This is a genomic window from Aquicoccus sp. SU-CL01552, from assembly GCF_040365005.1.
GTDB lineage: Bacteria > Pseudomonadota > Alphaproteobacteria > Rhodobacterales > Rhodobacteraceae > Antarcticimicrobium.
This window is the reverse complement of sequence record NZ_BAABWV010000018.1, coordinates 1-56,675: the sequence shown is the minus strand read 5'-3', so window position 1 is coordinate 56,675 and position 56,675 is coordinate 1. Positions and strand designations below refer to the sequence as shown.

The 56,675-nt window shown below is 62.4% G+C and carries 50 protein-coding genes, 1 tRNA gene and 5 pseudogenes (1 of these 56 running past the window's edge); 18 read left to right on the top strand and 38 right to left on the bottom strand.

Annotated elements, in window-relative coordinates; genetic code table 11:
* The 6 genes and pseudogenes from ABWV23_RS18595 to ABWV23_RS18570 all read right to left on the bottom strand — a co-directional run.
* Positions 1 to 455, bottom strand: partial view of a hypothetical protein gene (locus tag ABWV23_RS18595; protein WP_353350453.1) — the 5' portion only. Its footprint begins 367 nt before the window's first position; the window shows 455 of its 822 coding nt (coding positions 1-455); it begins with the start codon at positions 453 to 455; its stop codon lies beyond the left edge, outside the window.
* A 50-nt stretch (positions 456 to 505) separates the two neighbouring features.
* Entirely contained in the window at positions 506 to 760 is a 255-nt protein-coding gene (locus ABWV23_RS18590) for a hypothetical protein (protein WP_353350451.1), read from the bottom strand.
* Positions 761 to 870: 110 nt separating this feature from the next.
* Entirely contained in the window at positions 871 to 1,116 is a 246-nt protein-coding gene (locus ABWV23_RS18585; protein ID WP_353350449.1) for a helix-turn-helix transcriptional regulator, read from the bottom strand.
* A gap of 90 nt (positions 1,117 to 1,206) precedes the next feature.
* Positions 1,207 to 1,629, bottom strand: coding sequence for a hypothetical protein (locus ABWV23_RS18580; protein ID WP_353350447.1), 423 nt, complete (start codon positions 1,627 to 1,629; stop codon positions 1,207 to 1,209).
* Positions 1,626 to 2,849 (bottom strand): tyrosine-type recombinase/integrase, encoded by a 1,224-nt coding sequence (locus ABWV23_RS18575; RefSeq protein ID WP_353350445.1) that lies wholly within the window; start codon positions 2,847 to 2,849, stop codon positions 1,626 to 1,628. Before ABWV23_RS18575 ends, ABWV23_RS18580 begins: the two co-directional genes overlap by 4 nt.
* Positions 2,850 to 3,703: 854 nt before the next feature.
* A pseudogene (locus ABWV23_RS18570) lies at positions 3,704 to 4,677 on the bottom strand (IS5 family transposase).
* A 132-nt stretch (positions 4,678 to 4,809) separates the two neighbouring features.
* Here ABWV23_RS18570 and ABWV23_RS18565 point away from each other — a divergent pair.
* Positions 4,810 to 4,986, top strand: coding sequence for a hypothetical protein (locus tag ABWV23_RS18565; RefSeq protein ID WP_353350443.1), 177 nt, complete (start codon positions 4,810 to 4,812; stop codon positions 4,984 to 4,986).
* 22 nt (positions 4,987 to 5,008) lie between these two features.
* On the opposite strand, the gene ABWV23_RS18560 is transcribed toward ABWV23_RS18565, so the two are convergent.
* The 9 genes from ABWV23_RS18560 to ABWV23_RS18520 form a co-directional block, all read right to left on the bottom strand.
* On the bottom strand, positions 5,009 to 5,983 hold the full coding sequence (locus tag ABWV23_RS18560; RefSeq protein WP_353350442.1) for a quinone oxidoreductase family protein: 975 nt from the start codon (positions 5,981 to 5,983) through the stop codon (positions 5,009 to 5,011).
* A gap of 5 nt (positions 5,984 to 5,988) precedes the next feature.
* Positions 5,989 to 6,399 (bottom strand): carboxymuconolactone decarboxylase family protein, encoded by a 411-nt coding sequence (locus ABWV23_RS18555; protein WP_353350441.1) that lies wholly within the window; start codon positions 6,397 to 6,399, stop codon positions 5,989 to 5,991.
* Positions 6,400 to 6,415: 16 nt separating this feature from the next.
* The gene (locus tag ABWV23_RS18550; protein WP_353350439.1) at positions 6,416 to 7,264 is read right to left on the bottom strand and encodes a branched-chain amino acid aminotransferase; all 849 of its coding nucleotides are present in this window, start codon (positions 7,262 to 7,264) and stop codon (positions 6,416 to 6,418) included.
* A gap of 49 nt (positions 7,265 to 7,313) precedes the next feature.
* Complete coding sequence (locus ABWV23_RS18545) at positions 7,314 to 8,792, bottom strand: sugar ABC transporter ATP-binding protein (protein ID WP_353350437.1); 1,479 nt, start codon at positions 8,790 to 8,792, stop codon at positions 7,314 to 7,316.
* A 14-nt stretch (positions 8,793 to 8,806) separates the two neighbouring features.
* Positions 8,807 to 9,844 (bottom strand): hypothetical protein, encoded by a 1,038-nt coding sequence (locus ABWV23_RS18540; RefSeq protein ID WP_353350435.1) that lies wholly within the window; start codon positions 9,842 to 9,844, stop codon positions 8,807 to 8,809.
* On the bottom strand, positions 9,841 to 11,964 hold the full coding sequence (locus ABWV23_RS18535; protein WP_353350433.1) for an ABC transporter permease: 2,124 nt from the start codon (positions 11,962 to 11,964) through the stop codon (positions 9,841 to 9,843). Before ABWV23_RS18535 ends, ABWV23_RS18540 begins: the two co-directional genes overlap by 4 nt.
* Before the next feature lie 86 nt (positions 11,965 to 12,050).
* Positions 12,051 to 13,034, bottom strand: coding sequence for a sugar ABC transporter substrate-binding protein (locus ABWV23_RS18530; protein WP_353350431.1), 984 nt, complete (start codon positions 13,032 to 13,034; stop codon positions 12,051 to 12,053).
* Between the two features lie 100 nt (positions 13,035 to 13,134).
* Positions 13,135 to 14,106 (bottom strand): ABC transporter permease, encoded by a 972-nt coding sequence (locus ABWV23_RS18525; protein ID WP_353350429.1) that lies wholly within the window; start codon positions 14,104 to 14,106, stop codon positions 13,135 to 13,137.
* A 167-nt stretch (positions 14,107 to 14,273) separates the two neighbouring features.
* Entirely contained in the window at positions 14,274 to 15,500 is a 1,227-nt protein-coding gene (locus tag ABWV23_RS18520) for a LysR family transcriptional regulator (RefSeq protein WP_353350427.1), read from the bottom strand.
* On the opposite strand from ABWV23_RS18520, the pseudogene ABWV23_RS22420 reads away from it, so the two are divergent.
* Positions 15,405 to 15,655: pseudogene (locus tag ABWV23_RS22420) on the top strand (IS6 family transposase); the annotation flags it as partial. The gene ABWV23_RS18520 and the pseudogene ABWV23_RS22420 overlap by 96 nt on opposite strands.
* 44 nt (positions 15,656 to 15,699) lie before the next feature.
* Here the strand turns inward: ABWV23_RS22420 and ABWV23_RS18515 are convergent.
* Positions 15,700 to 16,746: pseudogene (locus ABWV23_RS18515) on the bottom strand (transposase); the annotation flags it as partial.
* Positions 16,747 to 16,834: 88 nt separating this feature from the next.
* On the opposite strand from ABWV23_RS18515, the pseudogene ABWV23_RS22415 reads away from it, so the two are divergent.
* Positions 16,835 to 16,924: pseudogene (locus tag ABWV23_RS22415) on the top strand (IS5/IS1182 family transposase); the annotation flags it as partial.
* Here ABWV23_RS22415 and ABWV23_RS18510 read toward each other — a convergent pair.
* Positions 16,915 to 17,196: a hypothetical protein gene (locus tag ABWV23_RS18510; protein ID WP_353350604.1), complete on the bottom strand. Its 282-nt coding sequence runs from the start codon at positions 17,194 to 17,196 to the stop codon at positions 16,915 to 16,917. The pseudogene ABWV23_RS22415 and the gene ABWV23_RS18510 overlap by 10 nt on opposite strands.
* Before the next feature lie 337 nt (positions 17,197 to 17,533).
* Between ABWV23_RS18510 and ABWV23_RS18505 the strand changes: the two are divergent.
* A pseudogene (locus ABWV23_RS18505) lies at positions 17,534 to 18,096 on the top strand (transposase); the annotation flags it as partial.
* 67 nt (positions 18,097 to 18,163) lie between these two features.
* Here the strand turns inward: ABWV23_RS18505 and ABWV23_RS18500 are convergent.
* Genes ABWV23_RS18500 through ABWV23_RS18460 form a run of 9 tightly spaced genes read right to left on the bottom strand, consistent with a single transcriptional unit; the run spans position 18,164 to position 28,612 of the window.
* Positions 18,164 to 19,255, bottom strand: coding sequence for an ABC transporter ATP-binding protein (locus tag ABWV23_RS18500; protein ID WP_353350424.1), 1,092 nt, complete (start codon positions 19,253 to 19,255; stop codon positions 18,164 to 18,166).
* Positions 19,252 to 20,235 (bottom strand): ABC transporter ATP-binding protein, encoded by a 984-nt coding sequence (locus tag ABWV23_RS18495; RefSeq protein ID WP_353350422.1) that lies wholly within the window; start codon positions 20,233 to 20,235, stop codon positions 19,252 to 19,254. Before ABWV23_RS18495 ends, ABWV23_RS18500 begins: the two co-directional genes overlap by 4 nt.
* Complete coding sequence (locus ABWV23_RS18490) at positions 20,232 to 21,674, bottom strand: amidohydrolase family protein (RefSeq protein ID WP_353350420.1); 1,443 nt, start codon at positions 21,672 to 21,674, stop codon at positions 20,232 to 20,234. The genes ABWV23_RS18495 and ABWV23_RS18490 overlap by 4 nt, the downstream gene beginning before the upstream one ends.
* Positions 21,675 to 21,734: 60 nt before the next feature.
* Complete coding sequence (locus ABWV23_RS18485; protein ID WP_353350418.1) at positions 21,735 to 23,318, bottom strand: ABC transporter substrate-binding protein; 1,584 nt, start codon at positions 23,316 to 23,318, stop codon at positions 21,735 to 21,737.
* A gap of 50 nt (positions 23,319 to 23,368) precedes the next feature.
* On the bottom strand, positions 23,369 to 24,301 hold the full coding sequence (locus ABWV23_RS18480) for an ABC transporter permease (RefSeq protein WP_353350416.1): 933 nt from the start codon (positions 24,299 to 24,301) through the stop codon (positions 23,369 to 23,371).
* Positions 24,298 to 25,236 carry an ABC transporter permease gene (locus tag ABWV23_RS18475; protein ID WP_353350414.1) on the bottom strand — a complete coding sequence of 313 codons (939 nt, stop codon included), beginning with the start codon at positions 25,234 to 25,236 and terminating at the stop codon, positions 24,298 to 24,300. The genes ABWV23_RS18480 and ABWV23_RS18475 overlap by 4 nt, the downstream gene beginning before the upstream one ends.
* Positions 25,233 to 26,888 (bottom strand): amidohydrolase, encoded by a 1,656-nt coding sequence (locus ABWV23_RS18470; protein ID WP_353350412.1) that lies wholly within the window; start codon positions 26,886 to 26,888, stop codon positions 25,233 to 25,235. The genes ABWV23_RS18475 and ABWV23_RS18470 overlap by 4 nt, the downstream gene beginning before the upstream one ends.
* A complete protein-coding gene (locus ABWV23_RS18465) occupies positions 26,889 to 27,845 on the bottom strand; it encodes a 2-hydroxyacid dehydrogenase (RefSeq protein WP_353350410.1) in 957 nt (318 codons plus the stop codon). It abuts the gene before it with no gap.
* Positions 27,842 to 28,612, bottom strand: coding sequence for a class II aldolase/adducin family protein (locus tag ABWV23_RS18460; RefSeq protein WP_353350408.1), 771 nt, complete (start codon positions 28,610 to 28,612; stop codon positions 27,842 to 27,844). Before ABWV23_RS18460 ends, ABWV23_RS18465 begins: the two co-directional genes overlap by 4 nt.
* Before the next feature lie 200 nt (positions 28,613 to 28,812).
* Between ABWV23_RS18460 and ABWV23_RS18455 the strand changes: the two genes are divergently transcribed.
* Complete coding sequence (locus tag ABWV23_RS18455) at positions 28,813 to 29,514, top strand: GntR family transcriptional regulator (RefSeq protein WP_353350406.1); 702 nt, start codon at positions 28,813 to 28,815, stop codon at positions 29,512 to 29,514.
* Positions 29,515 to 29,959: 445 nt separating this feature from the next.
* On the opposite strand, the gene ABWV23_RS18450 is transcribed toward ABWV23_RS18455, so the two are convergent.
* The 12 genes from ABWV23_RS18450 to ABWV23_RS18395 all read right to left on the bottom strand — a co-directional run bounded on the left by ABWV23_RS18450 (position 29,960) and on the right by ABWV23_RS18395 (position 41,724).
* Positions 29,960 to 30,721, bottom strand: a complete 762-nt coding sequence (locus ABWV23_RS18450; RefSeq protein WP_353350404.1) for an SDR family oxidoreductase — start codon at positions 30,719 to 30,721, stop codon at positions 29,960 to 29,962.
* A complete protein-coding gene (locus ABWV23_RS18445) occupies positions 30,721 to 31,647 on the bottom strand; it encodes a dihydrodipicolinate synthase family protein (protein ID WP_353350402.1) in 927 nt (308 codons plus the stop codon). Before ABWV23_RS18445 ends, ABWV23_RS18450 begins: the two co-directional genes overlap by 1 nt.
* A gap of 179 nt (positions 31,648 to 31,826) precedes the next feature.
* A complete protein-coding gene (locus ABWV23_RS18440) occupies positions 31,827 to 32,804 on the bottom strand; it encodes a LysR family transcriptional regulator (protein ID WP_353350400.1) in 978 nt (325 codons plus the stop codon).
* Positions 32,801 to 33,454: an aspartate/glutamate racemase family protein gene (locus tag ABWV23_RS18435; RefSeq protein ID WP_353350398.1), complete on the bottom strand. Its 654-nt coding sequence runs from the start codon at positions 33,452 to 33,454 to the stop codon at positions 32,801 to 32,803. Before ABWV23_RS18435 ends, ABWV23_RS18440 begins: the two co-directional genes overlap by 4 nt.
* Positions 33,454 to 34,908 carry a dihydropyrimidinase gene (hydA, locus tag ABWV23_RS18430; protein ID WP_353350396.1) on the bottom strand — a complete coding sequence of 485 codons (1,455 nt, stop codon included), beginning with the start codon at positions 34,906 to 34,908 and terminating at the stop codon, positions 33,454 to 33,456. Before hydA ends, ABWV23_RS18435 begins: the two co-directional genes overlap by 1 nt.
* A 70-nt stretch (positions 34,909 to 34,978) precedes the next feature.
* On the bottom strand, positions 34,979 to 35,905 hold the full coding sequence (locus ABWV23_RS18425; RefSeq protein ID WP_353350394.1) for an N-carbamoyl-D-amino-acid hydrolase: 927 nt from the start codon (positions 35,903 to 35,905) through the stop codon (positions 34,979 to 34,981).
* A gap of 25 nt (positions 35,906 to 35,930) precedes the next feature.
* The gene (locus ABWV23_RS18420) at positions 35,931 to 36,599 is read right to left on the bottom strand and encodes an amino acid ABC transporter permease (RefSeq protein ID WP_353350392.1); all 669 of its coding nucleotides are present in this window, start codon (positions 36,597 to 36,599) and stop codon (positions 35,931 to 35,933) included.
* Between the two features lie 10 nt (positions 36,600 to 36,609).
* Positions 36,610 to 37,269, bottom strand: coding sequence for an amino acid ABC transporter permease (locus ABWV23_RS18415; RefSeq protein WP_353350390.1), 660 nt, complete (start codon positions 37,267 to 37,269; stop codon positions 36,610 to 36,612).
* On the bottom strand, positions 37,266 to 38,006 hold the full coding sequence (locus ABWV23_RS18410) for an amino acid ABC transporter ATP-binding protein (RefSeq protein ID WP_353350592.1): 741 nt from the start codon (positions 38,004 to 38,006) through the stop codon (positions 37,266 to 37,268). The genes ABWV23_RS18415 and ABWV23_RS18410 overlap by 4 nt, the downstream gene beginning before the upstream one ends.
* A gap of 117 nt (positions 38,007 to 38,123) precedes the next feature.
* The gene (locus ABWV23_RS18405) at positions 38,124 to 38,957 is read right to left on the bottom strand and encodes a transporter substrate-binding domain-containing protein (RefSeq protein WP_353350388.1); all 834 of its coding nucleotides are present in this window, start codon (positions 38,955 to 38,957) and stop codon (positions 38,124 to 38,126) included.
* Positions 38,958 to 39,943: 986 nt separating this feature from the next.
* A complete protein-coding gene (locus ABWV23_RS18400; RefSeq protein ID WP_353350386.1) occupies positions 39,944 to 41,317 on the bottom strand; it encodes a tetratricopeptide repeat protein in 1,374 nt (457 codons plus the stop codon).
* Between the two features lie 119 nt (positions 41,318 to 41,436).
* Positions 41,437 to 41,724, bottom strand: a complete 288-nt coding sequence (locus ABWV23_RS18395) for a GMC oxidoreductase (protein ID WP_353350384.1) — start codon at positions 41,722 to 41,724, stop codon at positions 41,437 to 41,439.
* A 287-nt stretch (positions 41,725 to 42,011) separates the two neighbouring features.
* On the opposite strand from ABWV23_RS18395, the gene ABWV23_RS18390 reads away from it, so the two are divergent.
* The 13 genes from ABWV23_RS18390 to ABWV23_RS18330 form a co-directional block, all read left to right on the top strand.
* Positions 42,012 to 43,139: an NAD(P)/FAD-dependent oxidoreductase gene (locus tag ABWV23_RS18390; RefSeq protein WP_353350382.1), complete on the top strand. Its 1,128-nt coding sequence runs from the start codon at positions 42,012 to 42,014 to the stop codon at positions 43,137 to 43,139.
* 352 nt (positions 43,140 to 43,491) lie between these two features.
* Entirely contained in the window at positions 43,492 to 44,487 is a 996-nt protein-coding gene (acuI, locus tag ABWV23_RS18385; protein ID WP_353350380.1) for an acryloyl-CoA reductase, read from the top strand.
* A gap of 205 nt (positions 44,488 to 44,692) precedes the next feature.
* Positions 44,693 to 45,109: a universal stress protein gene (locus ABWV23_RS18380; RefSeq protein WP_353350378.1), complete on the top strand. Its 417-nt coding sequence runs from the start codon at positions 44,693 to 44,695 to the stop codon at positions 45,107 to 45,109.
* Positions 45,110 to 45,146: 37 nt separating this feature from the next.
* Entirely contained in the window at positions 45,147 to 46,787 is a 1,641-nt protein-coding gene (locus tag ABWV23_RS18375) for a BCCT family transporter (protein ID WP_353350376.1), read from the top strand.
* A gap of 115 nt (positions 46,788 to 46,902) precedes the next feature.
* Positions 46,903 to 48,132, top strand: coding sequence for an aminotransferase class V-fold PLP-dependent enzyme (locus ABWV23_RS18370; RefSeq protein ID WP_353350374.1), 1,230 nt, complete (start codon positions 46,903 to 46,905; stop codon positions 48,130 to 48,132).
* Positions 48,133 to 48,190: 58 nt separating this feature from the next.
* Entirely contained in the window at positions 48,191 to 49,633 is a 1,443-nt protein-coding gene (locus ABWV23_RS18365; protein WP_353350372.1) for a cryptochrome/photolyase family protein, read from the top strand.
* A 56-nt stretch (positions 49,634 to 49,689) separates the two neighbouring features.
* Positions 49,690 to 50,898, top strand: coding sequence for a class I SAM-dependent methyltransferase (locus ABWV23_RS18360; RefSeq protein ID WP_353350370.1), 1,209 nt, complete (start codon positions 49,690 to 49,692; stop codon positions 50,896 to 50,898).
* Between the two features lie 12 nt (positions 50,899 to 50,910).
* A complete protein-coding gene (locus tag ABWV23_RS18355; RefSeq protein WP_353350368.1) occupies positions 50,911 to 51,351 on the top strand; it encodes a TrgA family protein in 441 nt (146 codons plus the stop codon).
* Positions 51,352 to 51,376: 25 nt separating this feature from the next.
* On the top strand, positions 51,377 to 52,498 hold the full coding sequence (locus tag ABWV23_RS18350; RefSeq protein WP_353350366.1) for an NUDIX domain-containing protein: 1,122 nt from the start codon (positions 51,377 to 51,379) through the stop codon (positions 52,496 to 52,498).
* 66 nt (positions 52,499 to 52,564) lie between these two features.
* On the top strand, positions 52,565 to 53,602 hold the full coding sequence (locus ABWV23_RS18345; protein ID WP_353350590.1) for a cysteine synthase A: 1,038 nt from the start codon (positions 52,565 to 52,567) through the stop codon (positions 53,600 to 53,602).
* Positions 53,603 to 53,634: 32 nt separating this feature from the next.
* Entirely contained in the window at positions 53,635 to 56,046 is a 2,412-nt protein-coding gene (locus ABWV23_RS18340; RefSeq protein WP_353350364.1) for a DUF3772 domain-containing protein, read from the top strand.
* A 124-nt stretch (positions 56,047 to 56,170) separates the two neighbouring features.
* Positions 56,171 to 56,260 (top strand) — tRNA-Ser (locus ABWV23_RS18335).
* A gap of 223 nt (positions 56,261 to 56,483) precedes the next feature.
* The coding region (locus tag ABWV23_RS18330; RefSeq protein WP_353350362.1) for a hypothetical protein at positions 56,484 to 56,675 on the top strand (192 nt) is incomplete at its 3' end.

Genomic DNA, 56,675 nt, shown 5'->3' with positions numbered 1-56,675 from the left:
AGCGTCTTGCCAGTGCCGCGCATTTCGTTGACCGCACCATAGGCGAAAGTCTCGGACGTGTACCCGCCGGTCGGCATGAGCGGCACGTCATATTCGGACGTGACAGGATAGAGCACACCGGCCAGCGCCGATTTCTCCAGCCAGATTTCAACCTCTTCATCGCTGTCGGCCCACAAGCTCTTGCGATAGAGCCGCGCCGTGTCCTGTAGCGCGGCCTCCCAGCCGTCGAAGGTGCGGGGCTTGCGCATGTAGCGGGTCGCGTCGGCAATGCAGTAATAGGGCAGACGGCCACAGCGCCGCAGTTCCAGAACCTGCGACTGCACCTTGTTATAGCCAAGCTCGGTCTTGTCGATGCCGGGAACGTCGGCCACGGTCGCGGCATAGAACAGTTGCCGAACCGTAACCGGCGCGTGTGCCTTGGCGTAGGTGATCAGGAACGCGGCGCGAACCTGCATCTCCTCTTTGGTCGCGCGCGTCCGTTTTATCGGGCTAGCCTGATAAGTCATCAAGAGCGCCCCCCTTTCGGCGGGTAGTGAACCGCTCGATGGTGCTTGCGGCACAACCACCGAACCACCAAAGGCCGGTGATAATCGTCGTGGTGCGCCTCTGCGTTCTCGTCACCGCAAACCTCGCATGGCTTGCGTTTGATCAGCCCATCGCGCAGCCCGGCATGGGTTGCTCGGTGCGCCCAATATTTGAGGGGGTTGCGCTTCCGCCAGCGTTGTTGCCGGGTCAGCTTCCGCGCCTGAATCTTCGTCATTGCTCTTACCTCGGGATTTGCTCCCGGCGGCGAACGGTGCTATTGGTAGGGAACAAGCCCGCCAGCTTGAAATTTTCCCCAGCCCCCGCCGTGCCGCCGGTGGGGGTTTCTCACGCAGCCTTCGTTTCTTGCGATTCCAGCCATTCGATGATTGCGGCCTCACGCCAATAGCGCCGCCGTCCGATGTAGATCGGCTTCGGGAATTCTTTGACGGGATCGTTCAACCAGCGCCAAAGCGTCATCTGCGAGACACCGCCGCACAGATCACATACCGCCGCAGCGGCAATACGCTTGTTCGGGTTGCAGCTATCGGCGGGCAGATTGCGCGCGATAGCAGGTTGTGCTTGTACGTTCATAGGCCAAGGCTCCTTGTGGGTTATGCCATGGCCTAACTAGTAGGCATAAATCTTGCGGATCATCCAAGCAATATGGGTCCAGAAAAGAAACTAGTTTTCTGGACCAAACCGTTCCATTCTTTCTTTAAACCACTTTTGTTCTTCAATTTCACGCCGGTATGCCCGCAGAGCATCAAAGCATTTGCTTCGGCTATGTCCCTTTCGTCCGTTCTCAAGCTGCACTTGATAAACCGCCTCGTCAACAGATTGGCCAAGCACGTCAACGATCTCGTGCATCCTTTTTCCGACACTCCAATCCGGCCCAGCCGGACGGCCTTGCGCTCGGTTCTTCAATTCAAATTTGAAACCGTGCGCAATATTATCGGGACGTATTGCCGAGGCTAGAAGTCTCAGGAATTCTTTTGACGGATTTCCGTCTTTTAGCACTTCTGCAATGCGCTCGGCCCTTTCGTCCAGTTCCAATGACTCGTCAATCGAATTGATGAACAGTATCCAATCTGGCTTGTCAGTCATGACGCCCCCCCGATCCGCACCACGTTGTCGGCCTTGCCCTCGACCAGATCGGCCACCAGTCGCGCCCATGCGTCCAGAGCCTTCCGTTTTTCGTCGGCATAGTCGTGCCGCTGATAAACCGCGACGATCCCGCCGCCGGTGCCGCTGACGTGATTTAGAACGGCCTCGGTCACGCGAACAGGGATGCCAAGTCGGGCCATTCCCGTTGCCGCCGTGCGCCGCAGGTCGTGGAAGGTCCAGCGCGGTATCTCAACCGCCTTGCCGGTTTCCTTCGCGGCGATCTCTTCCATGCGTTCGGCAATGTGATCCCGGCCCTTGTAATAGCCGCTGAGCGGCGTTGCGCCGGTTGTGGTGTGGTAGTAGCCCGGCCCGCTGTCGATGCGCTCCATCCCCGCCAGAACGTCCCGTGTTGCCTCTGACAATGGCACGTCATGGGAGCGGCCATTTTTCGTTCGATCCGATGCTAGATGCCATGTGTCGTCGTTGATCTCGGAATCGGTCATTCCCGCGACCTCGCCCAGCCGCTGGCCCGTGAGCAACAGCACCTTGCCCAGTGACCCCCAAGGCTGGCCCAGATCGTCGCAGGCATTCCAGAACCATCGGATTTCATCATCGGACAGAACCCGGTCGCGGCTCGTTTCCTTCGCCACCGGCTTGACGCCCGTGGCCGGGTTTGCGTCCAGAATGTCGCGCTCAACACACCAGTTGAAGAACTTGTTGAGATAGGCGCGAAGCCGGTTCGCGGTCACAACCCGCCCGCTATCCGCGATCCCGTCCAGCAGGTCGATCACGTCGCGCTTGGCAATGTCGTGAACATCGCGTCCGCCCCACTTGGCAACGACATGCCGATCTAGCTCGCGCTTGACTGTATCGCCGGATTTCAACCCTGCCAGATGCCGTTTGGCGTATTGCTCCACCAGCGTCTTGATCTTGTCGCGCTCTGAAAGCTGTGCCTCGATCTTCGCGGCCTTGGCCTTCTTCTTTGCCGCGCTCGGGTCGTCTCCATGCTCCACCGCCTCAATCGCATCAGATGCCGCAGCGCGCGCAGCGGCAATGCCCATGATCGGCCACTTGCCTAGCGTCAGCTTTTTCGGCTTGCCCCCGTAGCGGTATCGCAGCGCCCAGGATTTCGCCCCGCTAGGCTGGACCACCAGATAGAGACCGGCTAGCGCCGGGTCGGGGTATTCGTGGCGGTTTCGGCTCGGCTTGATCGCCTCCACCGCCTTCGTTGTCATTGCCTTTGCCATAGTCAATTTCCCCTCGGGGTAACACAGGGGTAACGGAATTCGGTGTATTGTCCCGTTACCCGATGTTAGTAACAATGGCTATCAATGGTGTTAACTTCAAGTTTTATATGGAAAATTATGCCGCGATAGTTTTGCAAAGTTTGGTTCCGTTATGGGCTTAGTTTTGACTGTTAATCAATTGGTCGTAGGTTCGATCCCTACCGCCGGAGCCATAAAAAGCCCTTAAGTCTCAGCGACTTAAGGGCTTTTTTCTGGGGTTATCGGGGCGTTTTGGCGCTGGGGAACACTGGGGGAACAGTCCTGCGGCTCACCCCTTGGTCCGCTTAGCCTCTGCCCGCTTCCGGCGCTGGTGATGCCGAGCATTGCAGTTCCGGGAACAGAAACGGGTTCCTTCCTTCTTCTCAAGCGCGATAGAGGCACCACAGGTTAGGCAGGTGCGCCCCAGCTTCGACGCCAGAACCGCCTTGCTGCGAATCGCGTTGTAATAGTCCCGCCTGCATTTCTTCTGGCAGAATTTTCGCTTGAGTGTCACGTCGCACGGAATAGGGGTGGCACAGTGCAGGCACTGCCCGTCGCCTATAGCCTCAAGACGGGCTTCCCGTTCGGCATGTATCCGCGATGCATATCCGCATTCATTGGAGCAATACTTTCGGTCTAGGCGTGGCAGTTTCCCGGCGGGCGAGCGGTCGGGTAGAGGTCTGCCGCACCACTCACAATGGTCGATCATCTCGATGATGCGCGGGTCACGGCCTTCACCACCTGATCCTCGCTGGGGCTCTGTTGCACAAATTGTGGTGTGAACGGACGTCCCCTTTCCGTGGACACACTTATCCTACGGGCTCAGTGACGGGTATGCCAAGAGCGGTGTAGCGATTGAGCACCGCGACCCGGACTTGGAGCTCAGCAACCTGCCGGTCGAAGTCTCGGGCCATGAGGCCTTGGCCAAGCAGTTTGACGCAGTTCATCTTTGTCTCTGCGCGGCTCCGGCGGTGATATCCGGTCAACTTTTGCCATAAAGCACGCCCGAGATATTTGCAGGCTCTTACGGCTTCGTTTCGTGCGATAGCGCCCGCCGTGGTTGGTTTCCAAGGTTGGGCATTTTTGCGCGGCAGGATGACGGCCGCGGCTCCCCGAGCGGCAATCACATTGTGACATCTTCGCGTGTCATAGGCGCCATCAGCGGTGACGGTGGCGATCTCCTGGTCGGGTAGGATTTGTTCCAGCAAGTCGGGCAACATGGGTGCATCCGCTGCCCGGCAGGCGCATCCGAAGGATGCTGCCGAGAGGGGCCGACATTGCTTGTCGTGACGCCGACCGCGCGGACCTCCAGTGTTTCCTCGTTCAAACCGAGGTGAAGCTTGCGCCACAGGCGTTTCTTGCTTCCGCCATGCTTGCGCGCGTTCCACTCCCCTTCGCCCTCGGCTTTGATCCCTGTCGCGTCGATCAGAAGGTGCAACGGCCCAGTTCCGCCACGGTAAGGGATGGAGACATTCAACGTCTTCTGGCGGCGACACAGAGTGCTGAAGTCCGGGACTGTCCAGTCGAGCCCAGCCAGTCGCAACAGGCTTTCGACGAACCCCGTCGTCTGCCGAAGGGGCATACCGAAAAGCACCTTCATCGTCAGGCAAGCTTGGATCGCTGCGTCGCTGAACTCGGGCTGACGACCGCGCCTACCCGTCAGAGCCGCGTGCCAGGACATCTCGGGATCAAACCAGATTGCAAGAGAACCGCGCTGCTTCAGCGCCGTGTTGTACGAAGGCCAGTTCCTGGTCTTGTACTTCGCAGGTGACCAACTGCTCATGACAGCCAGCTATCACGCTGGATTCAAACAGTGAATCCCTCAGCCGATTTGTGCAACAAAGCCTCGTCATAGGAAAAAAACGGGCACCGGTCGGTGTGGCCACCACATCACCCGTCGAAACCGCGATCCGCGATGCCCGCGATCCGCGATGCCCGCGATCTGGGGTATCTGGTGACACAGGTGACCGATGCCTGCCTAACCTGTACCGCCGATCAGGCGGCTCATTCGCTGCGAACGACACAGGGCTATTGCCGCCAAGTGTCCACCGACGACCCAGATCGCGGGGAACTGGCGGGGCATCGCGGATAAGCGCGCCGAATGGGGCGGTGCCTCAGACGGTCAAAATGGTCGACCCGCTGGTCTGGCGCGCCTCCAGTGCAGTGTGCGCGGCGCTGGCTTCCGAAAGTGGGCGACGGGTTGCCGCGTCGAGCCGAATTGTGCCATCCAGAATCCGCGCAAACAGGTCATTCGAACGCGTCAGCAGTTCGTCGCGCTCCACGATGTAGTCGAACAGCACCGGCCGGTTGGCGGACAGTGAGCCGCCGGCGGCAAGATCCGACAGGGCGAAATCCGAGATCATCCCCGAGGATTGGCCGAAATTCACGAACATGCCGCGCCGTTGCAGGCATTTGAGCGAGCCGCGCCAGGTATCGGCGCCGACACTGTCATAGACCGCGGCGCAACCTTTGCCATCGGTTAGCTCGGCTACCACGGCGGCGAAGTCTTCGGTGCGGTAATTGATCACGTGGTCGTAACCATGTGCCAACGCGAGCGCCACTTTCGCTGGCGTGCCCGCCGTTCCGATGGCCCGCGCCCCGAGCGCGCGCAGCCATTGCCCGAGGATCAGCCCGACGCCGCCAGCGGCCGCATGAACCAGCACGGTATCGCCGGCCTGCACCTTGTACGAGCCGGTGACCAGGTATTGCGCGGTCAGCCCCTTGAGCATTGCGCCCGCGATCAAGACCGGATCAATCCCGTCCGGCAGGCGCACCAGACGGTCGGCTGCCACCACCCGTTGCGTGCGATAGGCCCCGTGCGGCATGACGTAGGCAACCTTGTCGCCCGGTGTCAGGTCCGTAACGCCGGCCCCAACCGCCAGAACCATGCCAGAGGCTTCGGCGCCCGGAATCATCGTGTCTTCCGGCCAAGCATAAAGACCGCTGCGGAAATAGACGTCGATAAAGTTCACCCCGACTGCCGTCTGTTCCAGCAAGACCTCGCCGGGGCCGGGCTCTGCGACAGGCAGGTCTGCCCATTCCATCACTTCTGGGCCGCCGGGGGTGCGTGCGATCCAACCTTTCGACATGTTCATCAGCTTTCGACCAAGAAGACATCATCAACGGGCAATTGCATGGCCGTTACCAGGTGATTGGTCTGCGCCGCCATGCCGATGATTGTCAGCAGCTCGGCATGTTGCTCGGGCGTCATACCCTTGGCCTTTGCCGCAGCTGTGTGGGAATGCACGCAATAGGTGCAGCCATTCGCGGTCGAGACGGCGACATAGATCATTTCCTGAACCGCCGGGGGCAGGGCGGTCTCTCCGGTCATCACGGTCTTCAGGTTGTCCCATGTGCGTGCGAGTGCCGCCGGGTCATTGGCCAACCCGCGCCAGAAGTTGTTGATGAAGTCGGTCTTGCGCGTCGCGCGAATGTCGTCGAACACGGCCTTCACTGCGGGGATCGCGTCGGCTTCGGCATCACTCAGAAGTTTTACGGTTGCCATGTTTTTCTCCTATATTTCAGGCTTTTGCCCAATCCCAATACAGCTCGCGTGCTTTGCGTGCCATCGGCCCAAAGGGCAGCTCGCGATCGTCAAAGCCGATCACCGGCACCACCTTCGAGATATTCCCGGTCGAGAAAATCTCATCTGCGCTGCGAAAATCCTCGATGCTCAGGGTTGTCTCGTGAACGCTTACACCCGCGTCGCGCAGCAGGGCAATGACCCGTTGGCGGGTGATACCGTTCAGGAAGGTGCCGTTGGGCATTGGCGTGAACACCTCGCCGTCGCGCGCCATGAACACGTTGGATGTGGCCAGTTCCGCCACGTTGCCATTCGCGTCGCAGCACAGCGCATTCTGATAGCCCTTGGCCTGGGCTTCGCGCACCATGCGGGCGTTGTTGGCGTACAGGCAGGCGGCCTTGGCGTTGACCGGCATCACCTCCATCGTGGGACGGCGGAACCGGGTGGTGGTGATGGTAAAGCCGGTGGGGTCCACCATCGGCATTTCCTCAAGGCACAGGGCAAAATCGGTGCTTTCGGGTTTGGGCGGCAGCACCCCGGCGTCGCTTTCTTCGGCCCAATACATCGGCCGGATATAGATGTCGGTGCCGGGTGCGAACTTGTTCAGCCCTTCATAGGTCAGCGCCTCGATTTCGCCGCCCGACAGGGTCGGCACAAGGCCAAGCGCGCGGGCGCTGTCATTGACGCGGGCGCAGTGACGATCAAGGTCGGGGGCGACGCCATCGAACAGGCGCGCGCCGTCGAACACAAGGCTGCCAAGCCATGTGGCATGCGAGTCTGCCCCGAGGATGCGGGTGTCACCCTGATGCCAGTCGCCGCGGTAATACGTCCATATTGTCTTTGTCATTCGGTCTTCTCCTTAAGCACGTTCAGGGTCCGCTCTCCGGCTGCGCGGGTTAGTGAACTGCGGCGTACATGATTTTTTCTTCGGTGGCCTCGGCCGGCGATAACTCCTCGACGATACGGCCCTGCCGGCAGACCAGAATGCGATCCGACAGGTTCATGATTTCGGGCAGATACGAGGAAATCATCACCACCGCGAGCCCGGCATCGGCCAGTTCGTTGATGATCTGGTGAATCTCGGCAATCGCGGCCACGTCCACGCCCCGAGTCGGTTCGTCGAAAATCACGATGCGGGGCTTCTGGATCAGCCCTTTGCCGATAACGACCTTCTGCTGGTTGCCGCCAGAGAGTTCGACCACCTGCGCCTCGGCGTTGATCGTTCGGATGTTCAGGCGGTCTGTCCATTCTGCCGCCAGGTCGCGGATGTCGCTGTTGCGGATCACCAGGCCGTCTTCCTTGTCGGCGGCCAGAAGCCCGCCAAACAAGTTTTCTCCGATCGACATCGTTTCGAAGATGCCTTCGGACTTGCGGTCTTCGGTGACATAGGCGATGCCGTCACGCACCGCTTCAGCGGGGGTATAGTAGCGGACTGGTCGGTCATCGAGGGAGATGGTCCCGCCGCGCAGGAAGTCTCGTTTGTAGATGCCGGAGACGATCTTGAAGGTTTCCGTCCGTCCCGATCCGATCAGCCCGAACACCCCGGTGATCTGCCCTTCGAATACGGAAAACGCGGTGTTGCGTACCATTGCGCCCATCGAAATGTCCTGCACCGACAGGACCTTGCGGCCAGGTTTGCGCAGGCGCGTCTCGTCATGGTGGCGATAGATTTCATCCGACAACGTGCGCCCGACCATCGCGGCGATGATCTTGTCGCGGTCAAACTCGGACGTCGGGCCGGTGGCCACCCTTTCGCCGTCGCGCAGGATGGTGATGCGGTCAGATATCAGCAAAGCCTCTTCAAGCGCGTGGGAGATGAACACGATCGAGACGCCCTCGGCCTTTAGTCGGCGCAACAGCGCGAAGAAATGGCGCTTTTCCTCGGGCGTGAGAGTGGCGGTGGGTTCATCGAAGATGATCACGCGTGCCTTGTGATGTACCGCGCGCGCAATTTCGACCATTTGCCGCTTGGCTGCGCCGAGGGATTCGACCATCGCCGCCGGATCGACGGGAAAGTTGAGCGACTGAAGGAATTGTTGCGCCGAGATATATGTGCCGCGCAGCCGGTTGAGGAAGTTTTCTGACCCGAGATAGAGGTTTTGAGCCACCGTCATCGACGGCACGAGGCTTGTCTCCTGAAACACCATCGCAATACCGGCCTGAAGCGCCGCGTGCGGGCTGGCGAACTGCACCTCTTTGCCCTGATAGGTCATCTTGCCCGCGGTCGGGGTGACAACACCCGCCATGACCTTGGTCAGCGTCGATTTTCCGGCGCCGTTCTCGCCGAGAAGGGCGTGGATCTCGCCCTCGGCGACGTCGAAATCAACATCTTTCACCGCCGGAACGCTACGGTAAGTCTTGGTGATCCGCTCCATCTGCACAACGGGATTCATGCCATGCCCTCCGTCGCGAGAATACAGTTGCCACCGCGCGATGCGATGAGGTCGCGGCCGTTGAATTCGATTGCGCTGCAGGTGCCGTGCCGCTTGCCGTTGGCGCGGCTGTGCAGACTGAACGTCGGGGTCATGTCCGGGGCAAGGCGCACTGCCAACCCGCACGACCGGCTGGGCGACCACGCCTTGTGAACGCCCATGGTGCGAATGCCGCCGCATTGCAGCGGTTCCAGAAAGCTCTGGCCCGAGGCAAGAGTCGGCGCGATCCAGAATTCACGCGGTACGCTGGCCATCATGTCGAACCGGTAGTGGGTTTCCTGAAGGACGAACTCGATCAGCCGGTTGCGTGGCGCGAATATCGACAGCCAGGCGCCGCCGTCGGCACAGGGTGTGAGCCGGGCCGGGTAGCCCGGCAAATTTCGCAGAATCGGCTTGACCGTGCCGGCCTCGACCCGCACCAGCCGGTGCCGCCAACTTTCGCTGACCAGGCACCCTTTGGTGTCGGGCAGCAGGCCAAACGGCCATTCCAGTTTTTTCGCCATCACCTCGAAACCGGCGCCGGGCATCCGTCGCCAGACCGATCCGTTGGCGTTTTTCTCCATCAGATCGGCGACCCAGCCCGACACGTGATGCCGGTCCGAGCCGTTGGCGAGCCACAGCGCCCCATCGGGTCCATAGGCCAACGCCGTGATGCAAGCCACCCCCTTGGGCAAAGGCACCGGGGTGCCGTTCTCGGTCAGGCTGCCGTCATCGAGTGCGACGGCGAGCGTGCCATCGGGGCCGGTGGCCAGCGCGGTGATGGCGGCGGCAAAGCTGTCCAGATGTTCCGGTGCCGCGTCCTCGCGCAGTTCGACGAGATCGCGCCCGCTGGATGCGAGCAGGCGGTCGCCGTTCCGGCACAGGTTGTCGGCGTCAGGCAGGTCGGCAAACACTGCAAGCTCGTCCAGAGTGGAATTGGGACGAAATGCGCCATCCATCGGCGGGATGGTGATTGCGCGGCCGCGAAAGATATCGAGGATCGGATCAAGGATCATTTGGCCGCCCCCCAATAGGCGTTGTTGGAGGTCCAGGTCTTGTCGGCTCCGTCGACTGTGAAGCGACCGATCCGGTTGTTCAGGATGCCGCCGATGAACAATTCACCCTTGTGCTCGCGCATCGAGGTGACCATCGGATGCGCCAGACCTGTCAGATCGCCCATGGTCTGAAGGATTTCGCCGTTGTCGTTGAACTTGACCACGCCGCCGGTGTTGATGTTGGGAAACAGCCAGTCGTCCTGGGGCAGTCGGCGCGCCATGCGTTTGCGCATCGCCGGGTGACGCAGCGACAGGTCAAACGACGGGGTGCGCATACCGAGCCACGCCATCCAGTAGGTGCCATCCGACGCGCGGTTGATGTTGTCGGGATAGCCCGGCATATCGCGGATCACGCATTCGGCGGTGCCGGCTTTGGGGCCTTCAAGCCAGTAGCGGTGAATGCGGCAGGCCCAGCTTTCGCAAAAGAACAGCGATTTGTTGTCATGCGCCATCGTCACGCCGTTGGTGTAGCGGTAACCGTCGAGCAGGGTCTTGGTGCTGCCGTCGGCGGGATCATAGACCAGCAGCCGCCCGGTGGCGCGGTTCTCGATACTGTCGAGCGTCCATTCATGCGCGTCGTAGCGTTTGGTCGAGTCGGTGAAATAGACCTTTCCGTCGGGGGCGATATCAAGGTCGTTGGGATCGCGCAGGCGGGCGTCGTCGACGATGGATGTCAAAGAGCGTCGGGTTTCGGCCGACAACCTGGTGACAGTGCGGTCGGGTGCGATCTGGTAAAGCCCCATTGCGCCGACGCAGGTGATCAGATTTCCGTCGCGGTCGAACGCAAGCCCGAGGGGGAAGCCGCCGATATGCGCAAACACTTCGGACCGGGTATAGTCCGGCGCGAAAAAGCGCACGATCTCGCCGTGGCGGGTGCCGCAATAAAGGTGATCGTCACGGTCAAGGATGACGTCCTCGGGCCCTTCCACTTCGCCCAACCCGATATGCGCGGCGGCTGACAGTTTGCTGTTCAGTGCGTATGGGGTGCCCGAGCCCGGCACCGCCGAGGGGGCCTCGCCCATGCGCAGATAAACCGGTGCGACATAGACCTCGTTCAGCACCTTGTGGCGGTTCTTGAGCCAGCGGATGTCGATCGTCACAGCGACGGCCAGCAGGATGCCCAGAACCATCTGGTTGGTGCCGGTGCCATAGCCCAGCCGGATCAGTCCGTTGGTCATCACCATAACGATGATGGCGCCCATGATCCCCTTGACCACAGAGCCACGCCCGCCGCCAAGGCTGTTGCCACCGACCACGGCCGCCGTCAGGGCAAGGATTTCCAAGCCGTGCCCGGTTCCGGGACCAGCGCCCGACAGCCGGGTCGCGATCAGGAAGCCGGCAGCGGCAGAGCACAGACCGGAAAAGACATAGGTCATGAAGACCGTCTGGCGCACCCGGATGCCCGCATTATGGGCAGAGCGGCGTGAGCCGCCGACCGCCAGGACATGCCAGCCGGGCCGCGACCGGGTCAGCGCGATATGGGTGACGATGGCCAGAACAAGCGCCGACAGCACCGGCACCGACAGGCCCAGAATGGTGCCGTCGCCGATGAAATCCCATGTATCAGAGGACACCATCGACATCTGTATCTTGGAGCCGAAGTTGACGACAAGGATATCATAGATCGCGCGGCCGATGATGAAGGTCACAAGCGTGGTGATAAAGGCGCGCAGCCGAAGGAACCCGATCAGGTAGCCATTGATCGCCCCGAATGTGGCCCCCGTGGCCATCGAGGCGGCAAAGGCCAACCAGACCGGTTGTTCAAAGATGAACACCATGGACACGGCGGAAAACGCGGACAGCGCAAAGATCGAGCCGACCGCCAGGTCGATGCCGCCGCCCAGCATGACCACGGTCAACCCGGTGACAACAAGGCTGAACTCGCCTAGCTGGCGGGTGGATTCCTGTAGCGAATAGAGCTTGAAAAAGCCCGGAATGACGCTGCCGAAACTTGCGACGACAATCACCAGTGCGATGAAAGGGATCGCGTTATCGGTCCAGCGCTTGGTCAGGATTTCGCCGATGACGTGATCTGGCACAAGGTTATAGCGCCACGCCTGCAACTGCTCGCGGAATTTCATCGGGGCTCCGTCGGATAAGGGAGGGGCAGAGGAGGAAACGGCCAGATCATATCTGGCCGTTTCATGAGACGTCCGGTTGTCCGGGATCAGTCCGCGTTCATGGCCTGCAGGGCCTTCAGATCCCAGCAGCTGTCGGGCTTGAGATCCTCTTTGGTGGTCGCATGAAGCAACGTGTAGATGTAGGGTGAGGCGGCGCCCGGTTCCTGACCGCTTTGCAGCAGGTACTTGATGATGGCGACCATGTTATAGGTCTCCTGCGCCAGATTGGTCATGACCACCGCGCCATAGGTACCGTTTTCGATCATGTCGCAATCGGCGGCCTTTTCACCGCCACCGGTGGTGACGAGAAACACCTGGTCCTGCATCCCTGCGTCGCGGATCGCGGCGGCGGCACCGGTTGCGTCCCCATCCCAGAAGTCGATGATCGCGCAGATGTCGGGATGCTGCTGCAGCATCGTGGTGGTCACGTTGCGCGAGGTGGTCGCATCCCAGTTGGAATCCGGTTTGGCCACGACCTCGAACGCGGGGTTGGCGGACAGTACATCCATGATGCCAGCGTACTGGAACAGGCTGGTGGCGTTGACCTGATCCCCCTGCACGAGACCGATCTGGCCCGACGATCCCTCGCCGCAGCCTTTGATCGCCGCCTCGGCTTCAAGCCGGCCCAGCTGGGTCCAGTCGCTGCCGACATAGGCATCCGGTTTGAAGTTGGCGGGGTTGTCGACCAGAATCACATAGATCCCGGCCTTTTGTGCCCGCTTCATCAGTTTGGAATAGGAGTTCATGTCCGGGGACATGACGATCAGCACGTCCGGTTTTTCCTCCGATGCGATCGCCTCAGTGAGCGCCTGCGCGCCGGCCTCGACGCTCCAGTTCGGGTCGCGGGTCTCGAAGACACCGCCAAAGGCCGAAACCTCGTGCTCCAGAATGGCGGCCCAGCCCTGCGCTAGGTCAAAGCCCATCGCCATCGGCACCAGCAGAACGCGCTTGCCGCTCAGGGCCTCGGAATAGGTCATGGGACCCGGATCCTGAGCCACTGCGGGTACGGCGGCAAGGGTGGCAGCGGTCATGGCCGCAGCCGTCAGAAATGTCCGTATCATCTTCATAGCTCTGTCCTTTTCCTGTTGGTTTTATTCTTGGATTGTTATTCTGTCTTTGTCCGAAGCGAGGTCAGATATCTCCCTGCTGCGCGGTTTGTTCGTCGCGCGGGTTCAGAACGCCATCGAAGATGATCGCAAGCAGAAGGATCGTTGATTTGATCAGGTTCTGATACAGCAACGGAATATCGATGATGGTCATCGCATTCAGCATGATGCCGATCAGCGCGGCGCCCACCAGCACGTTGCGCACTCCGCCCTTGCCGCCGGACAATCCGATGCCGCCGATCACGGCGACCAGGACAATGTCATAAAGAAGGTTGGAGTTGACGACGCGGGTGTTGATCGAATGCAGGCTGGCGGCGGTCAGCAACCCGGCGACAAACGAGATCAGGGCTGCCAGCACATAGCGCAGCACCAGCATCGGCCGCACCGGAATGCCGATATTGCGTGACGCATTCGGATTGTCGCCGGCGTAGTAGACATAGCGTCCCCACTTCGTGTAGCGCAAGAACAGGAACATCGCGCCGGACAGAAGCGCAAAGAGATAGACTTCGACCGGAATGCTGGCAAAGCGAAGCCCACCCAGCAAGGCGACCCAGTGCCCCTCGGGTACCGGCACCGCATCGGAGGAAATCAGCTGAGACCGCACATAGCCGAACACGAAAGAACCGCTGGCAAGGGTTACGAAAATCGCGGGAACATCCGCATAGGCGACCAGGAATCCATTCAGCAATCCAATTGCCAGAACACCGGCCAGGACAAGCAGCAGCGCCGTGTGGTCGGCCATTCCATCGCCCAGAAGCTGAAGGTACCAGGCCACCGACATGGCCATGATCGCGACCATCGACAGGTCGATACCCCGGCCAATGATGACGACCGACATGCCCAGGGCCAAGATACCCAGTACCGAGATCGAGCGGACAATTGAGATCAGGTTCGGTGCAGACAGAAAGCCCGGAAGCGCGACCGAAGCGATGACGAAAATAAGGACTGCCACGATCAGGACAATACGTTCCTGATTGAGGTTTTTCAGGTTGCTCAACGGGCCAGTATCCATGTGTTGTTCAGCTGCTTCTGTTCGCATCATCCCATTGTGGAATGCGCGCCAAGCAACCTGACAACAGGCTAGCAACTGGCTGTCGCCGCCGTCCAATGAAAGTTTTACTCAAGAAATCATTCCGATAGGGAATGCGTCTGGACACGATGTGCCTACACAATATGCAGATGTCCGCGACCCGCTGATTTTTCCTCCACCAAGATGTGCTTGCGCAACGCCTCGATGAAACGGCGCCCATAAACCGGCAACGTGGCGCGGCTGTCTGACATGGCGCAGATGTCGAACCGGATGGGTTCGCCGCGCAAGGTTATCGGTCGGCTGATCAGCGACCGGCCTGCAAGTATCGCCGAAGACGGCACCACCGCGATGCCATTTCCGCCCTCTGCCATCGCGAACAGCGTGTGCGGCGAGGTGCTTTCCAGCACGATCCGTGGAACCTGCCCCGACAGCCGACAGGCGGCATCGAACACCTCGCGCGAGGCGTGGCGGCAATTTAGCGTCAGGATCGGGCTCTCAAGGAGATCGGTAATCTCGATCGGACCGCTGGTGTTGGGCAGGAAGTCGGGGGTTGCGACCGCGAGAAAGCCCAATTCACCGAGGCGCACCGCCTCGAAAGGCTCGATCGGTGCGGTCGGCATCGCGCTGATCGTCAGGTTGACGGCGCCCGCGTGCAGTTTTTCGGCAAGCTCCGGGCCGCCACCATCTTCAAGCCGAACGTCAATGCCGGGGTTGGCCAGGCGCCATTCGCCCAGGAACCGGGGCAAATAGCGTTCGACCAGTTGCGAACAGGCCCCGATCTTCAGCAATCCGCTTTGATTTCGCGCCAGATCACCGGCGAAGGACCACAGATCTCGGTCCGCCACCAACACGCCGTTGACCTTGGTCAGTAGTGCCTCGCCCGCCGCAGTCAGGCGCACGTTGCGGCCGGATTTTTCAAACAGCCTGAGACCCAGAGACTCCTCCAGTCCACGTATCTGGCGCGACAGCGCCGATTGCGTGATGTTCAGACGCTGGGCGGCCAGCGTGAAATTTGCAAGCTCGGCGGCGGCGACAAAACCGGAATACGTGCGGATGTCCATGTTTGTGCTCCAGGATGCGACGGGAAAGGGTAGGGGCCACCGGTGGCGGATGTCAACGCAGGGCGGGCCGGGAGTCGGACCATGCCGGTCGGCTGTGGCTTCCGGCGGTCCTGTCAGACAAACGCGGCTTGAGGCGGGGGAGCTGGGTAACTTTGCGAGATGATCAAGCGCCGCCTGTTCAAGGACTTCAAGACCAGCCTCTAGATCATCCGTCTGGAAGTGATGCACTCCCTTCGGTTCCCGCTTTCGCTCCGGAATGTGGAAGACCTGCTCCACGAACGTGGCATCGACGTCAGCCATGAGGTGGTCCGTTTTGGTGGCCCAAGTTTGGGCCGTTGTCCGCCGCAGAAATCCGCAAACGTCGGATTGAACGCGGTCGCTCCAGCCGGTGGCGATGGCATCTGGACGAGATGTTTGGGAATATTAACGGCGCGCGGCACTCCCTCTGGCGAGCGTCGGCCACGAAGGAGAGGGAGCTATGCGGGATTATGGGTGATGGGGCCTGAACGGGCTTGAAGACCATCAGCTTCGCCGTCTTCTGCGATAAAGCGCCTTTGGTGCGCACGGTCCGATGCCGGACAGTGGCGAAGACGCTCTCGATCGGGTTGCCCGTGCGCAGGTGATCCCAGTGCTCACCCGGGAGTTCGCGCCGGTCCGCCGCAGGCGGCAAACTGTCCGGGGGACAGTTTGAGGCAAGAACGGTCGGAGACCCGTAGAAAGCGAGCAGCACCTCGCGGTCTTTGGTCAGGCAGGTCACCGCCTTTTCGTACTTGGCGCTGTATTTCTCGGCGAAGATGTCCATGGCGGCCATGGCCTTGGCGCGGGTCTCGGCCTGCCAGATCTCACGCAGGGCAACTTTCACCGTGAGCTGCATGGATTTTGGGAGCTTGATCAGAACATTGGCGATCTTGTGAACCCAACATCTTTGATGCCCCGTGCCCGGGAAGAACTCGTCGAGCGCCTTCCAGAACCCCATGGCCCCACCGCCGGCGGCGATCTCGGGCGGAACCGCGAGGCCGCGTGCCTTGATGTCTACCAGGAGCTCCCGTCCCGCTGACCGACAGGCGATTGCGTAGTAATTTTCCGAAAGGGGGCTCTGGGCGCTCTCGCGCAGGCCGACCTGGAAGCCGACAAGCTCCTTCTTCCCCTCGGGCGTGGCCCCGAGAATGACGAGCATGCATTCGGCCTGCGGCTCCATCCAGGCCTGCAGGTACACGCCATCCTCCCAGATATAGACGTATCGGCGGGCCGACAGGTCGCGGCGCTGCCAGCGGTCGTAGTCCTGCTGCCACTCACCGGTCAGGCGCGAGCGTCACGCCCATTTCGGCAGGATCGCCGAGGTGAAGCGGATCTTCCGGTCGGAGGGCACATCGGTGGCGCGGTCGCGCACCTTCGGACGTTGGACGTCAAGCGCCCCGTTCCCGGTTTGGATGCTGCGCTCAGGTCCGTATCCGTGCCGGACAACTCGATGGCGGCCGTCCGGTAGTATCTCTTCAGCGTGCTGCGCGGCGAAGGCGTCAGCCTCGGCCCGCAGCGCGGCAGCCAAGGGTGGCCGCTGGACTTGTTCGTCACCAGCCGGCCAAGTCAGCGATTATATCGGAGCGCGGGCGCTACTGAGCAGCTTTCCAAGTGTCGAATGGCGGCCTGTGGTGACCTGATACGACAGGTGCCCGAGGGGCTTTCTGTCAGCCATCGCCCTCGCCGCCCTCGTTATTTATTGGTTATGCGTCCTGACCCTAAGCACGTCATCCAAAGCGGATGCGACATCGCGAATTCTGACCGTGCCCGAATTCGACTGGTTCTGAAGCGATTTCAGGATGCTTACCTTCAGTTCCTTCGCGCTTTTCCCTGACATGCTGGAGGGGACCGAGATATTCATCGGTTGCAGCGGCGAAGAACCGGAGGAACGCCGTGACTTCGGTCGAATCCGGTTTCCCATCGCCGTTTCATAGGCGCTCAATCCCAGATGAATCGAGGCAATCGTAGGCCTGTCCATCGTTCGTCTCCCCATCCAGTGTCTCGTATCAGAAAGCAAGGATCGGGGCCTACGGGGCGGGTATCAACTTATGCCCTTAGTTTCGCCCCATTTTGGCCATAATTGAACCAATCCCCGCACCAATGGCCTCCGGTAGGGGCGATCTTGGGGACTACGGAAACGAATCCATGGGATGAACTGAAATCCCGCCAAGACCGCGACTCGCGTCGTGGAAACAGCGGAAGGTGTGTCAATGCGCGTTCCAAACGGACCCGGATTCAGTGTTCAACACGGCTTCGGGCGTGGTATCCCGTCGGCATTGTTTCAGAACTCGGTGGCGGAAGGATTCACGCTGCGAATCCGGTTTTGCCTGTCGGTCAATGTGCTGTCCAAGCGGCGGCTCAGGCAGACTGCCGGGATGGTGGCGAACCTCTCGCGCATGGCCGGACTTGACTGGCCCGTTCCAGACATCGCCCCCTGTGCCGCAGGCAGAAGGCCGTGTCCGTTCAGATCCCGTATCGCTGTGTCGAAGGGCCGTTGACCCTCCTAGTCGACAGCAGTGGGATCAAGTTCTTGGGCGATTGCGCCCTTTCGGCAGAATGCTTTGCAATCGCCCGCCGGATGAGAAATGGCAGACCCGGAAACGTGGCCCGCAGCGATCCCGCCAATGGCGCAAGGTTCCTCTGGCCGTGGATACGGCGACCTCCGACATCCGAGCGGTGGCATTCGCCTTCAGCCGGTACGGCCGCGCCCATGATTTGCAAGCACCTCACTGCCGCGCAGGGGATGCGTTGTCTCAGTTCCTTCGGTGAACGGAGCGGGGCACGGGATTCAGACCAGACCGCCGAAATCCGCATCCGTATCGCTCTCATGAACCGATTCAAAGCTCTCGTCACAGCCGAGGTCGTCCGTGTGGCGTGACAGGAATTCGGAAAGGAGGGCTGATGCCTCAGGCGTGAGTTCTGCAATAATGCCCGATCAAACCCGACTACGTCATTGAATCTCGGGCGTTGGTCATGACCGCAAGCCGCGCAGCCAAGGCGGGTGTCGGGGACGGCGCGGGGGGGAATGCCATTGGCGCACGTTGATCCGCGTGGTGGCACGCAATGCGGGTGGGGCCGCCATCGACAGCGCGGATTTCGGGCCGCGTGGCACGGCACAGATCGCTCGCCAGCGGGCAGCGCGTCGCAAACGCGCACCCGGGGCCCAGGTCCAGCGCAGATGGTGCCTCGCCCGAGGGCGGTTCGGAGGCGACCCGCAGGCCCGGAACCGGGCGCGGCGCGGCCTGTATCAACGCACGGGTGTAGGGGTGGCGCGGATTGGCGAACAGCGCGTCGGCAGGCGCTTCTTCAACGATGCGCCCTAGATACATCACGGCAACGCGGTCTGCGATGTGGCGGACCACAGACAGATCGTGCGAAATGAAAACATAGGCCATCCCGAAATCACGTTGCAGATCCTGCATGAGGTTCACGATCTGCGCCTGAACTGAAACGTCCAACGCAGACACGGGTTCGTCGCAGACGATCAATCGCGGGCGGGTTGAAATGGCGCGTGCTATGCAGATCCTTTGGCGTTGCCCACCCGAAAATTCGTGCGGATAGCGGTCGGCGTGGTGCGGCGCCAAACCGACTCTTACCAATAGTTTGTTCACCGTTTCATGGGCCCGCTTCCCGGTGGCGATATCGTGAAGCAACAAGGGTTCCAGCAGCGTCTCGCGCACGGTCATGCGAGGGTTGAGCGATCCGAACGGATCTTGGAACACCATCTGCATATTGCGCCGGAGCGCTTGAAGTTGGTTGGGGGGCAACTTGGAGATATCCTCGCCATCCAGTTTCACCGAACCGGACGTCGGCTCCAGCAATCGCAGCAATACGCGGCCCGTAGTTGATTTCCCACAGCCGGATTCTCCGACGATTGCCAGTGTTTCACCTTTCGAGACCGAAAATGAGACATCTGATACCGCCTGAACAACGACCTTGGATCGCTGAAGGAACCCGCCTCCCAATGGGAAGTGTTTGGTCAACCCTGATACCTCAAGAACGGGTGTTGGCATCGAAGGGGTATTTTTTGCCGTCATACCGAAATCTCCTCGATGGGGGCGCGCCAGCATGCGACCAGCCGGTCTTCGCCGATTTCGCGCAGCGGGGGTTGGCTGGCACGGCATTCTTCCGTGGCGAGGGGGCAGCGGGATGCGAAACGGCATCCCGCGGGCATGGCCCAGGGCGGTGGAACCGAACCGGGAATGGTTTTCAGCCGGTCGGAGTTGGTATCCAGACGCGGCACCGCCGCCATGAGACCGAGCGTGTAGGGGTGCATTGGCCCATTGAACAGATCGCGTGCGGGCGCGCGCTCAACGACCTTGCCCGCGTACATGACCACGACATCGTCACAGGTTTCCGCAACGACCCCGAGGTCGTGGGTGATCAGCATGATCGCGGCGCCGGTTCGGTCCGACAAATCGCGCATCAGATCAAGGATTTGCGCTTGAATGGTCACATCCAACGCCGTCGTCGGTTCATCCGCGATCAACAGGTCGGGATTGTTGGCCAGAGCCAGCGCGATCATGACACGCTGTCGTTGACCGCCGGACAGTTGGTGCGGGAAGTCGTCAACACGCTTCGAGGGCGAGGGCAGGCGGACCAGATCAAGCAGTTCGACTGCGCGTTCGCGGGCCTCACGGCGGTTGGTCATGCCGTGGGCGCGCAGGCATTCGATGATCTGTGCGCCGACCGTGTAGACCGGGTTAAGCGATGTCATCGGTTCCTGGAACACCATGCCCATGCGGCCGCCGCGCAGCGCGCGACGTTCCGATTTGGGCATGCTCAGCAGGTCGCGGCCTTCGAACAGGACTTCGCCGCCAACGTATCGCCCCGGCGGGGTTGGCAACAAACCCATGATCCCCAATGAGGTCACCGATTTCCCGCAGCCGGATTCGCCCACGATGCCAAGTGTCGCTCCGCGGTTGACCGTAAAGCTGACACCGTCAACCGCCATGAAAGTGCCGATGTCGGTCTTGAATTCGATTTGAAGGTCGCGAACGTCAAGAAGCGGAGTCATGAATCGCCTCGAAGGTAGTTGATCGGCGCTGCTTCGTCATGGCGGCGGTTGCGGAAATCGAGGGTTTGAAATGCCTCGGCAGCGCGGGCTTGCGCCGCCTCAAGACCGTCAAGCGCCTCATCCAGATCAAAGGTGGTCAAAACGCCGTCGCGGACCAATGCCTTGCCGTCTACAAAGGTGTCGGTGACAGCGCGTTCCCCCGCCACGTAGATCAACGAGGCCAAAGGATCGCGCAAAGGTCGCATCGCGCGATGGGTGATGTCCGCCAGGAACAGGTCCGATTTCATGCCCGGCGCCAGTTTTCCGATGTCCTCCATCCCCAGCACCGAAGCACCGCCGATGGTTGCCGCGTCAAAGGCGCTGGTGGTGCGCAGATCGTAGGGGTTTTTCGAAATGATCCGCGAATTGATCAAGGCATGGCGGATTTCTTCAAGCATATTATGCGGATAGGTGTCGGTGCCTATCCCCATCGGGATGCCATTGCGCAGATAGCGGCCAAACGTATTCATGGTCACGCCCCGGCGTTGGAACACGGTGGGGCAATGCGCCACGGCAGCGCCGGAGTTTTTCAGGGTGTCGAAATCCTCGGCCCCGGGCCAAGCGGTCCATGGGTGATCGTTCAGAAAGATGCCGTGCCCAATAATCACCCCGTCCGTCAGGACACCCAGACCATCCAGCCATTCAATCGGCGTGCGGCCGTGGCGCGTCGTGATCTCGTTGAATTCGACCATGCTTTGCGCCGCATGGATTTGCATTTTCACACCACGCGATTGCGCTTCGGCAAAGCTGTTCCGGATCAGGTCGGCGGAACACGTGTCGATCTGCGCCGGTGCAACCATGCCGGACAACCGGCCGCAAGGGTGCGCGATTGCATCATCGACCACTCTCAACGCGTCATCCATGACGCCGCGGCCGTCATCTTCTGCCCATTCGTATTCGACGGAATGGCCGGTTTTGGTGAACCAACGGGCCGAGCGATACATCGGAGCAATCACGACACGCAGACCGGACTGCTCCGCCAGATCCAGCCAGCTTTCATAAGGCACCGACAGGTCGACCACGGTCGTCACGCCGGACAACGCAAGTTCGGAGTACGCCACGCGGGTGGCAAAGGGGGTGCCTTGTGCGTCAGGGCGGAACAGAGGCATGAATTCGTAGAGCGACGACATCCGCAACCCCGGAGAGCCAAGCTCATCCAGCATGCCCTTGTTCATGGCTTCGGAAGAGGGGTGCGAGTGGATGTTCACAAGGCCGGGGCTGACAAGACGTTTGGAGCCGTCAATCTCTTCTGAGACCGGTCCCTCCCAAGTTCCGCCAACTTGCAGAATTCCGGTTTCGTCAAAAGCAAGGTCCTGGTTCTGCAAGAGCGTATGGCCATCCGCATCAGCATCCCAAGCGATGATGTAGGCGGCATTTCTGATGACGGTGGGGCTGGTCATGTTTTTTGTCCTGTTGTGCGAACGCTGGGCCGCCCGGAAGTCCCGGACGGCCCGTGATCGTTATTCGATGAAGGCAAGCTGGAGGCCTTTGTAGAGGCCGGCGCCGTAGATGTTGTGTGCTTCGAACGGAGCAAGCTTGTTCGAGTATCCGATCTGCATCGGGCGATGGTAGATCGGCAACCAGACGGCGCTGTCATGCACCTTGTGCAGCACTTTGGCATAAGCCGCCGCGCGATCCGCTTCATTGGTGGCCTGAGACCCGGCAATCAACAATTCGTCGGTTTCGGGGTCGTTCCAGTTCATCCGGTTGGGGGTCGGAATATTCGCCGAGCGGAAATACAGGTTCAACGCATCCCCGGCAGAGATATAGGGGTAGCCCATGACATACATTTCAAACTCGTCGGTGGCCGACTTGCCCCAGTAGACGGTCGAGTCCATGGGCTCGATCTGCAGTTCAATCCCGACCTTCAGAAGATCCGCCTGCACGGCTTCGGATGTCTGTTGCCATTCGCCGGTGAAAGTAATGGTCAGCGGCTCCATGACCTTACCGTCTTTTTCTCGCTTGCCGTAGCTGTTCAAAACCCAGCCCGCTTCGTCCAGAAGAGCAGCAGCCCGTTCGGGGTCATACTTCAGCAAGCTGTCATTCAACGTTTCGTCATAATCAAGCGCGCCGGAGGATACGTAGGAATACGCCGGCTCGACCTCGCCAAAGAACAGGTCCTCAGCCATGGCTTCCTGGTTTACGGCAAGGTTGATCGCCTGGCGGACCTTCACATCTTCCACAAGATCCTTGGTGATCTTGAAACCCATGTAATTGGTCCAAAAGGCGTGCTCGGACTTGATCACATTGATGTTGGGCGCGGCGCGCAACGTGCCGTAGCCAATGAAAGGAACGTAAGGTGAAATATCGCCCTGGCCGGTCAACAGCGCGACGGTGCGGGTCGCTGCTTCGGGAACGATTTGCCACGTCACTTTTTCAACTTGCGCGGGGCCTCTGTTTTGATAGTTGGCCGGCCCCCAGTTATAGGCGTCATGCCGTGTCAGGACGACCTTGTCGCGCGGGGTCCAGCTTTCCCAGCAAAACGGACCCGTGCCATTGAAGCCGGTCACGCCAAAATCCTTACCCAGGGCTTCGTATGTGTCCTTGTCGATGATCGAGCCAAAGCTTTGGGCCAGTTGATAAAGAAGCTCTGAATGCGGCGCGTTCAGTTCATATACCACGGTGGTGGCATCGGGGGCGGTGATCGACTTCACGTCGCCCATACGCCAGCGCACGGGGGATTTGGTTTCCGGATCCAGCCAGCGGTTCAGCGACCAAGCGACATCTTCGGCCGTCATTGGCTTGCCGTCGCAAAAACTCACGTCGTCGCGGATCTTGAAGGTATAGGTCAGCGCGTCGTCGGACACGTCCCAGCTGCTTGCCAGCAAGGGTTCGATGGTTTTCATATCCTCGGCCAGACCGACAATGGTGTCGGACAACATGAAGATGACTTCGGCGCCCGACTGGGCCGTGGTGCGCGGCGGATCGTAGTGGTTGCTGTCTTGCGCCCGAATGATCGTCAGTTCCTGCGCAGCCACGGGCAACGCGAGTGCCATGGCCGCGGCAAGACCAAAGCCGGCACGCTTGATGGGGGTCAGTGTCATGATGGAAAATGCTCCTTGTTGGGGGTGCGGTAGTTTCTGAGAGATCGTCGTTACGCTTGAAGCCGCGGGTCCAGCACATCGCGCAGCGCGTCACCGGCGACGTTGGCAGACAGGACAATGATGAAAATCAAGACGGATGGGATCACTGCGATATGCGGTGCAAACAGAAGGAACTCGCGCCCTTGTGACGCCATCATGCCAAGTTCGGATGCAGGCGGTCTGGCCCCCAGTCCAAGAAAGGAAAGGGTGGCGCCGATCAGGATCGTCTGACCAAAGCGAAGCGAGATGAAGATCATGATGGATGAGATCGCGTTTCGCACCAGGTACCGGTTGAACAGTTGCAGGTTCGAAAGGCCGACAGCGCGGCCCGCTTCTATGAATTCCTGCTTCATCACGCCGATTGCGATGCCGCGCGCCACCCTTGCACAATCGGGGATGGAGGAAATCCCCAGCGCGATCACGATGGGCACGATGCCTTGGCCCATCACCGCAACCAGGGCCAATGCCAAAAGGATCGCGGGAAAGGACAGCAACACATCCATGGTGCGCATGATCCATGGGTCGATCTTCTGGTTGAATGCAGACAGCAGGCCAAGGAGAGAGCCGAAAAATCCGCCAAGCCCGACGGCCATGAAGCCGATGAGCAACGTCAGCCGCGCCCCGTACAGCAACCGGGAATAAATGTCGCGCCCCTGACCGTCCGTGCCAAGCCAGTGCTCCGCTTTGCCCATGGCCATCCACGCCGGAGGGGTCATGACAGACCGGGAATTCGACGCGGGATCATGCGTGGCCAGAATTGGCGCGAATATGGCCCCAAGAATGACCAGTGCCAGTGTCAACAACGCCAGGGACGCGGCGCGGTCCTGCATCAACCTGCGCAGCCAGTGTGCTCGTGCGGGCGCCGTGAAATCCTGGGAAACATCGCCCTCCGTGCTGCCGGAGGTTTCTGGGGCAGGGGACACATTGGTTGATGTCACGCTCATTTTCGCACCCTTGGGTCAAGCAGGGAATACAGGATGTCCACGATCAAGTTCACGGTGATGAACCCCAGAGCAAAGATCACGATGGTGCCCTGAGCGACCGTGAAGTCGGACGACATGATCGCGCCGACCGCGAGCCGCCCAAGGCCCGGCCAGCTAAAGATGGTTTCGGTCACGACGGCGCCGCCCAGAAGATACCCGACTTGCAGACCGATCAGCGTCACCACCGGAATAAGGGCGTTGCGCAACCCATGCGCCAGGATCACCCGCGTTTCCGACAGCCCCTTGGCGCGCGCGGTCCGCACATGGTCAAGTTTCAGAACCTCCAGAACCGAAGATCGCGTCATGCGCGCCACCGGCCCGATCAGGATCAGCCCGAGCGAAAGGGCAGGTAGAAACAACGCCATAAAGCCCTCGGCGGTGTACCAGGGACCCGGGCGACCGATGAAGGGAAAGATCTGCCACTTCACGCCAAGGAACTGGATCGCCATCAGCGAGATGAAGAAGATGGGCAAGGACACTCCGGCCACGGACAAGGCCATGATGGCCCGGTCGATGAGCGATCCGCGCACGACGGCGGCAAGCGTTCCCATGGCAACGCCCACGGGTACCGACCAGACCATCGAACCGATCATCAGTTCCAGCGTCGGCCACAGAGCGGTGCCCAGTTCAGAGGTGACCGATTTGTTGGAGATCATGGACCGTCCCAGGTCGCCGACAGCCATACGCTGGAGGTAGTTCCAGAATTGGACCAGGACCGGTTGATCAAGGCCCATCTCTTCGCGGATGGCGGCCACGACATCGGCGGTGGCGGTCGGACCCGCCACCACCACTGCCGGATCACCCGGAACGACCTGCACCAGCAGGAAACCGAACAGCAACACCCCGAAAAGGACCGGAACCGACAGGACCAGGCGATGAAGGACGGCGCGGATCATGTCAGGGTCGCGCCCCGCTCGAACACCGTTTCCCCCCCGCGGATCGTCAGGACACATTGTCCACTCAGGATTTCCTCGGGGTCGACCGTGAAGAAGTCGGTATCGAACACGGAAACATCCGCCAGTTGCCCGGGGATCAGGCGGCCCTTGCGGTCTTCGTCGTGGACGCCATAGGCAGCCTCGTAAGTGTAAAGGTGCAGCGCTTCCGCCACGGACAGTTGTTGCCCATCGCCCAAGACCGTTCCGCCGTCGGACTTGCGCGTCACCATGGCATAGATATTGGCGAACGGGTTGGGGTCGGTCACCGGGCAATCCGTCGATGCGGACGGATGCAGACCCTCGTCAAGCCAGGTCTTGTAGGGGTAGCAGCCATGCGGCCTGTCAGGGCCAAGGCACATGAAATACCCTTCTCCGAAGTAGTACAGGAACGAGGGCTGCCCGGCCGGGATTACACCCATGGCCTTCATCCGCTCAAGTTGATCGGGACGGTGCCAGCCGCAATGCTCGATCCGGTGGCGCCGATCGGGCGCGGGCGTGTCTGCGTATGCCTTTTCATAGGCATTCAAGACCATCTCGATTGCCGCATCGCCGATTGCGTGGGGGGCCATCTGATACCCCAGGCGGTGCGCCTTCAGGACCAGTTCGTCGGTCTGTTCCTGCGACAGGCAAGGCACGCCGAAATTGGTTTTATCGTTGAAATAGGGGACAGACATCCACGCGGTCCCGGCACCGGCCGACCCGTCGGTGAAAATCTTTACCGGCCCGATACGGAACATGTCGTCGCCCGCACCGGTCACCAGCCCCTCGGCATGGGCAATATCAAGAATGTTCTTTTCCAGATCGCCCATCAACGTACCTGCGACCCGCACCGGAAGCCGCCCATCCCGGTTTGCGATCTGGTATGCGCGCAATTCAGGTTCGCCCGGCCCCATGCCGATACCGGCCTCCATCACCGAGGTGATGCCAAGCGACAAGAGCTCGGTGCCGGCGCGTTCGATCGCATCGACGAAATCCTCGGCCGACGGTTCGGGTTGCGCCTTTTGGACCGGTGTGCGGGCTGCTTCGAACAGCAACCCGTTCAATTCGCCGTCGGCACGGCCGATCTTGCCGCCGTAAGGATCGGGAGAGTTGTGACCGATTTCCCCAAGTTGCAGTGCCATGCTGTTGCAGACCGCGGTGTGACCGCAGGCGCGGGTCAGCATGACCGGGTTGTTGGGGGCAACCGCGTCAAGTTCGCGGCGATGCGGGTGACGCAGTTCGGCAAGCTTGTCGTGATCATAGCCCCGACCCGTGATCCAGGTGCCCGGTTCGGCCTTGGCTACGGCCTCGGCAACCTGATCGAGGATCGCCTGAACGGTGGTCATGCCCGCCGCCGCGCGAAGATCCAGATTCAGCTTGCTCATACCGTACATGTGAAGGTGCAAGTGCGCATCGTTCAGGCCCGGAGTGGCAAGGCGGCCTTCAAGATCCACGATCTCGGTGTCCGGCCCGGCCATTTCACCGATGTCTTGAGCGGATCCGACCGCCAGCACCTTGTCGTCGGAAATGGCAATCGCCTCGGCGAAGCCTTCGTTCAATCCACACCAGATTTTTCCATTGGTAAGGATACGTGACGGAATGGTCATTTTGGTGCCTTTCAGTGCATCAATCATTCAGTAGCCAGCGCCGCGGTTGACCGCGCCCGGTGGGGTAAGCCCTTGAACAAGGGCAGTGTAATTTTCGGCCAATTGCCGCAGCACCTCGGACCGGGTGGTGTCAGATGCCTTGTGTGGTGTGACCACGACCTTGGGGTGGGTCCAGATCGGGCTGTCCTTTGGCAGAGGCTCAAGGCGAAACACATCAAGGGACGCTGCCGACAACTGCCCTGAATCCAGGGCAGCAAGAAGATCATCTTCGATCAAATGCTCTCCTCGCCCCAACTGAATGAGGACGGCCCCCTGGGGCATGGTCGAGAACAACTCGGCATTCAGAATATCCCGGGTCTGGGCCGTCAGGGGGAGCAAGTTGATCAGAATGTCGGATCGCGTCGCCGTTTCGGCGATTGCGCCATCCCCCGACAGAAGCTCGACGCCGGGTTCGGGGTCGCCGCCCGATCTGCTGGCGCCAATCACCTTGTACCCCATTGCGGCCAGAACCCGCGCCGTATGTCGCCCCATAAGCCCGAAGCCAAGCACCCCGACCGTCACATCGGAGGCCATCTCAGCACGGAAGGACCGGTCCCAACTCTGGGTGGCCTGGTTGCTGATGTATGTTCCCATTTGGCGGTGATGATGAACAACGTGCCAGGCGGCGAAACCTGCCATCATGCGGGCCTGTTCTTCGTCGCGGATCCGGGTCACGACGATGTCATCGCGCAGGGAAGGGCAGGCGATAAGCGAATCCACTCCGGCCGCGATTGACGACACCATGCGCATATTCGGGTAGGCGTCGAATGCATCATCGGCGGGCAGCCAAGCCAGGGCGCAGGTCACCAACGACGGGTCTTCAACCTCGCTCGGGCGCAGGAGGTGGACTCTCGGTTCATCTACCTCGGCCATGTTGGCGACCAGATCAAACGTCTCGGAGAGGGCGACAACAGTAATCGGTGTTGGCAAAGTCATATCTTTCATTGATCAAAATCCGGGTGGCGCGCCTTGCAATGGCGCAGGTAGGCTTCCCATTCCGCGTCGGGCTTGCTCGAAGCTTGGTGGCCTTCAATCCAGCCTTCTTCTTGCCGTGCCGTGTGCTCGGCCAATTCGTCGGACAGAATGTTCATCTGCCCGCCAGTCCCCATGATTGCCACTTGCGCACAGCAAGCGCGTTCGAGGTCCATCATCGTACGAAACGCCTCTCCAACCGTACGGCCGCAGGTCAGCAGGCCATGGTTGCGCAAGATCATCGCGTGTTTGTCGCCGAGGTCGTCGACGATCCGCGCGCGTTCTTCGTGGTTCAATGCGATGCCTTCATAGTCGTGATAGGCAAGCCGATTGAAAAAGGGTGCGGACCACTGGTTCAGTGGCAACAGCCCGTCTTTCAGTGAGGCCACAGCGACACCCGCCACGGTATGCGTATGCATGACGCAGGCGACGTCGGGCCGGGCGGCATGGACCGCGGAATGGATCGTGAAGCCCGCCTTGTTGATCCCCAATCCCTTTGGGTCGTGCAGGACCTGGCCCTCCAGATCGACGGTCACAAGGTTGCTTGCGGACACCTCGTCAAAGCGCAGCCCGTAGGGGTTGATCAGGAATGCGTGATCCCCCTCGGATGCGGGCGCCTTGGCCGAAATATGGGTAAAGATGCTGTCATCCATGCCGAATTCGGCAAGCAGCCGATATGTGGCCGCCAGCTCTACCCTTTCGATCGGTAGGCTTGATTGGATGGGCTTGTGCGGGCTCATGAAGGTCTCCGTTAATCGTGGCAGTTCCGGGCGCGAATCGCGGCGGGTTGTACAAAATGTCGCAGGACACCGCTAAACTGTCGACAATTCGACGGTCGACTTTTCGAAAAAAAGATTTCATGGACGCCCGGTGCTACAAAATGTAGCTTTGCCCGAGCAGGAAGAGGATCACCTCTCGGAAAGATCGGAAAGCGGCAAGAGTGACAAACACAGACAAGGCATCCCAACCCGATGGCGCGCTCTTCTCTGAATTGCCCTCGGCGGATCTGGCCAGTCGCATTGCCGATCAGGTCTTGCAAGCCATCGGTGACGGCCGGTTGATCCCGGGGCAGAAGGTCACCGAAGCACAGCTTGCGCGTGAAATGGGAACGTCACGTGCGCCGGTGCGCGAAGCTCTGCGTTTGCTGGAAAGTCAGGGGTTGATCGTTACCCATCCCCGCCGCGGCTTCTTCGTGCATTCCTATGATGCGGACGAATTGGACGATATCTATGATCTCAGAGAGTGCCTGGAGCTTCACGCCGCTGAGGCTGCAGTGGCGCGGATAACCGACGCCGACGTAAACAGGCTTGCCGCGCAAGTAGAGTTGCTCAAACAGTTGGCCCATGAGGGTCAGATACAGGAACAAGTCGCCCAGGATTACGAGTTTCATAGAATGCTGTGTGCCTTGGGGGGTAATATGCGGGTGGTGCGCTTGTTCGATCAAATCGCAACCCAGCTTCGCGCCGGAATTGCCTTGCTTGGACGGAACTACGATGATCCCTGGGAGATCGCGCAATCGCATGACGTGCTGATCGAAGCCCTGCGCCACAAGGATGCGGCCCGGCTTCGACGTGAGCTGAAAGAGCATCTGGAAGAAGCACGGTTTCAGGTTGTTGCGCTGTTTCGCAACGACAAGGGGTAGGATCTTGCCGTCGCATTGTTGCGTACTGTCTGACGCCAGCGCGCAGGGGATTGATTTGAGATATTGCTGACCGAGATGCAGCCACTTGCGTTCCGCCATCGCGCTGCTGTGGGCGTCCTGCGCGCTGAAACAGAAAATTCGCCACTGTCATCTTGCTGAGCTTCAGGACCAAGCCAAGGTTGCGCACCGAAAGCTCCTGTTCATGCGTCAGCCGCAATATGGCGCCGGCGCATGTGACCCAGCATCCCTTCAGCATCGTCCTGTCCGTTGCTCGGCAAGGTGTGCTTGCATCCTCGAGAGGGCAGCCCTCCGACGTCGCCGCCGGATAGGCCCTTTCGAGAAAACGGATCATTGTGGGGCTGCTCCACGACGCAGAACTGCGCTCGGTGCGCGCCGCCGCCGATGACGACGACGGCTTCAACGACGTCAGCTTGCCCATGCCCCTTCAGAGCCCCTTGATCATGCCGCCATCGACCCGCAGCATCGACCCGGTGACATAAGAGGCCTGCTGCGAACACAGGAAACCGACCACCGCGCCGAACTCTTCCGGCTTGCCGTAGCGGCCTGCGGGAATGGTCTTCTGGCTGGCCTTCTGTACCGCATCGAGCGCGGATCCGGTTTTCTCGGCCTTGAGCCCGTCAAGCTGTGCAAGCCGGTCGGTCCCGATGCGCCCCGGCATCACCATGTTTACGGTGACGCCATGTGGCGCGACTTCTTCGGCCAGCGTCTTGGACCAGCCGGCGATGGCGCCGCGCACGCCGTTCGACAGGGCGAGGTTGGGAATCGGCTGCACGATGCCTGACGAGCCGATGGTGACGACCCGGCCCCAGCCTTTGGCGATCATGCCGGGCAGGGCGGCATCGGTGATGCTGAAGATCGGTGTCGCCATGGTCTCAAAGGCCGCGCGCCATGCGGCGACGCTTTGCCCCTTGGCGGGACCCGCAGCGGGTCCGCCGCAATTGTTGACAAGGATGTCGACCGGCTGCTCTGCGAGGCGTTCTATCAGCGCCGCGACACTGCCGGGGTCGGACAGATCCACCACCAGCCCTTCCATGTTTTCCGCCGGGCCATCGGCGGGGATGCTGCCGCTGCGCGACGCGGCGATCACATGCGCGCCCTCGGTTGCCAATATCGTTGCACTTGCCGCACCAAGGCCACGGCTTGCGCCCAGAACCAGCGCTGTCTTGCCTGTGAGTCCAAAATCCATCAGTTCAGTTCCTTCAATCGGTTGTCTTGTCGGGTGAGCAGGCGCTCGACCTCGGCGATGGCGGCTGGGGCGAGCCCCGCACCCGGAGAGCGCAGTGCCGCAGAGGCGATCGCGCCGCGTTTGGCCAGCACGTATTTGCGCACGGCAAGGCCTGCGCCCGGCTGCTGCTCGTAGCGCACCAGCGGCAGATAGGCGTCGAAGATGTCCTGCGCGCGGTCCATGTCGCCTGCGCCCGCCCGCCGCACGACCTCTGCCAGCATCTCGGGGAAACCAAAGCCCGTCATCGCGCCATTTGCGCCACGCGCGATCTCTTCGGGCAGGAACATCCCGCCATTGCCGCACAGGATCGAGATGCGCCGCCGTCCGGCGGCTTCGGCGGCGCGCAGCTTGGTGATCTTGGAAAGGCCGGGCCAGTCCTCATGCTTGAGCATCACCACCTGCGCCACGTCATCAATGATCCGGCCGAGCACCTCGTCAGAGATATGAACCCCGGTCGAGAGCGGGAAATCCTGCAGCACGATGGGTACATCCTCGCCCAGCGTGGCGGCGACCTGCGCAAAATAGGTGTGGATCTGCGGGTCGGTCTTGAGAGAGCCCGGCGTCGTGACCATGCAGCCCGCCGCGCCCATGTCCATCACGGCTTTGCCCAGTTCGCCGATTGCCGCAAGACCTGGTGCCGAGACGCCAACGACAATGGGTTTTCCGGCGGCCCGATTGATCACACGTTCCGCGACGGCGCGGCTTTCGGCCTGGGTCAGCTTTTGGGCCTCGCCCATCATGCCGAGGATGGTCAGCCCGTCAGCGCCTTTCTCAAAATAGAAATCCACCACCCGATCGAGGCTATCGAAATCGATCGCGCCTTCGTCGGTGAATGGTGTGACCGAGATGACGTAGACGCCCTTGGCGTCCGAGGTGAGCAGGGTCATGTCCTGTGTCCTTTTTCTTGATCTCGCGGGCCCGGCCCGGGAGGGATGAGTGAGGTGGCGCTCCTGCGCGAGGGCTCCGCAAAAAAACAAACGGAAAGGCGCAGAGAAAACCGAAAGCGGAACGGCTGACAAAAGGTCAGGTCGACGTTGGCTTCTCAAGCAGGCGCCGTTTTAAGGCTTCATTTGGGGTTGCGTCCTTCGATGTCGGATACGCTCTTGTCGATGACCCAGTTTTTCCGGATCACTTCGCTGTCGGCAAAGGCGGCGCGCAGATCCGACATGAAACTGTGCAGCAACCCCGAATAGGGCACGCCGCGGCGGGTATACATCACCGCGTTCACCTCGCAGGCGGGGAGGAACGGTTTGCAGACCAGCGCGTCAGAGGCCTGGGTGGTCGCGGAATAGGGATCAACGACCGTCACCCCCAGATGCTGCGCTGCGAGCGCCGTGGCGGTGGCGCAGTAACGCACCTCGATCCGGGGCGTATAGATGGCGCCGGCCTGCTCGTAGGCCTTGCGTACGAGTTGGCCGAGGTTTGAGGCCAGTTCGAGCCCGACGAGCGGCTCGCCTTGCAAATCAAGGGCGGTCAGATGCGGCTTTAGCGCCAGCGGGCTGTCGCGCGGCACCAATGCCACCATATGCGAGCGCTGAAGCACGTCGACGTTCACGACATCTTGCCGGTCATGGTCTATGGCGAGGCCGATATCCGCCTGCCCGCTCTGCACCGCCTCTCTTACCTGCTCGAGCCGGCGCACGTCGAAGGCGACCGACACGTTGGGTCGGGTGTCGAGAAAGCGGCGCAGAGCGACCGGCGCCACCGAATAGCCGAGGGGCGGGGTGGAGATGACCTTGAGCCGACCTGCCATGCCCAGCTTCATGTCGCGCGCGTGCTGTGAAAAGCCCTGCATCAGGCTGAAGATCGGGCGGATCTCTTCAAAGAGCGATTTCGCCTCGGCGGTGGGCTGCAACCGTCGCCCGGTGCGTTCAAACAAGGTAAGGCCAAGCTGCGTCTCGAGCTGGCGCAGGGTGGCCGACACGGCAGGCTGCGAGATGTGCAGCCGTTCAGCCGCCTCGACCGTGGTGGCACCGCGCATCATTGCGGCAAAAATCTCGAGCTGCCGCAACGAGACCTCGGGTAGCCCGGCCTCGGTGGTCATTCCGGCGCTCCCACCAGCCCCAGCGCCATGGCGGTGGCGGCCTGCACGGGGTCGATCACCGCGATACCGATGTCGCGCTCGAGCTGCGCCCGGATCGGGGCCATGCCGGCGCAGCCCAGAACCACGGCTCCGGCACCGCGCTCGGCCAGGTCGCGGCCAAGCGCGACGCACAGCTCATACACCTCGGGATCGCGCCCGGAGTCTTCGGCCGAGACGCTCGGGAGGGCCAGTTCGGCAGCAAAGCGGCTTTCGACGCCCATGGCGCGGATTTTAACCCGGTGCCGCGCCACCGATCCCGGTGACAGCGCAATGATGCCAAAAAGATCGGCGCGGGCCATGGCGGTGAGGATGCCGGCCTCCTGCACGCCGATCACCGGTTGTTTGACCAGTGCCCGGGTCAGTTCGACCCCGGGGTCAGAGAAGCAGGCCGCGACAAAGGCGGCGGCGTCGGGCCGGGACTGCGCCAGCTCTGCAAATCCTAGACCGGCGCGGGCCACGTCCTCGTTCGTCATGATGGTTGCCGGGCTCTCGGGGAGGTCGGTGACCTCGAACGCCGGGCCATTGATCGGGGCCAGGTGGGCGATGGCCTCGGCGATGCCTTGAGTGACATCGGCAGACGAGTTCGGGTTGATGATCAGGATCGGCCCCATCAGCGCAACTCCGCGCCGAAGTTCTGCGCCGGATCCAGTTCCTTGGCGATATAGCCCGGCTTGCCGCGCAGGTCGGCAGGCTGGCGGGCAAAAAACTGGCCCTGGCCCTCTTTCGCCTTGAGCGCACCATGCTCGACGATCGTCGCGCCGCGGGTCATGATTATCTCGGGCGTGCCGGTCAACTCCATGCCCTCAAAGGGGGTGTAATCCATGTTGTCATGCTGGTCCGCCGCGGTGACGGTGACCCGGTTCTCGGGATTCCAGATCGCGATGTCGGCATCCATGCCCGGCGCGATCCGGCCCTTGTTTGCGCAGCCGAAGACCTTGGCGGCGTTGGTCGATGACAGCGCGACGAACTGCTCGAGCGTGATTCGCCCCTTCACCACCCCTTCCGAAAAGAGATAGGGCAGGCGGGTTGCGATCCCTGGCATGCCGTTGGCGATCTTGGGGTAAGGGGCATTCTCGCCGTTCAGGAACTTTCCGGTCGTATCGTATCGGTAGGGGGCGTGGTCCGAGCTGACGCTCTCGAAGGTGCCCTGCGCCACGTGGTGCCACAGCGCGTTTTGCGTGGCGCCATCGCGCAGCGGCGGAGAGCAGATGTATTTGGCCCCCTCCATTCCCGGCCGGTCGAGATCGGCGCGGGTCAGCGCGAGGTATTGCGGGCAGGTCTCGGCATAGAGTTTGGCGCCGTTGAATTTCTCGCGGCGCACGATTTCGGCACCGCCCTCGGTCGAGACATGCACGATGAAGAGCGGGGCATCGACCAGCTTGGCGAGCTGGATCGCGCGGTTGATCGCCTCTTGCTCGGCCAGTTCAGGGCGCGAGATCGCGTGGTATCTTGGCGCGGTCAGGCCCTTTTCCGCGAGCCGCTTGTTCATCCATTTGACCATGTCGTTGTTCTCGGCATGGACCATGGTGATCGCGCCGTGCTGTCGCGCCACGGTGAGGATGTCGAGCATGCCGCCGTCGCCGAGGTTCATCAGGTCGTAGGTCATGAACACCTTGAACGAGGTGATGCCGCGCGCGAAAGCACGGGGAAGCTGGTCTTCCAGCACCTCCTGGGTCGGGTCGGATATGATCAGGTGATAGGAATAGTCGATGACCGACCGCGCGCCGCGCGCGTCATAGGTGGCGATCACCTCGTCGACCGATTGGCCGCGGTGCTGCGCGGCGAAGGGGATGAACGAGGAGTTGCCACCATAGGCCGCAGAGATCGAACCCGAGAGGTAGTCATCGGCGGACATCACGCCCGATGAGCTTTCCTGTGCGATGTGGGCATGGGCCTCGATGCCGCCGGGCATGACGATGCGCCCGCCGGCGTCAATGCGTCGATCGCCGCCTGACAGGTGCTCGGCCACGGCCGCGATGCGGCCGTCCTTGATGCCGATATCGCCCTTCCAGGTTTCCGAGGCCGTGGCGACCAGCCCGTCATGGATCACCGTATCGAATTGCATCTGCTTGCTCCTTGTCTGTCGTCAGGTCGCCCGCTTGCGGCGGGCGCCGTTGGTGTCGATCCTGATCCGCTCACTCGGGGAGGACGACTCCGGTCTGTTCGGCGATCAGGCCGTAATGCTCGATCCGGCGGTGGGCGGCGAAGTTGAACACGGTCGACTTGCCGAAATCGCATTTCGCGAAATCCGCGTCATGCGTGATCAACTCGTCGCCTTCGCCCTCGGCCCTTGCGACCACGAATCCGTCGGGATCGACGATGATCGACCCCGCGAACATGTGGTTGCCGTCTTCCATACCACATTTGGCGACGGCCACCGCGTAGGTTGAGTTCTGGTAGGCCCCGGCGCAGACCGACAGTTCGTGATGGTAGATGCGCCGCTCGATACCCTCTTCGGCGGAGAGGTTGTTCTGCGACGGGGTGTTATAGCCGATGGTGACCAGTTGTACGCCCTGCAGGCCCAGCATGCGCCAGGCTTCCGGCCAACGGCGGTCGTTGCAGATTGCCATACCCATGATCACGTCCTGGTTCCGGACCACGCCAAAGCCGGTGTCGCCGGGCAGGAAGTAGCGCTTTTCAAGGTGCTGGTGCGTGCGCTCCGGCTCAAACTCGGCGTGGCCCGGCAGGTGGGTCTTGCGATACTTCAAGACGATCTCGCCCTCTGGCGAGACGATGATCGAGGTGTTGAAATGCGCGCCCTCCGGGGTCAGCTCGCAATAGCCGAAAGTGAAGCCCATGCCATAGGCGCGTGCCTTGTCAAAAAGCGGCTGCACGGCGGGGTTCGGCATCGCGGTTTCGAACCAATGGTCGAACTCGGCGCGGTCCTCGACGTAGAAGCGCGGAAAGAACGTGGTCAGCGTCATCTCGGGATACACGAGGAAGTCGACGCCTTTTGCATGCGCTTGGTCCATCAGGGCGATCATCCGGGACACCACGCTTTCGCGGGTCTCGTCTTTCTGGATGCCGCCGATCTGGGCTCCGCCGATGATTAGTTTCGTCATGAGGTTTCCTTTCGGGATCGTGAGTTCAGTGTTCCGCGAGGCCGCGCTGGTAGCGCGATATCAGTCGGACCAGTGGCCAGAGGATCGCGAGGTAGATGAGCGCGGCGAGGACGAGCGGTGAGGAATTGTAGGTGATCGAGCGGGCCATGTTGGCCGAGTAGAGCAGCTCGGAGAGGGAGACGACAGAAGCGAGGGACGTGAGCTTGACGACCTCGACGGTGTTGGACAGCAGGTCGGGCAGCACGTTGCGAACGGCTTGCGGCAGGATCACGTGAACGAGGCACTGCACTTGGCTGAGCCCGGTGGCCCGGGCCGCCTCGGGCTGGCCCTTGGGGATCGACTGGATACCGGCGCGGAATACTTCGGCGAAATAGGCCGAGTTGTTGAGGAAGAAGGCGAGTACCACGGCCATGAAGGGGCTCAGTTCCAGCCCGGCGAAGGGCAGGCCCGAGTAGACGAAGATCAGCACCACGAGCGGCGGCAGGGCGCGAAAGAGGTCGATGAACCCGATTGTCGGCCATTTCAGCCATTTGCGCGATGACAGCGCGCCGAGTGCCAGCAGCAGCCCACCGGCAAGGCCCAGAAAGATGACCACCGCGCAGAGCTTCAGCGTGATGATGAGCCCCTTGAGCAGCAGTGGCCAAGCCTGTGCCATGATGTCGAGGTTGAAGAACAGATCGATGAAGTTGCTCATGTCGCACCGCTCATGTGTAGCGCTTCTCGAGGAAGCGCGCGAAGATGACGACCGGCAGGAAGATCGCGAGATAGGCGAGCGCGGCCATGGTCAACGGCGTGGCCGAGCCTGAAAAGCTCTGCGCCGAGGACGAGACGGAAAGGATTTCCTTCACACCGATCACCGACCCCAGCGCGGTCATCTTGGTGATCGCCAGCGCGCGGTTGACCAAAGAAGGGATACCCATCCGGATTGCCTGCGGCAGGGCAATGTCGAACAGGGTCTGCATGAAACCGAGGCCGGTGGCGCGGCCGGCTTCCCACTGGCCCTTCGGAACAGAGGTGAGGCCCGCCCAGAAGATTTCCTCGGCAAAGGCGGCCAGAACGCCGCCCAGTACGACGAACAGCACCATCGGGCCGGACAGGCTGATGCCGAGGCCGGGAAGGCCGAAATAGAATACCAGAATGACCACCAGTGGCGGCAGGGCACGGCTGATATCGGCAAAGGCGACGATGGGCAGCGTGAGATACCACCGGCCCAGGGAGCGCAGGCAGGCGAGAACCAGCCCCAGCGCCAGCCCGGCGACCACGATGGCGGCGCTGAGCCAGAGCGTGGTGACGAGCGCCGCGAGCAGGTCCGGCAGGTATTTTGCCATCACCGCGCCGTCAAAGAAGGTGTCGAGGAAGCTCATGCTGCGGTCGTCGGCTGCAGGCGGGAGAGGAAGGCGCGCAGGCGTTCGGACTTAGGATTGCCGAAGATGTCTTCGGGCGGGCCGGATTCGACCACCACGCCGCCATCCATGAACACCACGCGGTCAGCGGCCTCGCGGGCGAACTCCATTTCATGGCTGACCACCAGCATGGTCATGCCTTCCTGGCGCAGCTGTTTCATCACCTTCAGCACCGAGCCGACCAATTCCGGGTCGAGCGCCGACGTGGGTTCGTCGAACAGCATGACCTTGGGATCGAGTGCCAGCGCGCGGGCGATGGCCACGCGCTGTTGTTGCCCGCCAGATAGCTCGCCGGGCATGGCGTCGGCCTTGTGCGCCAGCCCCACATGTTCAAGCATTTCCATGGCGCGGGTTTTCGCCTCGGGCTTGGATCGTTTCAGCGCCTTGACCTGCGCCAGCATCACGTTCGCCAGCACCGATTTGTGCGGGTAGAGGTGGAAGCCCTGGAACACCATGCCGATCTTCAGCCGCATCTTGTCGAGCGCGCGGCCGTGGCAGTCGGTGACATTTTCGCTGTCGAGCAGAATGCTGCCCGAGGTCGGCTCTTCAAGCCGGTTGCAACAGCGCAGCATGGTGGATTTCCCCGATCCCGAGGGGCCGATGACAAAGACCAGCTCGCCGGGTTTCACGCTCAGGTCGATCGACTTCAGGACCTGCGTGGCGCCGAAACATTTTTCGAGCTGGTTGATTTCGAGCATCGGCCTGTGGTGGACCTTGGCGTCAGATGGCGCCGGGGCGACGGGAGAAGTTCCGGGCATGGGTTCGCTTTCGATGGTCGGCGGGACGACGGGCGCCCCGCCAGGCAGGTCATGGGATCAGAAGGTGCAGGAGACCTCATGCGGGGTTTCTTCGTAGCCGTCGAAACCAGGGGTGCCGTAGCCCGGGGTCGGGGTGACGATGGTGGCCCCTTCGGCCGGGGTCACGCCGAACCATTTCTCGGACAGCATGGCCATGGTGCCGTCAGACTTCAGGCATTCCAGGACGGCGTCGATCTTGTTGCGGGTTTCGGTGTCGTTCTTGCGGAACGGGAAGGCCCAGACGAGGCCGGTGGAGTATTCGTAGCTGAGATCGATGCTCGGGTTTTGCTTGGCGGCCCAAGCCGAGACGGTTGCCCCGGCGAGGTTGGCGTCGGCGCGCCCGGTTGCGACGGCCTCGACCGCGTCGGTGTTGGTGCCATAGGCGACAACTGTCCAGCCGTATTCCTCGGCTTTGTCAGTCAGGAAGGATTCGTAGGCTGACCCCTTGTTGACCGAGATGGTCTTGCCTTTGAACGCCTCGAGTCCCTCCATCGGCTCGGTCCCGGCGGGGACGACGAAGGAAAAGTTGGTGTCCATGAAGCCTTCTGAGAAGAGCAGGTTGGTTGCGCGCTCTTCGGTGACGGTGGTGGGCGCGACGAGGAAATCGTAGGTGCCCGCTTGCAGCGCCGGGATCAGGCCCGAGAACTGAGCCGCGATCACGTCGATCTCGGTGCCGAGCTTTTCGCCGATCGCGGCGGCCAGATCGACGTTGAACCCTTCAACACCGCCCGAGAGGCTGGGCATGGCGTGGGGCGCGAAGGTTCCGTCGAGCGCGACCTTGTAGCCCTCGGCGTGGGCTGGAATCGCCAGTGCGGCGAAGGCGGCGGAAAGAAGAAAACCGGTACGTTTCATGGGGGGCTCCGTGTTGGTGAGACGTATTCTTGGTGGCACCCGAAGGTGCATCGAATGCGTTTCAACAAGACGGCGGGTCAGGTGGAGGGCAACTGAAATATACGTTTTTCTGATAATATAAGTATAAGGAAGACTTCTACATTACCTGCTTCTCTGTGGGCGACTTCAGGATGATGTTTGGGGTAGCTTCTTCTTCTAGCAAATTGAAAGTATTGTATTTTAATGGTCGTTCCGGGTCGGGGAGTGGCCGGCGTCCCGGGGGCCGCCAACACGGCGTGCGCGGTCGCATTTCGCCAGTGTCCCTTTTGGCGATGCCTATTGAGTGGGCAGTACGTGACGTGAGATGTGGTCCGTCGAGGGGGGGGCGAGGCATCAAGCCCCAAGCAGGATCAACCCGGGTGGGTCGACCGCACGATTCCTTTCCCTGGCCTGTGGCAACGCGACATCGGGAAAACCGTCCTGCAACAGGTCGACCCCGACCAGGTTGCTTGGCCCCACGACACAAGACCGCGGAAAGCCTCTGGCTACTGAACCTGAACTGATACTTGCGGGTCAACCGTTGCCCTGACCGGTTGTCTCCGCCCGGTTTTCGTTCGCACGATTGCTGACGTAATGGGATGAGCTACCTTCCCGACATCGCCGCATCCTCGAGCAACAGGGCGCCTTCGGGTCCATGAGACGACGGGAGAATCCATATTACAATGCGTTTTCGGCCCGGATTTCGCGTGGGGTCGCCGGAAATCGATCCGGGAATTACATTTTGAATTAAGACCATCCGGCCCACCAGAAAGAGACTTGCCGCTGGTGGCATAACGAACTCTCAAGTCGCAATGACTGGAGGGCGTTCTTGATCATCGTGTCCGATGTGCGGTTTTGGACCTGTCACCGCTTGATACCGCCCTTTGGAACCTCGGCTGAACGAGGCCCGATTGGGATCAAAGATGCGGTGCGGTGACAGGTTCGGACTGTTCTTGGTCGTCGTCCGGTCAGCGCGCCTCGCCCAGCACCCGGGTGACGCGGGCCTGGGCTTGGGCCGCCTCGCGCGGCAGGCCGAGGTTCCGGTACACATCGACCAGCTTGTCATTGTTGGGGACCGAGCAGGGTTCGTAGCCGCGACGCATCTCCAGCATCTGTTGCGCGGTGGAATAGCGGCCCGTGCGGATCACGCTGTCGAGCAGCACCTGCTCGAACAGATCCCGCTGGGCGTGGCTGCCACCGATCTCGAACAGGCGCGAGATGGCCGAGCCAAGCTTGCGCACCACCTCTTCGTGATTGCCGCGGGCGTGGGCGAGCAGCCCCTCGCAGGCGGGCTCGGCCACGTTGACCCAGGTATCTTGTACAAAACCGGGGGCATTTGCCACGAAATCCTTCAGGTTCGCCATCATCGCATCGGCTTCGGGGGCATTCGCGCGCGCCAGGCCGTAGAGATATTGCATGGTCAGGAAGGGCTGGACGAAATCGGCTGTCCGCCCTTTCATGTGCTCGGCCACGTCTTTCCATCGGTCGCCCACATCGACCCCCACCAGTTCCAGCCGCAACAGCAGCGAGACGGCGCCGATCTGGTCCTGGGAATAGGACTTGTCGATGCCCCAGATATGGGCGTCGTAGGCTTTCAGGACTTCATCGAACCGGCCCTTGCTGATGTAGTTCAGGCAAAGATGCCACCAGTTGTGGGTCAGCATGAAGCTGTTGAGGTCGGTCCAGGTCTGCGACACGTCCTCGAGAAAATCGATGCCCTCGTCGATGCGGCCCTGGGTGATCAGGACATGGGCCAGCGCGTGATGTGCCCAGGGTTCCTTGCGTTTCAGCTCGATCGCCTTGCGCGCCGCGGTCTCGGCATCGCCCAGAAGGTGGCATTGCTCATAGGCAAAGGCCGAAAGCCCGTGCATGTGGCTGAGATCGCGGTTGGCATCGGCAACCTTCTCGGCCACCCGCAGCATCCCGGCGGCGTTGCCGAGGTTGAATTCATGATATTGCGTGGTCTTGACCATCGGCAGGTCATGGGCGAAGGCGTCGGCGATTTCGTTGCCGATACGGATCGCTTTGGGCACGTCCCCGTCGGCCCAGGCGCGCACTGCGGCGATGTTCATCTGTTCGCGCCGGTTGGCGCCCGATGCGGCGGCTTCGGCCCGTTCGAGGTAGGGCAGGGCGAGCTTGCCGGCGTCGGGGCTTTCGAGAAACATGAAGGCCAGCGCTGCATAGGCGTTGGCCATGGCCGAGCCCGGGTCGGCATCGGCGGCGGCGATCACGTTGCCCGCCTTGGTCTCATAGGCGAGGAGCCCCTCGCTGAAATCGTTGATCGCCTGGACCGTCGCGCTGTCGGTGGTCGTGAGATCGTTTTCTAACCAGTCCTTGGCCATTTCCTGTCTTTCTCCGTATATTTCTGGGGTCGTCGGGGTCGTCGCGCGTTTCCATCATCGGGGCGCATGGCGGGGGCCATGCGCCCATGTTTCATGCCGCCCTCTTGCGGCTGTCGTGGTCAGCCTGCCGGCCGCAGGATCGAGCCGGTGAGGATCGACCGGGCACCGCGTTCGGCTATCGTGACCACGGTGGTCTTCAGGTTGCCCGAAACCATTTCGGGAATGGCCGAGGCATCGGCCACATAAAGCCCTTCGATCCCGTTGGATTTCAAGGCCCCACCATCGACAACGGCGCCGGAACCCGTGCCCATGCGGCAAGTCGAGGACGGATGGTAGGGCGTCATGCAGTGTCTGCGGAAATATTCGGCGATTTCCGCATCGGTCTGGCATTTCGACGAGGGCCGCATCTCGCCGTCGGGCAGACGCGAACGAGCGCGCGCGGCGTCTCACGGGGCTGCGCGAGCTGGCGTACTCCGTGGCGATGGAGACGGGCATGGATCATCTTGGGAACCAAGTCATTTTGCCGCTGGAAGCGCTGGCGAGGTGCAAGAGCGACGCCCATGCTGCCGCGCGGGCCATGGCGACGCCATGATCGGAGGCCACTGCGGCCCGCGCTGCCACCTTGACTCGCCCCGCGAAAAGATACATTCACGATATGGATTACGATAAGTGATCACCTCAAAGGACCCTCCCCATGACCCAGATCGCCATCCTCGGCTCGGGTTTCGCCGCGTTGACCGCCGTGCGCGAGCTGCGCAAGCGCAAGGTTGCTGCCGAAATCACTGTGATCTCGCCGCGCGACGAGTTGCATTATCTGCCCTCGACGATCTGGATCCCGGCAGGGCTGCGCAGCGGCGCGGGGCTGCGCATCGCGCTTGGGCCGTTCTTTGCCCGCCACGGGGTGCATCACCTGGAGGCCTCGGTCACCGGTCTTTCGGACGACGGTCGCACGATCGAGACAGATCAGGGTCGGATTCAGGCCGACCACGTCATCATCGCCACCGGCGGGCGGTTCATCCGCAAGCTGCCCGGTGTCGAACACGCGATCATCCCTTGCCAGGGCATTGCCTCGGGGGAAGCGATCGAGCGAAAGCTGGCGACGTTGCAGGGCGGCACCATCGCGGTGGGCTTCGCCACCAACCCGAACGAACCCGGCGCGATGCGCGGCGGGCCGATGTTCGAATTCCTCTTCATCCTCGACAGCCTGCTGCGCCGCCAGGGAAGGCGCGACGCGTTCCGGCTGGTGTTCTTCAACCCCTCGCCGCGGCCCGGCCAGCGGTTGGGCGCGAAGGCTGTGGACGGGCTGCTCACCGAGATGAAGAAGCGTGGGATAGAGACCCATCTGGGCCACAAGATGGTGCGGCTGGAGGAACGCAAGGTGGTGACCGAGGGCGGCGAGATCGAGGCCGACCTGATCCTGTTCCAGCCCGGCATGACCGGCCCGCAGTGGCTGGAGAATGCAAGCCTGCCCTTGTCGCCCGGCGGCATGGTAAAGGCCGAGGCGACATGTCAGGTCAGCGGCCACCCCAACCTGTGGGTCGCCGGCGACGCGGGCAGCTACCCGGGGCCAGACTGGCTGGCCAAGCAGGCGCACCAGGCGGATCTGCAGGCCAAGGCGGTGGCGCAGAATATCGCGTCCGTGCTGGCCGGACAGCAGCCGACGACCAGGTTCAAGGCCGAACTCATCTGCATCATGGACACGCTAAACACCGGGATGCTGGTGTTCCGGAACGAGAGGATCAGCTTTGCGCTGCCCGGTTTCAAGCCGTTCCACTGGTTGAAGCGCGCCTTCGAATACCATTACTTGCGCGCTTACCGTTGAGTACCGGTTGGACGTATTCCATCGTGATCTGGGACGAACGCGAGGGCCGCGCCGCCGGTTGGAGCATCCGCTGCCGACACGGGTGAAGATCCGCGACCCCGCCGCTCGGTGAATGCGATGCATTGCCCGGCAAGAGATGGCCTTGGCCTGCGCCGGAACCGATACTCCGGAGACGCGGGATGAAACGTGCCACCGACAAGCGCCAGCCCCATCGAGAGGTTTTCATTTGTCAGACATTTAAAAGTCTGACATTTAAAACCCGAGCGGTGAGTCGCTGGCGGTCCGGGGAGAGGGCCGCAGCGGGGATCATGCGAAGCATCCGGGACCTGCCCGAACCTGAAGGAGACAGACGATGTTCAACGCGCTTGTAGTGGACAAGGACGAGGAGAGCGGCAAGACCAGCGCCGCCGTGCAACAGATCGCAGTCGATGATCTGCCCGAGGCAGAGGTTCTGGTCGCCGTCGATTACTCCACCGTCAACTACAAGGACGGGCTTTGCATCGGGCCGGGCGCCGGGCTGGTGCGCAAGTATCCGCATGTGCCGGGCATCGATTTCGCCGGCACCGTCGAGGCCAGCGCGGATGACCGTTACAAGCCCGGCGACAAGGTGGTGCTGACCGGCTGGCGTGTGGGCGAGGCGCATTGGGGCGGCTACGCGCAAAAGGCGCGGGTCAAGGCCGATTGGCTGGTGCCGCTGCCCGAGGGGCTGGACAGCCGCACCGCGATGGCGGTGGGCACCGCCGGCCTGACCGCGATGCTGGCGGTGATGGCTCTGGAGGATCACGGGCTGCAAAAGGATCATGGGCCGGTGCTGGTCACCGGGGCGGCGGGAGGTGTCGGCTCGGTCGCCACCGCGATCCTGGCCAACCTGGGCTACGAGGTGGCCGCCGTGACCGGACGCCCGGAGCAGGAGGCCTACCTGCGTGAGCTGGGCGCAACCCAGATCGTGGCGCGCGAGGAGTTGACCGAGGTCACCCGCAAACCGCTGGAGAGCGAGCAATGGGCCGGCTGCGTCGATGCGGTGGCGGGCGCGATGCTGGGTCGGGTGCTCAAGCAGATGAAATACGGCAGCTCGGTCGCCGCCATCGGCCTGGCCGGCGGCGCGGCGATCGACGGGGCGCTGATCACGCCGTTCATCCTGCGGGCGGTGAACCTGCTGGGCATCGACAGCGTGATGCAGCCCTATGACAACCGTTTGCGCGCTTGGGAGCGGATCGCCAAGGACCTGCCGATGGGCAAGCTCGAGGCGATGGTGCAGCCCGCCACGCTGTCGGACCTGCCGCAACTGGGCGCGGATATACTCAAGGGACAGGTCAAGGGCCGGGTGGTGGTCGACGTCAACGCCTGATCCCCGACCGGTTCGGAAATGTCGGAAGTCGCGGTCGAAAGGTCGCGGCTTCTTTGCATTTCGCCGGGATCCGTGATTACGGTGGGGGCACGTGCCTGCGACATTCTGTCAGGTGCGTCCGCGAAATCCGCGCGGACCGGCGGGTTCGAGCCTGTGCCGCCTGAACCGCCTGATCCGTGTGGGAAAAAAGGAAGGGACATTACCCGTGTTTTCCAAGATCATGACGCCGGTCGACCTGGCGCATCTGGACAAGCTGCAGCGCGCGCTGGATTGCGCGGCGGACCTGGCCAGTCATTACGGGGCGGACCTGGTCTATGTCGGTGTGACGGCCGAAACGCCGGGGGCCCTGGGTCACAACCCCGAGGAATACGCCGCGCGGCTGGAGGCGTTCGCCGCCCAGCAGGCCGAGACGCATGGCATCGTGGCCTCGGCCCACGCGGTGGTTGCCCACGACCCCGCGACCGACCTCGACGAAACCCTGTTCAAGGCCATCGACGAGATCGGCGCCGACCTGGTGGTGATGCAAAGCCATGTTCCCAACCTGGTCGATTACATCTGGCCCTCGAACGGCGGCAAGCTGTGCGGTCATGCCAAGGTCTCGGTCATGGTGGTGCGCGGCTGATCCGCGGAACGAAATACTTGCGAACAGGAGGTCTGAGATGGCCGACGATACGACAAACCAGGGGATACCGGAGCCCGAGGGGCATTCGGATATCATCGACACCGATTACGAGATCGGTCAGGACAACATCGAAACCCAGATCGGCCCGTTTGGGCTGGACATCCACAACCCGGTGTTCCTGATCTCGGGGCTTTCGATCATCGCCTTCGTCTTCTACACGCTCGCGCTGCCGGAACAGGCCGGGGCCGCCTTCAGCTGGCTGTTCGGGGCGGTGACCAAGGGGTTTGACTGGTTCTTTCTGGGAGCCGCCAACATCTTCGTGATTTTCTGCCTGCTGCTGATCGTCACCCCGGCGGGTTCGGTCCGGCTGGGCGGGGCAGAGGCGACACCGGATTACAGCTATGTCGGCTGGTTCGCGATGCTGTTCGCCGCCGGCATGGGCATCGGGTTGATGTTCTATGGCGTCTCCGAACCGATGAGCCATTTCTCATCGTCCTTCGGCGGCACCGTGGTGGGCGAGGACGGTGTGCGCACCGACTGGGCGCCGCTGGGCGCCGCTGCGGGTGATGAACAGGCGGCGGTGCGGCTGGCCTTTGCCGCGACGATCTTTCACTGGGGGCTGCACCCCTGGGCGATCTACGCGGTGGTGGCGCTGGCGCTGGCGCTGTTCAGCTACAACAAGGGGTTGCCGTTGACCATTCGCTCGGCCTTCTACCCGCTGCTGGGCGAACGTGTCTGGGGCTGGTGGGGCCACGCGATCGACGTGCTGGCGGTCTTTGCCACGCTGTTCGGCCTGGCGACCTCGCTCGGCTTCGGCGCGACCCAGGCCAATGCCGGCCTGAACGAGCTGTTCGGCATCCCGGTGGGGGCCACGACCGAGGTCGTGCTGATCTCGGTGATCACGGCGATCGCGCTGATCTCGGTGCTGCGTGGCCTCGACGGCGGGGTCAAGGTGCTGTCCGAGATCAACATGGGGCTGGCCTTTGGTCTGCTGCTTTTCGTGCTGGTGGCCGGGCCGACGCTGGCGCTATTGACCGGCTTTGCCGATTACCTGCTTGCCTATCTGGAGTATCTGCCGGCCCTCTCCAACCCGGTCGGGCGCGAAGACGTCAACTTCATGCAGGGCTGGACGTCGTTCTACTGGGCGTGGTGGATCTCCTGGTCGCCCTTCGTCGGCATGTTCATCGCCCGCGTTAGCCGCGGCCGCACGGTGCGCGAGTTCGTGATCTGCGTGCTGCTGATCCCCAGCCTGGTCTGCGTGCTGTGGATGAGCGTGTTCGGCGGCGTCGCGATCCACCAGGTGCTGGCCGATGGCTATACCGCCGCGCAGGAGGCCTCGCTTGAACTCAAGCTGTTCAAGATGCTCGACGTGCTGCCGCTGGCGGGGATCACCTCGTTGATCGGGATCGTTCTGGTGGTGGTGTTCTTTGTCACCTCGTCGGATTCCGGCAGCCTCGTGATCGACACCATCACGGCGGGCGGCAAGGTCGACGCGCCGGTGCCGCAGCGGGTGTTCTGGTGCATCTTCGAGGGTGCGGTGGCGATCGTTCTGCTGCTGTCGGCCGGCGGGTTGTCGTCGCTGCAATCCATGGTGATCTCCACCGGGCTGCCGTTCACCGTGGTCCTGCTGGTGATGTGCTGGGCGATCTGGCGCGGTCTGATGGCCGAGCGGCGCTGAAGGCCACGGGTGCGACAATTGACAACGGCCCCGGGGTGCTTGCGCCCCGGGGTCTTTTGCATTTGAGTGCCGAACGGACACGGCGCCGGATGCGCCGAAGCGGACGGAGGGCTGGATGCAGCTGGATATCGATTTCGTGCGGGCACAATTTCCCGCGTTTTCCGAACCGACGCTGAAGGGGCAGGCGTTCTTCGAGAACGCCGGCGGCTCCTATACCTGCGCGCCGGTGATCGACCGGCTGACCCGTTACTATACTCAGCGCAAGGTCCAGCCCTATGCCCCCTACGAGGCAAGCCGCCTGGCCGGCGAGGAGATGGATGAGGCCCGCGCCCGCATGGCCGCGATCCTGGGGGTGCAGTCCGACGAGCTTTCGTTCGGCCCCTCGACCACCCAGAACACCTATGTCCTGGCGCAGGCGGTGCGCCAATGGATGCGACCGGGCGAGGCGATCGTGGTCACGAACCAGGATCACGAGGCCAACTCCGGCCCCTGGCGGCGGCTGGCCGACGAAGGTATCGAGGTGCGCGAATGGAAGATCGACCCGGCGACCGGGCACCTGAACCCCGAGGACCTTGAGACGATCCTGGACGAGAGCGTGCGGCTGGTCTGTTTCCCGCATTGCTCCAACGTGGTGGGAGAGATCAACCCGGTGACCGAGATCACCGCGATGGCCCATGCCGCCGGCGCCTTTGTCTGTGTCGACGGCGTGTCCTTTGCGCCGCACGGGTTCCCGGACGTGGATGCGCTGGGCCCCGACATCTACCTGTTCTCCGCCTACAAGACCTTTGGCCCGCACCAGGGGGTGATGGTGATCCGCCGCGCGCTGGGTGAACTGCTGCCGAACCAGGCGCATTTCTTCAACGCGGATACCTTGTACAAGCGGTTTACCCCGGCCGGACCGGATCACGCCCAGGTCGCGGCCAGCGCGGGGATGGCCGATTATTATGACGCGCTCTGCGATCATCACGGCGGACCGGGCCCGGAGGCGCCCGCGGTGCAGCGGGCCGGTTTCGTCAACGGGGTGATCCGGGCGCATGAGGCGGCGCTGTTGCAGCCGCTTCTCGACGCGGTCTCTGCACGCAACGACCTGCGCCTGATCGGCCCCTCGGACGCGACGCGGCGCGCGCCCACGGTGGCGCTGGCGCTGAACCGCCCGGCTGAACCGGTGGCGGCGGATCTGGCCACGCATGGGGTGATGGCCGGTGGCGGGGATTTCTACGCGGTGCGCCCCCTGCAGGCGATGGGGGTGGATCCCGAGCAGGGCGTGCTGCGCCTCAGTTTTACCCATTACACCCATCCCGACGAGATCGCCCAGCTTTTGCAGGCATTGGAAAAGGTTCTTTGACCTTTTCGTGATCCGGCCGATGCCCGCCCGCGTATGATGAGAAAACAACGGGTGGTTCATGACCGAGTCCTCTTCTCCGGTGATCCTGTGGTTCCGGCGCGATCTGCGCCTGTCGGATCATGCCGCGCTGCGGGCGGCCTGTTCGGCGGGGACGCCGGTGATCCCGGTTTTCATCCTCGATGACCTGGCCGAGGGGCTGGGCGCGGCGCCGAAATGGCGGTTGGGCCGGGGCCTTGCGGCGTTGCAGGCGGAGCTGGAACGCATCGGCAGCCGTCTGATCCTGCGCCGGGGCGTGGCGCGCGAGGTGCTGAACGACCTGATCGCCGAGACCGAGGCAGGGGCGGTGCATTGGACAAGGGCCTATGACCCGGCGGCGCAATCCCGCGATTCCGAGGTGAAAGCCGATCTCAAGGCGCGCGGGATCGGCGCGCACTCGTTTCCCGGGCATCTGCTGTTCGAACCCTGGACGGTGGAGACCAAGACCGGCGGATACTACCGCGTATTTTCCCCGATGTGGAAGGCGGTGCGCCAGCGCGATATCCCCGCGCCGGAGCCGCGCCCGGGATCCATTCCGGCGCCGGACCGCTGGCCGCGCTCTGACCGGCTGGAGGATTGGACGCTGGGCGCCGGGATGCGGCGCGGCGCTGACGTGGTGGGATCCCACGTGCAGGCGGGCGAGGCCGCCGCGCAGGCGCGTCTAGACCGGTTCATCGACGCCGGCATCGGGGCCTATGACACGCGGCGCGACATCCCCGGGGTCGATGGCACCTCGGGCCTGTCGCAATACCTCTCGCTGGGAGAGATCAGCCCGCAACGCTGCTGGCACGCGGGGCTGCGGGCCCGGCAAGAGGGGCAGCCCGGCGCAGACACCTTTCTCAAGGAGCTGGTCTGGCGCGAGTTTGCCTATCACCTGATGTACCACAGCCCGCATATCCTGACCGGGAACTGGCGCCCAGAATGGGACCGGTTCCCGTGGCAGACCGACCCGGAGCATCCGCATGTGTTGGCCTGGAAACAGGGGCGCACCGGCATGCCCTTTGTCGATGCCGCGATGCGCGAGATGCATGTGACCGGGCGGATGCACAACCGCGGGCGAATGATCGTCGCGAGTTATCTGACCAAGCACCTGATGACCCATTGGCGTATCGGGATGGACTGGTTCGAACAGCACCTGGTCGACTGGGATCCGGCCAGCAACGCGATGGGTTGGCAATGGTCGGCCGGATCGGGGCCGGATGCGACCCCCTATTTCCGGGTGTTCAACCCCGAGACCCAGTTGGACAAGTTCGACCCCGACGGCGCCTATCGCCGGGCCTGGATCGCCGAGGGGCAGGGCGACCCACCGGAAACCGCGCTGTCGTATTTCCGCGTGACTCCGGAAAGTTGGGCGCTCACGCCCGACGATTCCTACCCGGCACCGGTGGTCAGCGCGGCTCAGGGCCGTCGGATTGCGCTTGAGGCGTATGAAAACCGCACTCCGGCGGCCAAATCCGACAGGTGACTTGCCTGACGGGACAACCCGGCCTAGCCTTTTCAAACGGATGAACGGAGGGGTGGATGATCCTGACATCGACCGACGGGCAAAAGAACCTGCCGAGGTACTGCCCGCAGGTGATGGCGCTGTTGCGCACGCTGGATTGCGGGCGCCTCGACATCCGGTTGCCGGACGGTCGGGTGTTTCGTGCCGAGGGCCGTGAACCGGGGCCGGTGGCCGAGATGCATGTGCACAATCGCGATCTTTTCGCCCGTTTGATCCGCGAGGGCGACCTGGGGTTTTGCGACGCCTACCTGGAGCAATGGTGGAGTTCGCCGGATCTGCAGGCCTTCATGGATCTGGTGCATCGGGGCAATGACTCGGTCTACGACGGGTTTCCCGGCCAGGGGCTGGTGCGCGCCTATGAACGGCTGCGGTTCTGGCTGCAACGCAACCACCGCAAGCAGGCGCGCAAGAACATCTCGTACCACTACGATCTGGGTAACGATTTCTACAAGCTGTGGCTGGATGAGACGATGACCTATTCCAGCGCGCTGTTCGAAACCGGGCAGGAGCCGCTGGAGCGGGCGCAGCAGGCGAAATACGCCAGCATGATCGACCAGATGGGCGCCCGAGAGGGCGATCACATCCTTGAGATCGGCTGCGGCTGGGGCGGTTTCGCGGAATATGCCGCGCGCGAACGCGGGTTAAAGGTGACCGGGCTGACCATCAGTGAAGAGCAGTTCAATTATGCGAAGGAACGTATTGAAAAGGCGGGGCTTTCCGGCCAAGTTGAACTCAAACTTCAGGATTACCGGGATGAGCGCGGCCAGTATGACGGCGTGGCGAGCATCGAGATGTTCGAGGCCGTGGGTGAGAAATACTGGCCTGTCTATTTCGACGCGCTGCGGGAACGGCTGAGGCCGGGCTGCAACGCAACGCTGCAGATCATCACGGTTGCGGACCGCCGGTGGGAGGTTTACAGGCGCGGGGTGGATTTTATTCAGAAACACATATTTCCCGGCGGGATGCTGCCCTGTCCTCGTGTTTTGCGCGAACAGGTGGACCGGGCCGGGCTGAGCGTCGTCCGCTCGATGGAGTTCGGGCCAAGCTATGATCTGACGCTACGCCGCTGGCACGAGACGTTCAATGACAAGTGGGACGAAATTTCCGATATGGGGTTCGATGATCGGTTCAAACGGATGTGGAATTTCTACCTTACCGCTTGCGCTGCCGCGTTCGACAGCGCAACGGTGGACGTGACCCAGATCACCGTGTCCCGACCCGGATAGGAGAGCCCGCTCATGCCCACAGCCGCCCGCCTTGTTGCCGCGCTCTGCCTCGCAGTGATCGCGCTTGCGATCTCGGTGCAGGTGATGCCGCAATTGCCCGAGGGCATTGATTTCGGCTATTTCCTGCCGCTGAACATCTGCCTGGGGCTGGTCTGCGGCTGGATGGTGATGGGGCGGCGTCATGGCGAAGGTTTTGCGAGCGCGGTGAACAACGGCCTCGCGGGCGTTGTCGTTCTGCTGTTTTGGGGGGTGGTTCTTCAAGGCGGGAACGAGATGCTCCGTCTGGCGATGGAGCACCGCTTTCGTGGTCCGTTCGAGGCCATCCTGGCGGTGATCAAGATCTCGGTCGATTATGCGCAGTACCTGTTCGAGCCGTGGATCATGGTGACGGTTCTGGTCGGGGGGGTATTGTCGGGCCTTCTGACGCGCATGGCCGGGGTGCTCTGGCGCTGAGCTGAACAGGAAGGACATCAAGGATTTGGCCGATCTCTTCTTTTACGGCACCTTGCGGCATGTACCGTTGCTGGAGGTGGTGCTGGGGCGTACTGCCGATACGCTGGACATCACGCCGGCGCACCTGGCGGATCACGCCGTGCATTGGGCGCGCGACGAGGTATTCCCGATGATCCTTTCGGCCGGGGGCGAAACCGCGCGCGGGGTGTTGGTCCGGGGGCTGGAGACAGAGGACATCGCGCGGCTGTCGTATTACGAGGGCGGCTTTGGCTATGGGCGCGAAATTGTACAATTGACGCTGGAAAACGGGGAATCCGCATCCGCCGAGGTGTTTTTCCCCGATCCAGGGTTGTGGCAGCCCGGTGCGCCCTGGTCGCTGGAGGATTGGGTCGCGCGTTGGGGCGAGGTTTCCTGCCGGGCGGCGCAGGAGGTGATGGGCTATTACGGACGCGTGAGCGCGGATGAGATCGCAACGCGGTTTGCCTCGATCCGCCGCCGCGCGGCATCCTGGGTGGCGGCGCGGGCGCGGCCGGCGGACCCGGCGCGCGACGTGACCCGCGACGTGGTGGTGGAGAGGCATCGCTTTTCGCACCTGAGCTTTTACGGCATGGAAGAGGCCGACCTGCGGTTTCGCCGCCATGACGGGACGATGAGCCCGGTGTTGAACCGCAGTGCGCAGATGGTGGGGCAGGCGGCGGTGGTCCTGCCTTATGACCCGGTGCGCGATGCGGTTCTGCTGGTCGAGCAGTTCCGCGCGCCGGTCTACCTGGCCGGCGATCCCGCACCCTGGGTCTGGGAGCCGGTCGCGGGGCTGGTCGATCCCGGCGAGGACCCGGAAGAGACCGCCCGGCGCGAGGCGATTGAGGAGGCCGGGCTCGTGGTTCGGCGGTTGGAAAAGGCGGGAGAGGCCTATTCCAGCACCGGTTCCTCGGGGGAATATCTTCACCTTTTCGTGGGGATCGCCGACCTGACACGGACCACCGACAGCGGCGGGCTGGACGAGGAGGGCGAGGATATCCGCAGTGCGATCATCGGGTTCGACGACCTCATGGCGGGGATTGACGGCAATCGCTATCGCGACATGCCGCTTTTGGTCACCGCGCATTGGCTGGCGCGGCACCGCGACCGGTTGCGCGCCGAAGGTTAGGGCGGTGCTTGCCGCCGGGCATGGGCGGCGCTACACCACGGGGTGACCCAGATGACGGAGGACAGGATGCGCATCGCACGGGATTTGGCCGAGGCCGTTGGACATACCCCCCTTATTCGGCTGCGGAAGGCCAGCGAAGAGACCGGATGCGAGATCCTCGGCAAGGCCGAGTTCCTCAATCCGGGTCAGTCGGTCAAGGATCGCGCGGCGCTCTACATCATCCGCGACGCGGTGGCGCGCGGCGCGCTCAAGCCGGGCGGCACCATCGTCGAAGGCACGGCGGGCAATACCGGCATCGGGCTGGCGCTGGTCGGGGCCTCGATGGGGTTCAAGACGGTGATCGTGATCCCCGAGACCCAGAGCCAGGAAAAGAAGGACATGCTGCGGCTTGCCGGCGCCCAACTCGTGCAGGTGCCCGCCGCCCCGTATCGCAACCCCAACAACTTCGTGCGCTATTCCGAGCGCTTGGCCAATGAATTGGCCAAGACCGAACCGAACGGCGCGATCTGGGCCAACCAGTTCGACAACGTGGCCAACAAACAGGCCCACGTGGAAACCACCGGTCCGGAAATCTGGGAACAGACCGGCGGCAAGGTCGACGGGTTCATCTGCGCGGTGGGGTCCGGCGGGACGCTGGCGGGCGTGGCCGAGGCCCTGCAACCCAAGGGCGTCAAGATCGGGCTGGCCGACCCGCGCGGCGCCGCGCTGTATGACTATTACACCAGTGGCGAGCTCAAGATCAGCGACGGCGGTTCGATCGCCGAGGGGATCGGCCAGGTGCGGATCACCGAGAACCTCAAGGGGTTCAAGCCTGAAAACGCCTACCTCGTGCCGGATGAAGAGGCGCTGCCTTACATCTTTGATCTGCTGCACGAGGAAGGTCTGGTTCTGGGCGGCTCCTCGGGCATCAACGTGGCCGGGGCAGTGCGCATGGCGAAAGAGATGGGGCCGGGACATACCATCGTGACGGTCCTGTGCGACTATGGAACACGGTATCAATCCAAGCTGTTCAACCCGGATTTCCTGCGCGACAAGAACCTGCCCGTGCCCGACTGGATGACCGCCGCCCCGGCAAGCATCCCGGGCGTGTTCGAAGACGTGTGATGGCCCGGCGCCGGGCAGCAGGGCCGCGTCGGATGCCGGCGCAGGTCGTCGCGCTGCTGCTGGCGGCCCTGCTGGGTCTGTTCGCCTCGCTCGGGCAGGCCCAGGAGACGGCGGACAGCGAGACCCCGGTCGCCGAGGAGGTGCTCACCCCGCCGCTGGAGCAGGATCCCTATTACACCGCCTGGAAGGAAACGGCGCGGCGCGCGGAAAGCGCCATAGAGGCCGATCGCGCCTCGAACGCGGCGCTGGAGGAGTTGCGCGCGCAGCTCGTCGATTACCGCCAGACCTTCCTGGAGGAGCGCGACCGCAACTCGTCCCGGATCAAGACCTTGAAATCGCAACTCTCCACGCTGGGAGAGGCCCCGGCGGACGGCGAGGAAGAGCCGGCGGGCATTGCGGATCTGCGCGCCCGGCTGAACGCGCAGCTGAGCGATCTGCAGGTCCCCTCGGTGGTGGCGCAGGAGGCCTATACCCGTGCCGACGGGTTGATCTCGGAGTTGGACCGCATCGCGCGGGAGCGGCAGACGCGGGAGTTGCTGTCCCGGGGCGAAACGCCCCTGAACCCGGTGGGCTGGACGACGGCGGTCAAGGACCTGACGGCACTGCTGCGCGATCTGCGCAACGAGACGGTGAGCAGCTGGCAGGCGGCGCGGGATCTCAACCAGTTGCGCGACAACGCGCCCTTGATCCTGCTGTTCACCATCGCCGGCCTGGTGCTGCTGGTGCGCGGTCGGGGCTGGGCCGAACGCGCCGGCGGTCGTTTGCAGGACCTCGGCGGGCGCGGAACCAAGGTGTGGCGCTTTGTCGTGTCGCTCGGGCGGATCGGGTTGCCGCTGTTGGGGCTGTACCTGATCACGCGGGCGGTGACCGCCTCGGAGGCGGTCGGGTTGCGCGGCAGCGTGTTCCTGGGCGCTCTGCCGGTGCTGGGGGCGATCATCCTGGGATTCCTGTGGCTTGGGGACCAGGTCTATTCCAAGCGCGACCGCGACGCGCTGATTCCGCTGCCGGCACCGGCACGGGCGGCGGCGCGGCGCAATTTCCTTTATCTCGCGCTGTTGCTGGCCCTCTATCGCATCATCTCCCTGATCGAGACGGTGCAGCCGATCTCGGAGGCGGCGCGCGCGGTGCTGGTCTTTCCGGTCATCCTGATCTCGGCGGCGGTGCTGTTGCAGTTGCGGCGGATTATCCTGATCGACGATCCGGACACCGAGACCATGCCGGCGGGCATGCGTCGGATGGCGCCGGGCCTTCGGTTCCTGTCGCTGCTGGCCGCCGGGGCGGCGCCGTTGCTGTCAGCGGCGGGGTATCAGACGCTGGCCGAGGCGATCGTCTTTCCGGCGATGATGACGATCGCCGTCGTGTGCATGGTGCTGGTTCTGCAACGCTTCGTCTCCGACCTTTACGGCTGGCTGTCCGGGCGGGGCGCCGAGGTCGAGGAAACGATCGTTCCGGCGCTGGCGGGGTTTGCCCTGTCGGTGCTGTCGCTGCCGGTGCTGGCGCTGATCTGGGGCGCGCGGGTGGCGGACCTGACCGAGGTCTGGGCCCGGTTCCTGGCCGGGTTCAATGTCGGCGATACCAATATCTCGCCGATCGATTTCCTGACCTTCGCGATGGTCTTCGGGATCGGATATGCCGCCACGCGGGCGTTTCAGGGCGCGCTGAAGGGCAGCCTTTTGCCGCGCACGAGGCTGGATGCGGGCGGCCAGAACGCGGTGATCAGCGGCACAGGCTACGTGGGTATCATGCTGGCCGCGCTGGCGGCAATCACGGCGGCGGGGATCGACCTGAGCTCGCTGGCCATCGTGGCCGGCGCGCTGTCGGTCGGGATCGGTTTCGGGCTGCAGAACATCGTGTCGAACTTCGTCTCCGGCATCATCCTGTTGATCGAGCGGCCGATCTCGGAGGGCGACTGGATCGAGGTCAACGGGCAGATGGGCTATGTGCGCGACATCTCGGTGCGCTCGACCCGGATCGAGACCTTTGACCGGACCGACGTGATCGTGCCCAACGCCGACCTGGTGAGCGGGATCGTCACCAACTATACCCGCGGCAACACGGTGGGCCGGGTGATCGTGCCGGTGGGCGTGGCCTATGGCACCGAGACCAAGCGGGTCGAATCCATCCTGCGCGAGATCGCCAACGCGCATCCGATGGTGCTGGCCAACCCGGCGCCGAACGTGGTGTTCCAGGGGTTCGGGGCGGATTCGCTGGATTTCGAGATCCGTGCCATCCTGCGGGACGTCAACTGGGTGCTGTCGGTGAAATCCGACATGAACCACGCGATCGCCGAGCGGTTCGCCGAGGAGGGGATCGAGATTCCCTTTGCACAGCGCGATATCTGGCTGCGCAACCCCGAGGCGCTGCGTCCGGGTGACCCGGCCCCTTCCGCCGGGCGCGAAGAGGGCGCGAACGCCGATCCGCAGCAGGGCCGCGCGGAGGATTGACGCGCGGCGCGACCCGCCAATTCGGGAGGTGCCCGGCCCATCGGACCAATTGCCATGCCAATCGCGCCGAAGGTCGATTTCCGCCTTGCAATGCCGCCGCCGATCCGGCACATATCCGCCGCACGGACAGTTGGCCGAGTGGTCGAAGGCGCACGCCTGGAAAGTGTGTAGGCGGGAAACCGTCTCGAGGGTTCGAATCCCTCACTGTCCGCCACTTGCCTTTGTGAAATCGCTCTCCCCATCCGGACCCGGCAGGATTTTCTCGTTGTTTTCGAGGGTTATGCGGGAGGGGCTATTCACCACGCCCGGCGCGAGGCGGTCAAAATCGGTCTCTCAGGGCCGAAATTCTCTGAACCTGTTGCCTGCGCCGGTTTGGTGAATTTTTCGCAATGCGCTGATTTTGAAAGAAAAACCTGTAACGCAACCTGAACACTTCGATGCCGGTGGCGTTAGCAGAAAAGAACTCAGATCGAACCCTCATTTGGTCCGGCGGCTTGATCGGTTCGACCGGTCGCGTGGTGCCCCCCTTGTGGACCGACATCATCATTGAATACCATCCTCTCAGAACAGAATGTTCCGGAACAAGTTACATGGCAAGATCGCAGAAACCGCAGGTTATCGAGCACTTG

What these genes read in the sequence shown, in the direction of transcription:
- ABWV23_RS18590 (WP_353350451.1), bottom strand. Translation starts at nt 760, where the DNA reads ATGACGAAGATTCAGGCGCGGAAGCTGACCCGGCAACAACGCTGGCGG.
- ABWV23_RS18585 (WP_353350449.1), bottom strand. Translation starts at nt 1,116, where the DNA reads ATGAACGTACAAGCACAACCTGCTATCGCGCGCAATCTGCCCGCCGAT.
- ABWV23_RS18580 (WP_353350447.1), bottom strand. Translation starts at nt 1,629, where the DNA reads ATGACTGACAAGCCAGATTGGATACTGTTCATCAATTCGATTGACGAG.
- ABWV23_RS18565 (WP_353350443.1), top strand. Translation starts at nt 4,810, where the DNA reads ATGCCCGCGATCCGCGATGCCCGCGATCTGGGGTATCTGGTGACACAG.
- ABWV23_RS18560 (WP_353350442.1), bottom strand. Translation starts at nt 5,983, where the DNA reads ATGTCGAAAGGTTGGATCGCACGCACCCCCGGCGGCCCAGAAGTGATG.
- ABWV23_RS18555 (WP_353350441.1), bottom strand. Translation starts at nt 6,399, where the DNA reads ATGGCAACCGTAAAACTTCTGAGTGATGCCGAAGCCGACGCGATCCCC.
- ABWV23_RS18550 (WP_353350439.1), bottom strand. Translation starts at nt 7,264, where the DNA reads ATGACAAAGACAATATGGACGTATTACCGCGGCGACTGGCATCAGGGT.
- ABWV23_RS18545 (WP_353350437.1), bottom strand. Translation starts at nt 8,792, where the DNA reads ATGGAGCGGATCACCAAGACTTACCGTAGCGTTCCGGCGGTGAAAGAT.
- ABWV23_RS18540 (WP_353350435.1), bottom strand. Translation starts at nt 9,844, where the DNA reads ATGATCCTTGATCCGATCCTCGATATCTTTCGCGGCCGCGCAATCACC.
- ABWV23_RS18535 (WP_353350433.1), bottom strand. Translation starts at nt 11,964, where the DNA reads ATGAAATTCCGCGAGCAGTTGCAGGCGTGGCGCTATAACCTTGTGCCA.
- ABWV23_RS18530 (WP_353350431.1), bottom strand. Translation starts at nt 13,034, where the DNA reads ATGACCGCTGCCACCCTTGCCGCCGTACCCGCAGTGGCTCAGGATCCG.
- ABWV23_RS18520 (WP_353350427.1), bottom strand. Translation starts at nt 15,500, where the DNA reads ATGGCTGACGTCGATGCCACGTTCGTGGAGCAGGTCTTCCACATTCCG.
- ABWV23_RS18510 (WP_353350604.1), bottom strand. Translation starts at nt 17,196, where the DNA reads ATGGACAGGCCTACGATTGCCTCGATTCATCTGGGATTGAGCGCCTAT.
- ABWV23_RS18500 (WP_353350424.1), bottom strand. Translation starts at nt 19,255, where the DNA reads ATGACGGCAAAAAATACCCCTTCGATGCCAACACCCGTTCTTGAGGTA.
- ABWV23_RS18495 (WP_353350422.1), bottom strand. Translation starts at nt 20,235, where the DNA reads ATGACTCCGCTTCTTGACGTTCGCGACCTTCAAATCGAATTCAAGACC.
- ABWV23_RS18490 (WP_353350420.1), bottom strand. Translation starts at nt 21,674, where the DNA reads ATGACCAGCCCCACCGTCATCAGAAATGCCGCCTACATCATCGCTTGG.
- ABWV23_RS18485 (WP_353350418.1), bottom strand. Translation starts at nt 23,318, where the DNA reads ATGACACTGACCCCCATCAAGCGTGCCGGCTTTGGTCTTGCCGCGGCC.
- ABWV23_RS18480 (WP_353350416.1), bottom strand. Translation starts at nt 24,301, where the DNA reads ATGAGCGTGACATCAACCAATGTGTCCCCTGCCCCAGAAACCTCCGGC.
- ABWV23_RS18475 (WP_353350414.1), bottom strand. Translation starts at nt 25,236, where the DNA reads ATGATCCGCGCCGTCCTTCATCGCCTGGTCCTGTCGGTTCCGGTCCTT.
- ABWV23_RS18470 (WP_353350412.1), bottom strand. Translation starts at nt 26,888, where the DNA reads ATGATTGATGCACTGAAAGGCACCAAAATGACCATTCCGTCACGTATC.
- ABWV23_RS18465 (WP_353350410.1), bottom strand. Translation starts at nt 27,845, where the DNA reads ATGAAAGATATGACTTTGCCAACACCGATTACTGTTGTCGCCCTCTCC.
- ABWV23_RS18460 (WP_353350408.1), bottom strand. Translation starts at nt 28,612, where the DNA reads ATGAGCCCGCACAAGCCCATCCAATCAAGCCTACCGATCGAAAGGGTA.
- ABWV23_RS18450 (WP_353350404.1), bottom strand. Translation starts at nt 30,721, where the DNA reads ATGGATTTTGGACTCACAGGCAAGACAGCGCTGGTTCTGGGCGCAAGC.
- ABWV23_RS18445 (WP_353350402.1), bottom strand. Translation starts at nt 31,647, where the DNA reads ATGACCCTGCTCACCTCGGACGCCAAGGGCGTCTACGTCATCTCGGTC.
- ABWV23_RS18440 (WP_353350400.1), bottom strand. Translation starts at nt 32,804, where the DNA reads ATGACCACCGAGGCCGGGCTACCCGAGGTCTCGTTGCGGCAGCTCGAG.
- ABWV23_RS18435 (WP_353350398.1), bottom strand. Translation starts at nt 33,454, where the DNA reads ATGGGGCCGATCCTGATCATCAACCCGAACTCGTCTGCCGATGTCACT.
- hydA (WP_353350396.1), bottom strand. Translation starts at nt 34,908, where the DNA reads ATGCAATTCGATACGGTGATCCATGACGGGCTGGTCGCCACGGCCTCG.
- ABWV23_RS18425 (WP_353350394.1), bottom strand. Translation starts at nt 35,905, where the DNA reads ATGACGAAACTAATCATCGGCGGAGCCCAGATCGGCGGCATCCAGAAA.
- ABWV23_RS18420 (WP_353350392.1), bottom strand. Translation starts at nt 36,599, where the DNA reads ATGAGCAACTTCATCGATCTGTTCTTCAACCTCGACATCATGGCACAG.
- ABWV23_RS18415 (WP_353350390.1), bottom strand. Translation starts at nt 37,269, where the DNA reads ATGAGCTTCCTCGACACCTTCTTTGACGGCGCGGTGATGGCAAAATAC.
- ABWV23_RS18410 (WP_353350592.1), bottom strand. Translation starts at nt 38,006, where the DNA reads ATGCTCGAAATCAACCAGCTCGAAAAATGTTTCGGCGCCACGCAGGTC.
- ABWV23_RS18405 (WP_353350388.1), bottom strand. Translation starts at nt 38,957, where the DNA reads ATGAAACGTACCGGTTTTCTTCTTTCCGCCGCCTTCGCCGCACTGGCG.
- ABWV23_RS18400 (WP_353350386.1), bottom strand. Translation starts at nt 41,317, where the DNA reads ATGGCCAAGGACTGGTTAGAAAACGATCTCACGACCACCGACAGCGCG.
- ABWV23_RS18395 (WP_353350384.1), bottom strand. Translation starts at nt 41,724, where the DNA reads ATGCGGCCCTCGTCGAAATGCCAGACCGATGCGGAAATCGCCGAATAT.
- ABWV23_RS18390 (WP_353350382.1), top strand. Translation starts at nt 42,012, where the DNA reads ATGACCCAGATCGCCATCCTCGGCTCGGGTTTCGCCGCGTTGACCGCC.
- acuI (WP_353350380.1), top strand. Translation starts at nt 43,492, where the DNA reads ATGTTCAACGCGCTTGTAGTGGACAAGGACGAGGAGAGCGGCAAGACC.
- ABWV23_RS18375 (WP_353350376.1), top strand. Translation starts at nt 45,147, where the DNA reads ATGGCCGACGATACGACAAACCAGGGGATACCGGAGCCCGAGGGGCAT.
- ABWV23_RS18370 (WP_353350374.1), top strand. Translation starts at nt 46,903, where the DNA reads ATGCAGCTGGATATCGATTTCGTGCGGGCACAATTTCCCGCGTTTTCC.
- ABWV23_RS18365 (WP_353350372.1), top strand. Translation starts at nt 48,191, where the DNA reads ATGACCGAGTCCTCTTCTCCGGTGATCCTGTGGTTCCGGCGCGATCTG.
- ABWV23_RS18360 (WP_353350370.1), top strand. Translation starts at nt 49,690, where the DNA reads ATGATCCTGACATCGACCGACGGGCAAAAGAACCTGCCGAGGTACTGC.
- ABWV23_RS18355 (WP_353350368.1), top strand. Translation starts at nt 50,911, where the DNA reads ATGCCCACAGCCGCCCGCCTTGTTGCCGCGCTCTGCCTCGCAGTGATC.
- ABWV23_RS18345 (WP_353350590.1), top strand. Translation starts at nt 52,565, where the DNA reads ATGCGCATCGCACGGGATTTGGCCGAGGCCGTTGGACATACCCCCCTT.
- ABWV23_RS18340 (WP_353350364.1), top strand. Translation starts at nt 53,635, where the DNA reads ATGCCGGCGCAGGTCGTCGCGCTGCTGCTGGCGGCCCTGCTGGGTCTG.